This window comes from Nocardia sp. (genome assembly GCF_025465275.1).
Taxonomy (GTDB): Bacteria; Actinomycetota; Actinomycetes; order Mycobacteriales; family Mycobacteriaceae; genus Nocardia.
Genome location: NZ_JAODNK010000006.1, coordinates 1 through 57671 on the forward strand (window position 1 = coordinate 1; position 57671 = coordinate 57671).

General features: G+C 66.9%; 45 protein-coding genes (1 of these 45 running past the window's edge). 21 read left to right on the forward strand and 24 right to left on the reverse strand.

From position 1 onward, the window contains the following. A partial coding sequence (locus JWN03_RS01770) for an HD domain-containing protein (RefSeq protein ID WP_297608643.1) occupies window positions 1–596 on the reverse strand: 596 nt, incomplete at its 3' end. A gap of 176 nt (window positions 597–772) precedes the next feature. On the opposite strand from JWN03_RS01770, the gene JWN03_RS01775 reads away from it, so the two are divergent. Beyond that, a complete protein-coding gene (locus tag JWN03_RS01775) occupies window positions 773–1765 on the forward strand; it encodes an SMP-30/gluconolactonase/LRE family protein (RefSeq protein WP_297608645.1) in 993 nt (330 codons plus the stop codon). On the opposite strand, the gene JWN03_RS01780 is transcribed toward JWN03_RS01775, so the two are convergent. The 4 genes from JWN03_RS01780 to JWN03_RS01795 form a co-directional block, all read right to left on the reverse strand. Further along, window positions 1762–3222 (reverse strand): MFS transporter, encoded by a 1461-nt coding sequence (locus JWN03_RS01780; protein ID WP_297608890.1) that lies wholly within the window; start codon window positions 3220–3222, stop codon window positions 1762–1764. The genes JWN03_RS01775 and JWN03_RS01780 overlap by 4 nt on opposite strands. Before the next feature lie 307 nt (window positions 3223–3529). Next, complete coding sequence (cobA, locus tag JWN03_RS01785; RefSeq protein ID WP_297608647.1) at window positions 3530–4792, reverse strand: uroporphyrinogen-III C-methyltransferase; 1263 nt, start codon at window positions 4790–4792, stop codon at window positions 3530–3532. Window positions 4793–4991: 199 nt separating this feature from the next. Then, window positions 4992–5399 (reverse strand): PPOX class F420-dependent oxidoreductase, encoded by a 408-nt coding sequence (locus JWN03_RS01790; protein WP_297608649.1) that lies wholly within the window; start codon window positions 5397–5399, stop codon window positions 4992–4994. Window positions 5400–5441: 42 nt separating this feature from the next. Continuing rightward, window positions 5442–6791: a DoxX family protein gene (locus JWN03_RS01795; RefSeq protein ID WP_297608650.1), complete on the reverse strand. Its 1350-nt coding sequence runs from the start codon at window positions 6789–6791 to the stop codon at window positions 5442–5444. 322 nt (window positions 6792–7113) lie between these two features. On the opposite strand from JWN03_RS01795, the gene JWN03_RS01800 reads away from it, so the two are divergent. Then, window positions 7114–8250: a phosphotransferase family protein gene (locus JWN03_RS01800; protein ID WP_297608653.1), complete on the forward strand. Its 1137-nt coding sequence runs from the start codon at window positions 7114–7116 to the stop codon at window positions 8248–8250. A gap of 14 nt (window positions 8251–8264) precedes the next feature. Further along, entirely contained in the window at window positions 8265–9365 is a 1101-nt protein-coding gene (locus JWN03_RS01805) for a hypothetical protein (RefSeq protein WP_297608893.1), read from the forward strand. A 114-nt stretch (window positions 9366–9479) separates the two neighbouring features. Here the strand turns inward: JWN03_RS01805 and JWN03_RS01810 are convergent, their stop codons facing one another. The 7 genes from JWN03_RS01810 to mqo all read right to left on the reverse strand — a co-directional run bounded on the left by JWN03_RS01810 (window position 9480) and on the right by mqo (window position 16511). Beyond that, window positions 9480–9890: a cobalamin biosynthesis protein gene (locus JWN03_RS01810; protein WP_297608656.1), complete on the reverse strand. Its 411-nt coding sequence runs from the start codon at window positions 9888–9890 to the stop codon at window positions 9480–9482. Then, entirely contained in the window at window positions 9877–11355 is a 1479-nt protein-coding gene (locus JWN03_RS01815) for a cobyrinate a,c-diamide synthase (RefSeq protein WP_297608659.1), read from the reverse strand. Before JWN03_RS01815 ends, JWN03_RS01810 begins: the two co-directional genes overlap by 14 nt. Beyond that, window positions 11349–11969 (reverse strand): cob(I)yrinic acid a,c-diamide adenosyltransferase, encoded by a 621-nt coding sequence (gene cobO / locus JWN03_RS01820; protein ID WP_297608662.1) that lies wholly within the window; start codon window positions 11967–11969, stop codon window positions 11349–11351. Before cobO ends, JWN03_RS01815 begins: the two co-directional genes overlap by 7 nt. 105 nt (window positions 11970–12074) lie before the next feature. Next, on the reverse strand, window positions 12075–12236 hold the full coding sequence (locus tag JWN03_RS01825; protein ID WP_297608665.1) for a hypothetical protein: 162 nt from the start codon (window positions 12234–12236) through the stop codon (window positions 12075–12077). Between the two features lie 44 nt (window positions 12237–12280). Then, window positions 12281–14386, reverse strand: coding sequence for a magnesium chelatase subunit D family protein (locus JWN03_RS01830; RefSeq protein WP_297608667.1), 2106 nt, complete (start codon window positions 14384–14386; stop codon window positions 12281–12283). Window positions 14387–14496: 110 nt separating this feature from the next. Further along, window positions 14497–14949, reverse strand: a complete 453-nt coding sequence (locus JWN03_RS01835) for a GNAT family N-acetyltransferase (RefSeq protein WP_297608670.1) — start codon at window positions 14947–14949, stop codon at window positions 14497–14499. Between the two features lie 38 nt (window positions 14950–14987). Next, on the reverse strand, window positions 14988–16511 hold the full coding sequence (gene mqo, locus JWN03_RS01840) for a malate dehydrogenase (quinone) (RefSeq protein WP_297608672.1): 1524 nt from the start codon (window positions 16509–16511) through the stop codon (window positions 14988–14990). Window positions 16512–16695: 184 nt separating this feature from the next. Here mqo and JWN03_RS01845 point away from each other — a divergent pair, with 184 nt between their 5' ends. Beyond that, window positions 16696–17733, forward strand: a complete 1038-nt coding sequence (locus JWN03_RS01845; protein ID WP_297608896.1) for an alpha/beta hydrolase — start codon at window positions 16696–16698, stop codon at window positions 17731–17733. On the opposite strand, the gene JWN03_RS01850 is transcribed toward JWN03_RS01845, so the two are convergent. The 3 genes from JWN03_RS01850 to map all read right to left on the reverse strand — a co-directional run bounded on the left by JWN03_RS01850 (window position 17713) and on the right by map (window position 20995). Then, window positions 17713–18276, reverse strand: a complete 564-nt coding sequence (locus tag JWN03_RS01850) for an alpha/beta hydrolase (protein WP_297608675.1) — start codon at window positions 18274–18276, stop codon at window positions 17713–17715. The two genes, JWN03_RS01845 and JWN03_RS01850, sit on opposite strands and share 21 nt — an antisense overlap. Before the next feature lie 105 nt (window positions 18277–18381). After that, the gene (locus tag JWN03_RS01855) at window positions 18382–20040 is read right to left on the reverse strand and encodes a cobyric acid synthase (protein WP_297608678.1); all 1659 of its coding nucleotides are present in this window, start codon (window positions 20038–20040) and stop codon (window positions 18382–18384) included. Between the two features lie 91 nt (window positions 20041–20131). Next, window positions 20132–20995, reverse strand: coding sequence for a type I methionyl aminopeptidase (map, locus tag JWN03_RS01860; RefSeq protein WP_297608681.1), 864 nt, complete (start codon window positions 20993–20995; stop codon window positions 20132–20134). Between the two features lie 152 nt (window positions 20996–21147). Between map and JWN03_RS01865 the strand changes: the two genes are divergently transcribed. After that, window positions 21148–22161, forward strand: coding sequence for an LLM class flavin-dependent oxidoreductase (locus JWN03_RS01865; protein ID WP_297608683.1), 1014 nt, complete (start codon window positions 21148–21150; stop codon window positions 22159–22161). A 57-nt stretch (window positions 22162–22218) separates the two neighbouring features. Here the strand turns inward: JWN03_RS01865 and JWN03_RS01870 are convergent, their stop codons facing one another. Continuing rightward, on the reverse strand, window positions 22219–22836 hold the full coding sequence (locus JWN03_RS01870; protein WP_297608686.1) for a TetR/AcrR family transcriptional regulator: 618 nt from the start codon (window positions 22834–22836) through the stop codon (window positions 22219–22221). Between the two features lie 111 nt (window positions 22837–22947). Between JWN03_RS01870 and JWN03_RS01875 the strand changes: the two genes are divergently transcribed. Next, entirely contained in the window at window positions 22948–24177 is a 1230-nt protein-coding gene (locus JWN03_RS01875; RefSeq protein WP_297608689.1) for an alpha/beta hydrolase family protein, read from the forward strand. 4 nt (window positions 24178–24181) lie between these two features. Here the strand turns inward: JWN03_RS01875 and JWN03_RS01880 are convergent, their stop codons facing one another. Continuing rightward, window positions 24182–24685: a hypothetical protein gene (locus JWN03_RS01880; RefSeq protein WP_297608692.1), complete on the reverse strand. Its 504-nt coding sequence runs from the start codon at window positions 24683–24685 to the stop codon at window positions 24182–24184. A gap of 203 nt (window positions 24686–24888) precedes the next feature. After that, window positions 24889–25620, reverse strand: coding sequence for a GntR family transcriptional regulator (locus tag JWN03_RS01885; protein ID WP_297608694.1), 732 nt, complete (start codon window positions 25618–25620; stop codon window positions 24889–24891). A gap of 98 nt (window positions 25621–25718) precedes the next feature. On the opposite strand from JWN03_RS01885, the gene JWN03_RS01890 reads away from it, so the two are divergent. From JWN03_RS01890 to JWN03_RS01915, 6 genes are all read left to right on the forward strand, one after another. After that, complete coding sequence (locus JWN03_RS01890) at window positions 25719–26834, forward strand: TIGR03364 family FAD-dependent oxidoreductase (protein WP_297608697.1); 1116 nt, start codon at window positions 25719–25721, stop codon at window positions 26832–26834. Between the two features lie 26 nt (window positions 26835–26860). Beyond that, window positions 26861–27547, forward strand: a complete 687-nt coding sequence (locus JWN03_RS01895; RefSeq protein WP_297608700.1) for a phosphonatase-like hydrolase — start codon at window positions 26861–26863, stop codon at window positions 27545–27547. A gap of 118 nt (window positions 27548–27665) precedes the next feature. After that, window positions 27666–28733, forward strand: a complete 1068-nt coding sequence (locus tag JWN03_RS01900) for a 2-aminoethylphosphonate ABC transporter substrate-binding protein (RefSeq protein WP_441342923.1) — start codon at window positions 27666–27668, stop codon at window positions 28731–28733. Between the two features lie 26 nt (window positions 28734–28759). Beyond that, entirely contained in the window at window positions 28760–29944 is a 1185-nt protein-coding gene (locus JWN03_RS01905; protein ID WP_297608703.1) for an ABC transporter ATP-binding protein, read from the forward strand. Between the two features lie 166 nt (window positions 29945–30110). After that, complete coding sequence (locus JWN03_RS01910; protein WP_297608706.1) at window positions 30111–31007, forward strand: 2-aminoethylphosphonate ABC transporter permease subunit; 897 nt, start codon at window positions 30111–30113, stop codon at window positions 31005–31007. A 2-nt stretch (window positions 31008–31009) separates the two neighbouring features. Beyond that, window positions 31010–31807 (forward strand): ABC transporter permease, encoded by a 798-nt coding sequence (locus JWN03_RS01915; protein ID WP_297608709.1) that lies wholly within the window; start codon window positions 31010–31012, stop codon window positions 31805–31807. 186 nt (window positions 31808–31993) lie between these two features. On the opposite strand, the gene JWN03_RS01920 is transcribed toward JWN03_RS01915, so the two are convergent. Then, window positions 31994–32356: a hypothetical protein gene (locus tag JWN03_RS01920; protein WP_297608712.1), complete on the reverse strand. Its 363-nt coding sequence runs from the start codon at window positions 32354–32356 to the stop codon at window positions 31994–31996. 295 nt (window positions 32357–32651) lie between these two features. Then, window positions 32652–33095, reverse strand: a complete 444-nt coding sequence (locus JWN03_RS01925; RefSeq protein ID WP_366914357.1) for a DUF4254 domain-containing protein — start codon at window positions 33093–33095, stop codon at window positions 32652–32654. 229 nt (window positions 33096–33324) lie between these two features. Between JWN03_RS01925 and JWN03_RS01930 the strand changes: the two genes are divergently transcribed. From JWN03_RS01930 to JWN03_RS01965, 8 genes are all read left to right on the forward strand, one after another. Beyond that, complete coding sequence (locus JWN03_RS01930; RefSeq protein ID WP_297608715.1) at window positions 33325–34137, forward strand: helix-turn-helix domain-containing protein; 813 nt, start codon at window positions 33325–33327, stop codon at window positions 34135–34137. Between the two features lie 149 nt (window positions 34138–34286). Beyond that, window positions 34287–34679, forward strand: coding sequence for an AMP-binding protein (locus JWN03_RS01935; protein ID WP_297608718.1), 393 nt, complete (start codon window positions 34287–34289; stop codon window positions 34677–34679). 33 nt (window positions 34680–34712) lie between these two features. Continuing rightward, window positions 34713–47888, forward strand: coding sequence for a non-ribosomal peptide synthetase (locus tag JWN03_RS01940; protein WP_297608721.1), 13176 nt, complete (start codon window positions 34713–34715; stop codon window positions 47886–47888). Then, a complete protein-coding gene (locus JWN03_RS01945) occupies window positions 47885–48895 on the forward strand; it encodes an ATP-binding cassette domain-containing protein (protein WP_297608724.1) in 1011 nt (336 codons plus the stop codon). The genes JWN03_RS01940 and JWN03_RS01945 overlap by 4 nt, the downstream gene beginning before the upstream one ends. Beyond that, window positions 48892–49725 carry an ABC transporter permease gene (locus JWN03_RS01950; RefSeq protein ID WP_297608727.1) on the forward strand — a complete coding sequence of 278 codons (834 nt, stop codon included), beginning with the start codon at window positions 48892–48894 and terminating at the stop codon, window positions 49723–49725. Before JWN03_RS01945 ends, JWN03_RS01950 begins: the two co-directional genes overlap by 4 nt. 1 nt (window position 49726) lies before the next feature. Beyond that, complete coding sequence (locus JWN03_RS01955) at window positions 49727–50548, forward strand: ABC transporter permease (RefSeq protein WP_297608730.1); 822 nt, start codon at window positions 49727–49729, stop codon at window positions 50546–50548. Between the two features lie 128 nt (window positions 50549–50676). After that, complete coding sequence (locus JWN03_RS01960; RefSeq protein ID WP_297608733.1) at window positions 50677–51189, forward strand: peroxynitrite isomerase; 513 nt, start codon at window positions 50677–50679, stop codon at window positions 51187–51189. 209 nt (window positions 51190–51398) lie between these two features. Further along, window positions 51399–51605: a hypothetical protein gene (locus JWN03_RS01965; protein ID WP_297608736.1), complete on the forward strand. Its 207-nt coding sequence runs from the start codon at window positions 51399–51401 to the stop codon at window positions 51603–51605. A gap of 24 nt (window positions 51606–51629) precedes the next feature. On the opposite strand, the gene JWN03_RS01970 is transcribed toward JWN03_RS01965, so the two are convergent. The 3 genes from JWN03_RS01970 to ispG form a co-directional block, all read right to left on the reverse strand. Continuing rightward, entirely contained in the window at window positions 51630–53417 is a 1788-nt protein-coding gene (locus JWN03_RS01970; RefSeq protein WP_297608738.1) for a penicillin-binding transpeptidase domain-containing protein, read from the reverse strand. 123 nt (window positions 53418–53540) lie between these two features. Continuing rightward, entirely contained in the window at window positions 53541–54404 is an 864-nt protein-coding gene (locus JWN03_RS01975; protein WP_297608741.1) for a GNAT family N-acetyltransferase, read from the reverse strand. 69 nt (window positions 54405–54473) lie between these two features. After that, the gene (ispG, locus tag JWN03_RS01980) at window positions 54474–55607 is read right to left on the reverse strand and encodes a flavodoxin-dependent (E)-4-hydroxy-3-methylbut-2-enyl-diphosphate synthase (RefSeq protein ID WP_297608904.1); all 1134 of its coding nucleotides are present in this window, start codon (window positions 55605–55607) and stop codon (window positions 54474–54476) included. 206 nt (window positions 55608–55813) lie between these two features. Between ispG and JWN03_RS01985 the strand changes: the two genes are divergently transcribed. Then, window positions 55814–56500, forward strand: a complete 687-nt coding sequence (locus tag JWN03_RS01985) for an endonuclease V (protein ID WP_297608743.1) — start codon at window positions 55814–55816, stop codon at window positions 56498–56500. On the opposite strand, the gene JWN03_RS01990 is transcribed toward JWN03_RS01985, so the two are convergent. Beyond that, a protein-coding gene (locus JWN03_RS01990; RefSeq protein WP_297608746.1) for a M50 family metallopeptidase crosses the window boundary here: on the reverse strand, window positions 56484–57671 show its 3' portion. It continues 15 nt past the right edge of the window; only the last 1188 of its 1203 coding nucleotides appear in the window; the start codon falls outside the window, past its right edge; it ends in the stop codon at window positions 56484–56486. The genes JWN03_RS01985 and JWN03_RS01990 overlap by 17 nt on opposite strands.

Sequence of the window (57671 nt, forward strand, 5' to 3'; positions counted from 1 at the left end):
AGGTTGGCGCGGGCGGCGGTGTCGTAGCGGGCGCGGGCGGTGGGGGTGCGGAAGAGGTGCTGCTGCTGGACTAGTCCCTGTAGTACCGCTGCGCGGCCCTGGCGGAAGAGGTTGTCGGGGACGTGTGCGTATTCTGCGCGGACGGCGGCTGCGTATGCGGCATAGGCGGATTCGCCGGCGGCCAGGATGGCGAGGTCGGCGTCGCACAGGACGCCGCCGTTGCGGTCCGAGGGGTCCGGGTGGTGGCCAGCCGTGAGACGGACCAGGCGGGCTACCTCGGCGACTGTGTCGGCATCCAAACCCAGTGCGGGTAATGCGGTTTCGGCCAGCTTGGCGCTGGCCTCCTCATTGTCGCCGCCTTCCACCGAGTAGACGGCGTCGTGGAAGAAGGCCGCGTAGCGCACGGCCTCGATATCGGCGGCATCGGCGGCCAGATCGTCGATGATGGCCAGCATTGCGGCCAGATGCTCGACGGTGTGATAGCGCCGGTGCGGTTCGCTGTACCGGCGGACCAGGTCCTCCCCTAGAGCCCGCGCCGACGGTCCGGCCAGCTCGGTCCAGCGGTCCAGCAGTTCTACGTCGAGACTCGTCCCCATCTACGCAGTCTGCCGAATTCACCGCCGCGACAACAGCCCTGAACCACGGTGCTCTTCGCCACTGCACCGAGCCGCACATCAGCTTCATGGCCCTGCCCACGTCCGGCACTGCGCTCGGCGCTGTTCGGCCTTCGGCTCTTCACCACTGCGCCGGCGGGTGGCGGATACTGTGAGCCATGTCGATGCAGCCTCGCCGGTGGACGCCGCCGCATGCCACGCCGCGCGCCCGCGAAACTCACAGTGTTCCCGCTATGCCCGCGCTGCGGTTGCTCGAATTGCCCGGCAGGGGGCCGGAAGACGTGGTGGTCGCGGCCGATGGGCGGGTGCTGACGGGTATCGAGGGCGGGGCGATTCTGGCGGTCGATCCGGCTACCGGAGCGGTCGAGCAGATTGCGCACACCGGCGGGCGGCCGCTCGGGCTGCACGCGGAATCCGATGGCTCGCTGTTGATCTGCGATGCGGAGCGTGGATTGCTGCGCCTGGACAAGCCGGGCGGTGAGATCGAAGTACTGGTGGCGGAGATCGACGGCGAAGCGCTGAACTTCCCCAGCAATGTGGTGGCCGACAGCGACGGGACCATCTACTTCTCCGAGTCCTCGCGTCGCTGGCCGCTGAAACAGTGGATGGGCGACATCATGGAGCACTCCGGCACCGGCCGGCTGCTGCGCCGGAGTCCGGACGGCACGATCGAAATCCTCATCGACGGACTGGATTTCGCCAATGGCGTGGTGCTCGCGCCGGACCGCTCCTGCGTGCTGGTCGCCGAGACCGGCGCCTACCGCGTCACCCGGTATCGGCTGTCCGACCCGCAGGCGGGCACGTACGACCGGCTCGTCGAGAACCTTCCGGGCTTCCCGGACAATATGTATCTCGGCAGCGACGGCCTGGTCTGGGTATCGCTGGTTTCGCCGCGAAATCCGTTGCTGGACAACCTGCTTCCGCTCCCGGGCATACTGCGGCAGATCTCGTGGGCGATTCCCGAACGGCTGCAACCGAAACCGGCGCGCACCGCATGGGCCATGGCCTTCGACTTCGACGGCGCGCCGGTGCACGATCTGCAGCGCGAGGGCACCGAGTACGCCATGGTGACCGCCGTCGCCGAACACGACGGCGTCCTCTACCTCGGCAGCATCACCGAATCGGCGATCGCGGTGACGCAGGTTCCCTAGGACTTCTGAGCAGCGTCCTGGGCGTGCTGCGCCTGGGACAACTGCGCCGGTGTGTAGCGCAGTGACAGCGACATCAAGCCCATGGCGGCGGTGCCGAGCGCACAGACGAACAGCACCAGGGTGTAACCGCTGCCGAGCGCATCGATCTGCGCGGAGCTCATTTCGGTGACCTTGCCGGTGGTTCCGCCGAGCGACAGCGTGCGCGAGAGCGCGACCGGACTCAGCAGGCCGACCGCGAACGGCGTGCCCATATTCATGAACATCTGCCCGACCGCCGACAGCGGACCGATATTGGCCATGTCCACACCGACCAGTACGCACAGCGGCAGAATCACGATGACCATGCCGACCGAGAAGCCGACCACGCACAGCAGTCCGAGCAGGGTCGGGAAGTACTCCACCGAACTGTCGATGGTGGAGCCGAAGAACAACCCGGCCGCCAGCACGATCGCCGAGCCGAACAGCAGCCAGCGCGGCTGCACATACTGCACCGCCTTGGACGACACAGCTGTGCCGACGCCCGCACCGAGCGTGAACGGAATACTGCCCAGACCCGCCATGAGCGGGCTGTAGCCGAGCACGTTCTGCAGGAACTGCGCCACGAAGAAGGTCGTCGCACCCAGCACTCCCGACGCCAGGAAAATGGCCGCGAAGGAGATCACGCGGTCCCGGCTGTCGAACAGCGACCACGGCAGCAGCGGATTGGCGACATTGCGTTCGGCGAAGACGAATACGATCAGCAGCGCCAGGCCGCCGACCAGCGCACCGATGATAATCGGGCTGTCCCAGCCCATTTCCGGACCTTCGGTCGCGCCGAACACAATGGCCGCGCAGGCCAGGGTGCCGAGCACCGCGCCGCGAATATCCAGCGAGATGCGGTGGTGTTCGGTGTCGTGCAGCTCGCGGAGCGCGCCCAGCACAATGAGCAGGCCGATCGGCACATTGATCCAGAAGATCCAGCGCCAATCCACCTGGGTCAGCGCACCGCCGACCACCAGACCCCCGACCGAGCCGATGCCCACCATGGAACCGAGAATCGCGATGGCCTGATTTCGGACAGGGCCGGGCGCGAAAGTGGTGGCTACCAACGCGAATGCGGTCGGCGCGGCAATGGCCGCACCGGTGCCCTGCAGCGCGCGGGCAGCGATCAGCCAGGCCTCGTTCTGTGCAGTGCCACAGAGCGCCGAAGCCACCGTGAATACGCCGACGCCGAGAATCAGCATGCGTTTGCGGCCGAAGGAGTCGCCTAGTCGACCGCCGAGCAGCATCAGACCCGCGAACGGCAGACCGTAAGCAGTGACGGTCCAGGCGCTGCCCGCATTGGACAGACCCAGCTGTTCCTGCACCCGCGGCAGCGCCAGAATCATGACGGTGCCATCGAGCACGACCATCAACTGCAGCCCGCTCAATACGAGAATCGCGAGCCCGAACGCCCGCTTGGTCACCGGATACTGCATCGTCGCAGCGGGATTATCGAGCACTCCGACACTGTAATGGATGCCGGACGGACCGAACCGATCTCGTTCCCGCGCGATCGGCTCAGCACCACGGCCTGACCGCGCAGCAGCGGAAGTACCTGGGCACCGATCGACGCGGCGGCCGAGGCCACCGCACAGCCCCCGTCGTCACCACACAGCCCCAATAGGTGCTGCGCGGTATCGACAGTTGCTGTGCGACGGCCGAGGCCGTCCTCGAGGAACGGTGCGGGCGTCGCAGCTGTCGTACCACCGGAAACTCTGGGCACAGCGGGCGATCCCGGCTCGCTCAGAGCGCGGCGGTGTCGGGAGCGCCGGCGGTGAATCCGGCGGTGGGGCCGATGACGATAATGGCCGGCGGGCGGATGGCTTCGGCGCGTACCTGCTCGGCGACGGTCGACAGATCGGCGCGGACAATGCGCTGGGTGCGCAGGCTGCCCTCCTGAACGATGGTCACCGGGGTATCCGCGGCGCGGCCGCCTTCCAGCAGTGCGGTGGCGAACTTGTCGATGCGCTCCACGGCCATGAGCAGCACGATGGTGCCGCGCAGCCGCGCCAGAGCGGGCCAGTCTACGAGCGAGTCCGGGTGGTCCGGGGCGACGTGCCCACTCACCACGACGAATTCGTGGGTGACGCCGCGGTGGGTGACAGGGATTCCGGCCAGGGCGGGCACCGAGATCGCGCTGGTGACGCCGGGCACTACGGTCACCGGAACACCGGCTTCGACACAGGCTTCGAGTTCCTCGTAGCCGCGGCCGAAAACATAAGGATCGCCGCCCTTGAGGCGGACCACGAACTTTCCGGCCTTCGCGCCCTCGATGAGCGCGGTATTGATGGCCTCCTGTGCCATGGCGCGGCCGTACGGAATCTTGGCGGCGTCCACGACCTCGACGTCCGGGCCGAGTTCGGCCAGCAGCTCCGGCGGCGCAAGCCGGTCGGCGACAACAAGATTCGCACGCGCCAGCAGTCGGCGGCCGCGCACGGTGATCAGGTCCGGATCGCCGGGACCGCCGCCGATGAGTGCCACGCCCGCGGCCACCGGACCCGAATCATCGGTCACGACACCGGATTGCAGCGCCTCGAGGAGTGCGGTGCGTACCGCGGCCGAACGGCGATGCTGCCCACCGGCGAGCACGCCCAGACTCATACCGTCGTAGCGCGCGGTGGCGGGAGTGACAGCGGTGCCCAGCCGCGCATTGTCGGCACGCACGGAGAAGATACGCCGCCGGGTCGCCTCGGCCACCACGGCCGCATTGGTGTCGGGTTCATCGGTGCAGACGAGTGCGTACCAGGCGTCCGCGAGATCGCCGTCGGCATAGTCGCGCAATTCGAGAGTGAGCTGCCCGGAGGTGGCCATACCCTCGACCGCCGGAGTCGCCTCACGGCTGATCACGTGCACATCCGCACCGGAGGCGATGAGCAGTCCGAGCCGGCGCTGCGCCACGGTCCCACCACCCACCACCACGACGCGGCGCCCGTTCAGATCGAGCCCGACCAGGTAGTTCGGGTCGCCAACGGGCTGGTCATCGGATGCGGCTGACGTGTTCGGCACAAGGATTGAGCCTACGGTGTCGGCGGAAACTCGCCACAATCGCCCGGCGGCCAGGCAACAACCGATACCGAGCTGCCATGTCCGGTCCCGGAAACCCGTGCAGCCGCACGCTTCCGGCCAGGCCGGGTCCCGCTGTTCGCTGCACGGCAGATCCGACGCCCAGTTATCGCGTCGGGTTCCTGCCGCGGCGGGCTCTGGTTCAGATGCCGCTGTGGATCTTGGTCGGGGTGATGCGGACGGTTACGCGCCCGGCGGGGTCGGTGAGCGACGAAGGCATGAACTCGCCGTAGGTCTGCCCGGTGAACTTGAGCGACATGCGGTCCGGCAGGGCGCGCTCGGGGTCCGGCTGCACGGTGACGGTGCCGCGGATCTCGGCGTAGACGTAGGGGTTCTCCGGCGGGGTGATCAGCACGGTGGCTCGCGGGTCCCGCACCAGGTTCTTGTACTGCTGCCGACTCACCGAGGTGGAGTAGATCAGGTCGTCGCCGTCGCGGTCGAGCCACGCGACGGTCAGGTGCGGCTGGCCGTTGGCGCCGACGGTCGCCACTGTGGCGAATACCTTCGACTCGTCGATGTGCTTCTTGAGTCCCTCGGGAAGTGTGGTCACGGGTGTTGTGAACAGACTGCGCCGCAAGCGAATTCCCGGGCCCTATTTCACACCGTTGGCGTAGTCCTGCACCAGATGCAATCCGCCCTGACGGACCGGCATTCGATCCGAGTCGACGAGCGTGAGCGACAGCGTCACCGGATGACCTTCGAGTTCGCCGGTCAGCGTCAGCCGATCCGGTGCGGGGCGATCGTAGGTCAAGGTCGCCAAAGCATCGGAAGCCGCGGGCGCACGCAGGGTGAGACGGTGTGCGCCACTATCGAATTCCGTCAGGACCGGGACCATTCCGTCATCCATGCGCTGATAGATCGCCACTCCCGGATCTTCGAACACCATTCGCCGCCAGCGGGTTTCATCGGTGAGCAGGGGCGGCACCGGCTGCCCGTCCCTGGTGAACTCGGTGACACTCCAGATTCCGTACAGCTCGGAGTGCGGTCGGCCCGGGCCGTATTTGTGCCAGCCGTCCCAGGCACCCACCGACTGGCCCAGGATGAACCAGAGCGCCAGCACCACCAGTGCGATATCGGAGATCCGCCGTGATCGCCGCGTCCGGAACGGGGTGGGCGCGGTCGAGGGCCCGGCCGCGCCGCCCAGCAGTGCGGTGGTGAGCCGCCGCGCATCCGGGGCCAGTAGCACCATCGAGAGCAGCAGCAGGTGGAACGACAACAGTTTGACCGGGACGTCGAAGGTCATGTTCAGCACCCACACCTGCGCCATGCTCACCAGGCTGAGCAGCGCTCCGGCCAGCTGGGTGCGCGGCAGCAGAAGCAGCACGCCGCCGGTGATCTCGGCCATGCCGAGCAGGCTCTCGTACACCGGTGAGGCGCCGACCTGATTCCACAGCACCGCCATATGACCGAAGTCGCCGTAGGGCTGAATGAGGGTGGCCAGGCCGGGGACCGGCATCTGCAGCGGAATCGCCTTCGCAAAGCCGTAATTCAGCATCTGACCGGCCAGAATGACCCGGAAGAAGAGCAGGAACCAGCCGGCTGCGGTGCGGTATTCGGTGCGCCTGCGGTCCAGCGCACTCCACACGGCGGCCACCAGCACCGCGGCGATCAGAATGCAGAAGACCTCGATCCACAGATACAGCTGATCGCCACTGCCGGAATCCAAATTCAGCAGGACGCCCGGATGGTCGAAGACCGTGCGCCCGGTCCATCGCACCAGCGGGCCGAGCAGGTCCGCGTACTTCTGCATGAGATCGTCGGGCAGCCACTTCTGGACGACGCCGAAGAAGGCGAAGATCGGCTGCGGGTAAATGACACAGAACAACGTGAAATAGGCAATCACGAAGCGGAAGAGAATCCGGAATGCCGGTCGCCACTCCCGGTTCTCCTCCGGCGGCAGATCCTCGAGATCCGTTGCGGCACCGACTGTTCGCACACTCATCGCACATCCCCTCGCTCCGAACTTCGACCGTAGTTCGAATACGATCTCGACGCCTCCGGGTTATCCCCCTTTTCCGGAGCTCCGGCATACCTCTGCGGGATTACGTGCCAGCCCCCATCGTGATGAGGTGCCAGCACTACCGCCGGGCCGGAATTCACGTCAGCAGTCGTCCCATTCACCGGTACTCGCGGGCGCAACCCCTGCACAATCGAACTGGAACACGTTACATTTCTCGGCACCGTGTTATCCGGGTCACAGCGGCCCTCTCGGCCTGCCCGAACCGAACTGACACGCCTGCCTTTCCATGCCAGGAGGAATAGACATGTCGGCCGACGACCCGAACCAGAGATGGGAACTCACCGTCTCCGACCGCGACGAGGATCAGCTCGCGGCACAATTGGCGAGCTGGCTCGCCACCAAGGTCGTAGCCGACGAGGCGCCCCGCGTCACCTCGCTGACCAAGCCGCAAGCGGGCGGCATGTCCAGCACCACGCTGCTCTTCGACGCCGAATGGACCGAGAACGGGCAGCCCGCGGGCGGCTCCTACGTCGCGCGCCTGGCGCCGGAGGACAGCTCCTTCCCGGTCTTCGAGAAGTACGACCTGGAAACCCAGTACGCCATCATGGCCGGAGTCGCCGAGGCCACCGATGCACCGGTGCCGGAGCTGTGCTGGATCGAGACCGATCCGAAGGTGCTCGGCTCCACGTTCTTCGTCATGCGGCGCGTGAACGGCCGTGTCTGCGAGGACAACCCGCCGTACGTGTTCTTCGGCTGGGTCTTCGACGCCACGCCGGAACAGCGGCTGGAGATCACCCGCAAGACCGTCGAGGTCATTGCCAAGGTGCACAGCATCGAGAATCCCGAGCAGCGCTTCCCCATGCTGCACGGCGAGGGCTCGGCGCTGCGCCGGCACTTCGAGGCCCAGAAGCAGTGGTACGACTGGGCGCTCGCCCGCGACGGATTCCGTATTCCGCTACTGGAGCGCACCTTCGAGTGGCTGGAGCAGAACTGGCCGGAGGACTCGGGCCCGGATGTGCTCAACTGGGGTGACGCCCGGCCGGGCAACATCATGTTCCAGGAGAACGACGAAAGCGATCTGGTCGCCGTCCTCGACTGGGAGATGGCGGCCATCGGCCCGCGTGAACTCGATGTGGCCTGGCCCATCCTGATCCACCGCTTCTTCCAGGACATCGCCACCCGATTCGATCAGCCGGGACTGCCGGACTTCCTGCGGCGCAGCGATATCGAGAAGATGTACGAGGAGGCCACCGGGCACGCGGTCCGCGATCTGGACTGGTACCTGATGTACGCGGCGCTGCGCCACGGCATCGTGATGGGCCGCATCAAGCGCCGCATGATCCATTTCGGTGAGGACACCGATACCGACGATCGCGACGACTACGTCATGCACCGACCGCTGCTCGAGGCCATGCTCGACGGCACCTACGCCTGGGATTGAGAGCTATGAAACCCATGATCGGCCCGCTGGACGAATTCCCCATCCACCAGGCGCCGCTGCCGATGGCGCGGGTGGTCAGCAGCGATCGGAACTTCTACGACCGCAGCTACTTCAATGCCATCGACAAAACCGGTGACATGATGCTGATCACCGGGTTCGGCGTGTACCCGAACCTGGGTGTGACCGACGCCTTCGCCACCGTGCGGCGCAGCGATACCCAGCATGCGGTGCGGTTCTCCGATGCGCTCGAGCAGCGCGGGCTGAACCTCGCCGTGGGCGGGTACCGGATCGAGATCATCGAGCCGCTGCAGCAGCTGCGGGTGATCTGCGAGCACGAGGACCTGTCCTTCGATATGACCTGGGACGGCGCGTTCCCGGTCGTGCAGGAGGAGGCGCACACCATCATCACCGGCATGAACAAGGCCATGATCGATGCGCAGCGCTTCGCACAGGTCGGATCCTGGTCCGGCACACTGCATGTCGACGGCACCGACTTCACCGTCGATCCGGCGAACTGGACCGGCACCCGCGACCGCTCCTGGGGCATCCGGCCGGTCGGCGAATCCGATCCGGCGGGGCGCGTGGCTTCCGAACCGTCCGAAGGCTTCTGGTGGCTGTACGTGCCGCTGCGCTTCGACGACTACTCGATCATCGTCATCGTGCAGGAGGAGCCCAATGGCTTCCGCACCCTGAACGATGCCACCCGCATCTGGAACGACGGGCGCATCGAGCAGCTGGGCTGGCCGCGCATCAATCTGAAGTACAAGTCCGGCACCCGCATTCCGACCTCGGTGCGCCTGGACCTCACCACCCCCGACGGCAAGCCCCTCGAGGTGGAGGTCGAGGCCGGCACCCATATCGCCCTCAATGTCGGCTGCGGCTACGGCGGCGATCCGGACTGGCAGCACGGACAGTGGAAGGGCCGCAACTGGTCCGAGAGCAAGAGCTTCGACCTGACCGACCCTGCCATTGCCGGCCGCATCCCCTTCAGCGTCATCGACCACGTCGGCAAGGCCCGCTGCGGTGATGCCGAGGGCTGGGGCCTCTTCGAACACGGCAGCCTCGGCCGCCACGACCCCACCGGCTTCGCCGACTGGGGCTCGGTCTCGCCCTAACCACAGACCGCGAATCATCCACTCCCTGTGAATGATCCGCACCGCCGCCGCGCCCGCCGACGACCCAACCAGTCGGCGAGCGCGGCGGTCTGCCGTTCGAGTGCCGCTACGCGTTCAACGGCGAATTACCGCAGCTGCCACTGTGATTCCGCCGATCACCTGTTTCGCCCCGACCAGCTGGTCGCTGCCAGAGGCCAATAGCGCGGCGGCCTCGGCCACACTGGGCGTTCCGATGGCCTCCGCTGCGCGCGGCGAGGGGTTGGGCACGGTGACGGCCGCGAGCTCTGCCGCCGTGAACACTGCCAGCGGCACACCGAGCTCCGCAGCGGCCGCTACCAGCTCGGGTTCCCGCGCCCGCCGATCCACCGTCGCCAGACATCCGATCACCGCGCCCCCGGCCATCACCCGCACCGCCTGCACGATCGCGGAAGCCATTGCCCCGGACCGCATTCCCACCCCGACCGCGAGGGGATGCACTGCGAGCCCACCTCGGAACTCAGGCGCAGCAGCGTCAGGCGAGGACATTGTCCTGGACGAAATCGGCTGCGGCGGAGACGAAACGGGTGATTGCCCGGGGGTTTCCGGCGGGGTGGGTGTGGAGGTAGGAGGCGTGGACATTGCGGAGGATCGCGCCTTCGCGGATGGTTTCGCCGGAGGGGGCGCGCCAGGCCCAGGCGAGGGCGTCCGGGGAAGGGGTGGTGAGGCGGGTGCGGTGGAATTCGTGGCCTCGGACGCGTTCTCCGGCTTGCCAGAGGGGGGAGTCGGTCAGGGCCACGGCGTCTCGGTAGCCGAGGGTGAGACGGGGGCCGAATTCGGCGTCGGCTTCGACTACTCCGGCCATGCGGTGGCCGTCGAGGGAGCGGGTGAGGTAGAGCAGGCCTGCGCATTCGGCGTGGATGGGGAGGCCGCTGCGCGCTCGGTCGGCGATGGTGGTGAGCAGGTGGGTGTTGGCGGCCAGGGAGGCGGCGTGCTCCTCGGGGAAGCCGCCGGGGATGACCAAACCGGCGGTGCCGGAGGGGAGTTCGTCGCGCAGGGGGTCGAAGACCACGACGCGGGCGCCGGCGGCTTCGAGGAGTTCGCGGTGTTCGGCGTAGCCGAAGGTGAAGGCGGCTCCGCCTGCCACCGCGATGATCGGGCCGTCGGCGGGGGCCGCACCGGGTTCACCGATCGCCGCGGCGTCGACTGAAATGCCTTCGGAGACAGGGGCGATCCCGGCGGCTGTCGATGCGCCTTCGGCCGCCATGCGCAGCTCCTCGGCGGGATTCCAAGCCGAACCGGCGGTGTGTGAACTCGCCAGCGCGGCGACAGCGGCCAGATCTATATGTGCGGCAACAAGATCGGTCATCGCGTCCACCGCGGACTGCGCGGCGGAACCGTGCTCCACAGCGGGGACGAGGCCGAGATGCCTTGACGGGATGGACAATTCGTCCAGGCGGGGCAGCGCGCCCAGCACCGGCAGGCCGACGCGGGCGCAGGCGGCGCGCAGTACCTGTTCGTGCCGTTCGCTGCCGACACGGTTGAGAATGACTCCGCCGAGTCGGATTCCGCTGTCGAAGGTGGCGAATCCGTGCAGCAGCGCCGCCAGGCTCTGGCTGTGGCCGCGCGCGTCCACCACCAGCACGACCGGCGCGCCCAGCATGGCGGCGATCTGCGCGGTGGAACCCTCGGCGACGGGTTCGGTGTTGTGCTCGTCGATGCGCCCGTCGAACAGGCCCATGACCCCTTCGACCACGGCGATATCGCAACCCGCACTGCCGTGCCGGTACAGCGGAACCACCCGCTCGGCCCCGCACAGCACCGGATCCAGATTGCGGCCGGGCCGACCGGCGGCCAGTCCGTGATAGCCCGGATCGATGTAATCGGGCCCGACCTTGAACGGCGCCACCCGATGCCCGGCCCGCCGCAGCGCACCGATCAAGCCGGTGGCCAGGGTGGTCTTACCGCTGCCCGATGCGGGCGCGGCCACCACCACCGCGGGCACACTCACCATTCGATGCCGCGCTGGCCCTTGCGGCCCGCGTCCATCGGATGCTTGACCTTCGTCATCTCGGTGACCAGATCCGCGACCTCGATGAGCGCCTGCGGGGCATCACGACCGGTGATCACCACATGCTGATTGCCGGGACGATTGCGCAGCGTCTCCACCACCTCGTCCACATCCACCCAGCCCCACTTGAGCGGATAGGTGAATTCGTCGAGCACATAGAAACGATGCTGCTCGGCGGCGATACGGCGGGAAATCTCCTGCCAGCCCGCGAGCGCGGCGGCGGCATGATCCTCATCGCTGCTCTGCTTACGGGTCCAGGACCAGCCCTCCCCCATCTTGTGCCACTCGACCGCCCCGCCGACGCCGGTCTGCTCGTGCAAGCTGCCGAGGGTGCGGAAAGCGGCTTCCTCGCCCACCTTCCACTTGGCGCTCTTCACGAACTGGAAGACAGCCACATCGAAGCCCTGATTCCAGGCGCGCAAGGCCATCCCGAACGCAGCGGTGGACTTCCCCTTGCCCGGCCCGGTGTGCACGGCCAAAACGGGCTGATTGCGGCGCTGCCGCGTCGTCAACCCGTCGTCCGGAATGCTCTCCGCCAGCGGAACGCCCTGGGGCATGGGATCGAACTCCTTTCACCGCACGGCCGTCGGCCGATCGCTCGGCTCAACGGTGCCATACGCGCGCGGTGGAACCGCTGCCGGGAGTACCCGCGCGTCAGCGGGTCAGTTCACTATGTGCACGACGGCCGTGACAGCGCGCTTGACGACACCGAAGAGAACACTCACCAGGGCCTCGGTCGCGACCTCCAGCCCGACTTCGGTCGCCGCGCTCGGCTGGTCTCCGCCCTGGTTCGACTTCTTGCTGCGAAGAATTCCCATAGACATGAGACGACCGTCGAACCAATAAGGTTCCCGCATACGGCGAGAGCTCAGGCGGCGCGGCCCGCGCGGACTATGCCGGCTACCGAGTCGCCGGTGAGTTCGGCCAGTTGCAGGTAGCCGCCGCGGAGTTCGCGGGCCAGGTCGCGGGCAAGGCCGAGGCGGATCATGCCACGTTCGCAGTCGACGACCATGGCGGTGACGGAGTCATTGGCGAGCAGGCGGGCGGCGGCTCGGGCGCGCGGTACCGGGTCGGGGCCGCCGGTGGCGCGGCCGTCGGTGAGCATGACGAGCATGGGGCGGCGGTGGGGGTCGCGGATGCGTTCGCGGGCGATGACTTCGCGGGCCTTCAAAAGGCCTTGGGCGAGTGGGGTTTTGCCGCCGGTGCGCAGGTCCGCCAGGCGGCGGACGGCGATATCGACCGAGGAGGTGGGCGGGAGCACCAGTTCGGCGTCCTGGCCGCGCACGGTGATGACGGCGACCTTGTCGCGGCGCTGGTAGGAGTCGCGCAGCAGGGCGACGATGGCGCCGGTGACGGCGGAGAGGCGGTCGCGGGCGGCCATCGATCCGGAGGCGTCGACCACGAAGACGACCAGATTGCCTTCGCGCCCTTCGCGATACGCGCCGCGCAGGTCTGCGGCGGCGAACTCCAGGGGGCCGCTGATCCGGCCGCGGGCGCGCTGCTGCGGGACGGCCGCGAAGATGGTGCCGAGCAGGTGCAGGCCGGTACCGGTTTCGGGGGTGGCGCGTACAACACGGCCCTGACGGGTGCGGGCGCGCGAGCGGCGGCCCGGTGCGCCCTCGCCGACGCCGGGTACCTCCCAGCGCGGGGGCTTGGCGATCGACTGGGAAGGCATGCCGGAGCGACCTTCACGCGCCGGGCGCGCCGACTCCTGGTCGCCGGATGAATCCTGGTTCGGATCGGCAGGCCGCCGGTCACGCCGCGAATCCTGGTCGCCCACCGGCGCATCCGGGCTGCTGTCCGGCTGCTGCGGTGAATCCGCCTCGCCAGCAGGCGAATCCGCCCCGCCGCCGGAACCATCCGGATCATCCTCGGGTTCCGGCGAACCCGTTACCTGCTGGTGCTGCGACCCCGCATCATCCTGCGGGGCCGCTTCACCTTTTCCCAGGTCGTCGGCACCGCCGTCCTGCATCTCGCGGTTCGCCTCGTCGGCGGCCTGCTGCATGGCCTCGTCGAGTTGCTCTTCACTGATCCCGGGTTCATCGAACGGATCCCGCCGACGCCGGTGCGGCAGTGCGAGTTCCGCCGCGATCCGGACGTCCTCCTCGGTCACCACGGCGCTGCCCCGCCAGGCGGCGTGCGCGGTCGCGGTGCGGGCTACCACGAGGTCCGCACGCATGCCGTCCACATCGAAACTGGCGCACAGCGCGGCGATTCGGCGCAGTTCGACATTGTCGAGCGCGACCTCGCCGATCCGGTCACGGGCGGTCAGAATGCGTTCGGCGACTTCACGATCGGCTCCGGCGTAGCTCGCGGCGAACCCGGCCGGATCGGCCTCGTAGTCGAGCCGGCGGCGCACCACCGACATGCGCACATCCACATTGCGGGAGGCGACCACATCCACGGTCAGGCCGAACCGGTCCAGCAGCTGCGGCCGCAGTTCGCCCTCTTCGGGATTCATGGTGCCCACGAGCACAAATCGCGCCGGATGCGAATGCGAGACGCCGTCCCGCTCGATGTGCACGCGCCCCATGGCGGCGGCATCGAGCAGCACATCCACCAGATGGTCGTGCAGCAGATTCACTTCGTCGACGTAGAGCACGCCGCGATGAGCGGCCGCGAGCAAACCCGGCTTGAACGCCTGTTCGCCATCACGCAGCACCCGCTCCAGATCCAGGGATCCGACCACACGGTCCTCGGTGGCGCCCACGGGCAATTCCACCAGCCGCGCGGGCCGCGCGCCGCTCTCGTCGACCACAGGGGGCAGCAATTGCGCCAGCGCACGCACCACGGTCGACTTCGCGGTCCCCTTCTCCCCCCGCACCAGCACCCCGCCGATTCCGGGATGCACCGCACAGAGAATCAGCGCCAGCTGCAACCGCTCCTGCCCGACCACCGCCGAGAACGGAAACCCGGCCTCGACATCGGGGACCGCACGCTTTGATTCGGAGTAAGTCGCAGAGGAGACGGACACGCCGTCAACTCTATGCGCGCCGCGCACACCGGCTGGAGGTACCCCGGGGCAGCAGAGTTTCGGCCCGTGAAAAGAAAAACCCCGCAACCATTGTGGTTGCGGGGGTCGCGTCAGCCTCGGCGCATAGGGAGGTGGGGTATCCCGTCCTCGATGTATTCCTCGCCGTCCACCTTGAATCCGTGCTTGGTGTACATGTCGACCAGGTAGCTCTGCGCATTCAGGCGCACGGTGGCGCCGGTGCCGGTCTCGGCCAGGGCCGCCTGCAGCAGACGGGTGGTGTAACCGTGGCCTCGAGCGGGCGGGGTGGTGCACAGTCGCCCGATCCGGAAAGACTTCACGCCGTCATCGTGCTCTTCGAGCAATCGGAGGGTGCAGATGACCTCACCCTCGTCATCGAGCCAGAAGTGCCGGGTTTCCGGGAGCAGGTCGAGACCGTCGAGCTCCGGATATGCGCACTTCTGCTCGACGACAAATACTTCGACACGAAGTTTCAACAGCCTGTACAGAGTCTTGGTGTCCAGATCCAGGGCCCATGACCGTTTGAGAGCAACCGTTGACATCATCGATTGTTGCTATCACACCTACGCGTGCAATGCCACAACTACGCGTGAGATGTGACCCCGGAATGCTTCGGCGCCTTGTCGTGATCCAGGCGCAGCGCCTTGTTGGACCAGTCCCAGACCTCGCGGTACAGGGCCTGGTTCTCCGAGAGCTTGACGCCCAGGGACGGCACCATTTCCTTGAGTTTCGGCTCCCACGAAGCGAATTCGCCCGGGAAGCACCGCTTCATGACGTCGAGCATGGCGCTCACGCAGGTGGACGCGCCCGGAGACGCGCCCAGCAGACCGGCGATGGTGCCGTCCTCGGCCGCGACCACCGCGGTACCGAGCTCGAGCACGCCGCCCGCACCCTTGCGGCGGATGACCTGCACACGCTGACCGGCGATGATCAGATCCCAGTCATTGCCGTCGGCGCGCGGGAGGAACTCCTCCATCGCCTCGACCCGACCGGCCTGCGATTTGAGCAGCTCGCCGACCAGGTAGTTGACCAGGCCCATCTCGGTGACACCGACACCCAGCATGGAGAACAGGTTGTTCGGCTTCACCGACTTGAACAGGTCGGTGAGCTTGCCGTCCTTGAGGAACTTCGGCGTCCAGCCCGCGTACGGGCCGAACAGCAGGCCACGCTCACCATTGATGACACGAGTGTCCAAGTGCGGCACCGACATCGGCGGCGCGCCGACGGAGGCCTGGCCGTAGACCTTGGCCTCGTGCTGCTTGATGAGTTCAGGGTTCTTGCAGCGCAGGAACAGGCCGGACACCGGGAAGCCGCCGAAACCGGCGATCTCCTTGATGCCGGACTTCTGCAGCAGCGGCAGTGCGCCGCCGCCCGCGCCGACGAAGACGAACTTGGCATTGATGACGCGGGTCTTGCCGCTGCGCAGATTGCGCACCTTCACCAGCCAGGAGCCGTCCGACTGCTTGGTCAGGTTCTTGACCTCGTGACCGAAGGCGATATCCGCACCCGAAGCGCCGAGGTAGGCCAGCAGCTCCTTGGTGAGCTCGCCGAAGTCGATATCGGTGCCGTAGTCGGTCCAGTTCAGAGCGACCGGATCGGAGAAGTCCCGGCCCTTCGACATGAGCGGTAGTCGGCGCGCGAACTCATCGGCGTCGTCGATGAACTCCATGCCCTCGAAGAGCGGGTGCCGCGACAGCGCGTCCTGGCGCTTGCGCAGGTACTCCACTCCGTCCGCGCCGTGCGTGAAGCTCACATGCGGTACGTGGTTGATGAAGTTCGACGGATCGGCGAGGACACCGTTCTCCGCCGAGTACGACCAGAACTGGCGCGAGACCTGGAAACGCTCGTTGATGTCGATGGCCTTGGTGATATCCACCGAGCCATCGGCATTTCGCGGCGTGTAGTTCAACTCGCACAGGGCCGAATGGCCGGTGCCCGCGTTGTTCCAGGGGTCACTCGACTCGGCCGCGGCGGCGTCGAGCCGCTCGAAGACCGAGATCGACCAGTCCGGCTGCACCTGTCGAAGCAGTGCACCGAGGGTGGCACTCATGATGCCGGCACCGATGAGCACTACATCGGTCTTTTCAATCGTGGCAGCGTTCGACACGGTGTTGATCGACTTCCTTGTCTGTGTGAGGCAACCCAGCGGCAGTTAGGTTACCCGTCGTTCACCTAAGTTCGATTGTGCCCCTGGACACGCCGAAATCCCGCAACGAAAAGCCCGAATGTGAGAGACACCTCGAAGCGCCCTTCCGACCGCCGGGGATTATCTTGGGCAGGTGACCTCTGATATGTCATCCCCCGCCGCCTCATCCGCTCCGACCCAGGCCACGGGCGCGTGGCAGCCCGATGTCCTCGGGGCGGACTATCAGCAGCGCACGCTGCCGCTGGGCCCGGATCCCGACGGCGAGGGCGATGCCTTCGCCACCCTGGTCCGCTATACGCCCGTCGATCAGCCGGTCGCCACCAGCGCCGTCCTGTTCGTACACGGATTCACGGACTACTTCTTCCAAGAGCATCTGGCCGCGCATCTGGCCGCGCAGGGCTTCGCCTTCTACGCGCTGGATCTGCGCAAGTGCGGGCGCTCCACCCGTGATGGGCAGACACCGCACTTTGTGACCGATCTCGCGCTCTACGACGTGGAGCTGAACCGTTCGCTGCGCATCATTCGCGAGGAGACCGGGCTGCCGGTGCTCGTGATGGGGCATTCGACGGGCGGGCTGGTCACCTCACTGTGGCTGAACCGGCTGCAGGCCACGGGAGGCGCTCGCGCACAGGGCATTACGGGCCTGGTGCTCAACAGTCCGTGGTTCGATCTGCAGGGCCCGTCGTACTACCGCAATCCCGTGAGCACCGCGCTACTGCAGGGCATCGGGCGCCTGAGCGCCATGGCGCAGCTGCCGCTGGGCAAGATCTCCACCTACGGAGACAGCCTGCACCGCACCGCATCCGGTGAATGGGATTACAACCTGGACTGGAAGCCGTTGACCGGCTTCCCGATTCACGCGGGCTGGCTGCGCGCCATCCGGCGCGGGCATCTGCGGGTGCACCGCGGACTCGATATCGGAGTGCCCGCGCTGGTGCTGCGGTCGAAGCTGACCCGCTTCATGAGCAAGTACGGCCCGGCCGCCGATGTGGCGGATGTGGTGCTGGACGTGAAGCAGATTCAGCGCTGGTCGGGCTGCCTGGGTGAGCGCACCAATATCGTGCCGATCGAGGGGGCGCGGCACGATGTGTTCCTGTCCTCGGAAAAACCGCGCACCCAGGCGTTCACCGAGCTCGACTCCTGGCTCGAATGGCTGGCTACGTCACCAGAAGCTGGTGCGTAGCACAATCTCGGTGGCGAGCTCGTGGCTCGCTTCCGCGGCCACATCCGTGACGTCCACGGGCACGAGCCGGAACTCGCCGTAGACGTAGCGCCCGGAGGCCTCGGCCGCCGGGCGCGGCAGGCGCTTGGTGGCGAGCAGGGTGGTGGGTATCTCCACCGGCGGGCAGGTCGCGTCGGCGATCGCGCCGTCCGCACCGGGGGCCGCGGGATGTCCGCTGCCGGCCGCGATGAGGCTCATGAAACGGCCGAAGCCACGAGCCGCGAGCTGCCAGGCCAGGTCGGCGCCGGTACCGCTGCCGACCAGATTCGCCCAGGGCACCTTCAGTTCGTCGAGGATGCCGAAGACCGCCGCGCTGTCGAGCCCGTCCGCCGGTTCGATGACGATGGTGCGCAGGTCCGAGGTCTGCAGTCGTTCGCAGACCCCGTCGTATACGTCGGCCGGATCGCCCGCATCGGGGAGCAGGAGCACGTGGTGGCGAGATTCGGTGCCTCCGACCCGCACGGCCCATACGCGGTCACCGACCGTGATCCGCCTAGATTCCATATCGAATTACGCTACAGGGCGCGCGAAAGTCCCGAACGCGAGTCGCCCGGATTGATGTGACCGGCATCACTATCGGGAAGCAGAAATGCCGATCGCTCATGAAAATTACCGAGTGATCGTGAGGGTCGGCAGATTCGCGGGCGCGCCCGCATCGATCAGTCGCTCCAGGGCCGCGAGATCGAGGTACTTCTCCATCAGGTCGGCGAGCAGGTCGAGCTGGGTCGTACGCACCTGGTCCACCGAAACATTGTCGGCCACAAGGAAATCGGCCCGACCAGCGCGGGCGGCGACCTCGCGCAGCCAGGCGCGGCGGAATTCGTCGGATTCGAGGGCGCCGTGCAGGTGCGTACCCCAGATGGCGTCGCGCACACTGCCTTCGGGTGCGCCGTTCAACTCCAGCCAGGGTCGATCACCCGTGGCACGAACCCGGCCGTGATGAATCTCGTAGCCGTGCACCGGGATACCCGAGCCACGGTCAGGGCGGAATGTTGCGATGCTCTCATCCCGCTCGGCACCGCTATCGCCGGACGCATGATCGCCCGCCACACCGGCGGCACCCGCGTTTCTCGGCACGTGAACGCCCGTCGCACCGGCATCGCCCGCGTATACCAGTGCGTGACCGGCGCTGTGGCGCAGCACCTTCGGGTCGTGGAACTCGATCTCGAGGTCGAGCAGGCCCAGGCCCTCGACCGTGCCTGCGGCGGATTCGACGTGATCCTCGATGATGCGGCCGAGCATCTGGTAGCCGCCGCAGATGCCGAGAATGGGACCGCCGGTCGCCGCGCGGGCCTGCAGAGCTTCGGCGATGCCGGTGCGGCGCAACCACTCCAGGTCGCTCACGGTGGATTTGCTGCCGGGCAGCACCACCAGGTCGGCTCCGGCCAGGCGTGAAGGGTCGGTGACCCAGCGGACCGCGACGCCGGGCTCGCAGGCCAGGGCCTCGATATCGGTGGAGTTCGAAATACGTGGCAGGCGGATGGCGGCGACGGTCAACCAGTCCTTGCCCAGCGGCGGCTGGGAGCGGCCTACCGGAGCGTCCGCGATGGTGCCGAGGGAATCCTCGGCGTCGATCCAGAGATCCTCCGCGAACGGGATGACCCCGAGGGTGGGGCGGCCGGTGAGCTCGGTGAGCTGGTCGATGCCGGGGCGCAGCAGATCCACATCGCCGCGGAACTTGTTGACGATGTAGCCGGAGATCAGTTGCTGGTCTTCGGGTTCCAGAATCGCGACGGTGCCGAACAGATGCGCGAGCACTCCCCCGCGATCGATATCGCCGACCAGCAGGACCGGCAGATCGGCGGCGCGCGCCAAACCCATATTCGCCAGATCCGTTGCCCGCAGATTGATCTCGGCGGGTGATCCGGCTCCTTCGCAGATCACCACATCGAATTCCGCACGCAGCGAAGCCAATTCCTCGGCGACGATCGCGCGCAATTGGGTGCGGTGCCGGAAGTAGTCCTTGGCGCCGACGGTGTCGACCGCCTGCCCGCGCACCACTAGCTGCGAGCGCCGATCGCTGCCGGGCTTGAGCAGCACCGGATTGAACCGCACGCTCGGCTCCAGCCCGCAGGCCCGCGCCTGCAGCGCCTGTGCGCGCCCGATCTCTCCGCCGTCCAACGTGACGACGGAATTATTGGACATGTTCTGCGCCTTGAACGGGGCTACGCGCACCCCGCGCCGGGCCAGCATGCGGCAAATACCGGCCACCACAACGCTTTTCCCGGCGTCGGAGGTGGTGCCGGCAATAAGGAGCGCACCCTTCACGCGCCCGGCCCCTCGTCATCTCGGCATGCTTGTGGCCGGGATCCACCGCGAGATTCCCGCCACAAGCACGCGGGAATGACGGGGCACGAGGTCACGGGAGAGTAAGGATCTCTGCGCCGTTCTCATTCACCACGAGCGTGTGCTCGAACTGGGCGGTCCACTTGCGGTCCTTGGTGACCACGGTCCAGCCGTCGGACCAGATCTCGTAGTCGATGCCGCCCAGATTGATCATGGGCTCGATGGTGAAGGTCATACCGGTTTCGATCGTGGACTCCACGGCGGGCTGATCGTAATGCAGGATCACCAGGCCGCTGTGGAAGGTCGGGCCGACGCCGTGGCCGGTGAAGTCGCGCACCACGCCGTAGTCGAAGCGATTGGCGTAGGACTCGATGACGCGGCCGATCACATTGAGCGCCCGGCCCGGCCGCACCGCCTTGATGGCGCGCATGGTGGCCTCTTCGGTGCGCTCGACCAGCAGGCGCGCCTCCTCGTCGACATCGCCGGCGAAGTAGGTCTTATTGGTATCGCCGTGCACGCCGCCGATGTAGGCGGTGACATCGATATTGACGATGTCGCCGTCCTCGATGACGGTCGAGTCCGGGATGCCGTGGCAGATGACCTCGTTCAGCGAGGTGCAGCAGGACTTGGGAAAGCCCTTGTAGCCCAGCGTCGACGGGTACGCGCCATTGTCGATGAGGTATTCGTGCACGATGCGGTCGAGCTCATCGGTGGTGACGCCGGGAGCGACCGCCTTGCCCGCCGCTTCGAGCGCCTGCGCGGCGAGCTTGCTCGCAATACGCATGGCCTCGATGGTCTCCGGCGTCTGCACCCAGGGCTCGTGGCCCTCGTTGGCGGTCTTCTTCCATACGTACTCGGGCCGCTCGATGGATTTCGGCACCTCGCGGATGGGCGACTGGGTGCCGGGAACGAGGGGTTGGCGGGTGCGCACTGACATGGAACAAGACTATCCGCCCGATGCGGGCGGCTCGCGTCCAGCGGGGGAAGTCTCGGGTGCGGACCCGCCCGGACCGGCGTGGAATGTTTCCGGACTGCGGTCCGTTTAAGGTTTAGGTTGACTTGGAAACAATTTTGGAAGGGGCGTAAGCCGTGGAACTGGGACTGACGACATTCGCCGAGACTCATCCCGTCGGCGGCAACGGGCCGGTACCCACCGCAGGTGAGCGACTGCGCCAGGTCGTCGAGGAGGCCGTGGCCACCGAGGCCGCCGGACTCGACGTCTACGGCGTGGGCGAACACCACCGCAGGGACTTCGCCGCCTCCTCGCCCGCCATGGTGCTGGCGGCCATCGCCTCGCGCACCGAGCGGATTCAGCTCACCAGCGCGGTGACGGTCTTGAGCTCCGATGATCCGGTACGTGTGTACCAGGATTTCGCGACGCTCGACGGCCTGTCGAACGGCCGCGCCGAACTCATGGCCGGCCGCGGCTCCTTCATCGAATCCTTCCCGCTGTTCGGCTACGACCTGGCCGACTACGACGAACTCTTCGAGGAGAAGCTGGCCCTGCTGCTGAAGATCCGCGAAGAGGGTCCGCTCACCTGGTCCGGCAAGTTCCGCGCGCCGCTGACCGACGCCACCATCTACCCGCGCACCGATAACCGGCCCCTGCCGGTGTGGATCGCAGTGGGCGGCAGCCCCGAATCCGTCATCCGCGCAGGGCTTCTGGGCCTCCCGCTGGCCATCGCCATCATCGGCGGCGAGCCCGCCCGCTTCAAGCCGCTGGTAGATCTCTACCACCGCGCCTTGGACGAGGGCGGCCACGAGCCGCAGCCCGTGGCGGTGCACGCCCACGGCTACGTCGCCGAAACGGACGAGCAGGCGGTAGCGGACTTCTACGCGCCCTACGCCCGCGCCATGACCGGCATCGGCCGCGAACGCGGATGGGGCCCGATGACTCGCGAACAGTTCGCGGGCCTGCGCTCACAGAGCGGTTCACTGTTCGTCGGCACGCCCGACTATGTGGCGGGCAAGATCGCCGACGTCCGAGACAACCTCGGCCTGGATCGCTTCATGCTGCACACCAGCGTCGGCACCCTCCCCCACGAGAAGGTGCTCCGCAATATCGAACTGCTCGGCGAGAAGGTGGCCCCGCAGGTGCGGTGATCACACGAATCATTCGACGGACGGGTCCCCGATCAATATCGGGGACCTGTCCTTTTCTCATGTCTGCGGGGTGGCGCCCAAGGCCGCGAGCAGCATGCCGGTCAGCTCGTCGAGGTATTCCGGAGCTGTCGGATCTCCACCGCGCAGCCCGCGCCAGAACAGAGGGGCCAGCAGGAAGTCCAGGGCCAGTTCGAGATTCACTTCGGCGGGGAGCTCGCCGCGTTCGATAGCGCGTTCCAGCAATGCGGCGACCTTCACGCGACGGCCTTCACCAACCCCGGTTTGCAGCGCGGTGGCAAGGGCAGGCGTTCGCATCGCTTGTGCGAGTAGGTCCGGGATTATTCGGGCGGCGAGGGGGTGCGTCAGACCTGCCGCCGCGGCTTCCAGGAAAGCGCGCAGATCTCCGCGCAGGCTGCCTGTATCGGGAGTGTCGGCGGCATCCACCGCGACCTCCTCGACCAGGGCCAGCACCAGCTGTTCCTTTCCGGGCCAGCGTCGGTAGAGGGTCGGCTTGCTGACGCCGGCGCGGCGGGCGACCGCCTCCATGGACAGCTTGCCGTAGCCGACGTCGGCGAGTTCTTCGAAGGCGGCGGCACGGATGGCGGCGGTCACCTGCGGTTGCATCACGGCCGCGCCCGCGGGTTTGCGGGTGCGCGGGCCGGGGTCGTCGGTCATGGTCCCGACTCTATCAACGACGACACGGTTGCGTTTCGTCGTGGGTGGGGTTACCGTATTTCTCGTACGACGAAACGGTGTCGTATCGACGTAAATCGAGAGGTAGAGGCCATGAAGTTTCTGTTCGACGATGAGTCGTTCTCGTTCGAGACGCTGCGTGCGGCCGGGTTCGCCTGCTACGGCGGGGCCGAGCTCGGCGAGGTGGTGTCGACCGCGAGCCGGATCACCGATGGCGATGAGGCGGCCTGGATGCGCGAGTGGGAGGCCACCGCCCGGCGGGTGCACGGCATCGGCACCGCGTGCGCGGCGGCGGGGCGGCGGGTCAGCGCCCGCGAGGCGCTACTGCGGGCATCGAACTACTACCGCACCGCCGAGTTCTACCGGCGCGACAATCCGGCCGACGATCCTCAGGCGCGGGAACTCTCCCGGCTGTCGCGCGAAACGTTCTCGCAGGCAGCACAACTCATGGACACCCCGGTTCGATCGGTGTCGATTCCCTACGCGGACACCACACTTCCGGGTTACCTGTACCTGGTCGACGACTCCGGGATGCCCCGCCCGACCCTCATCTTCAACAGCGGATTCGATTCCACGCTGGAGGAGTCCTACTTCGCGCTGGCCGCCGGCGCGCTGGCTCGCGGCTATCAGGTGCTGGCGTTCGACGGCCCCGGGCAGGGCGCGGTGATTCGCGAGCAGGGGTTGCCGTTCCGGCCCGACTGGGAGGCGGTCATCACCCCGGTAGTGGATTTCGCGCTCACCGTGCCGGAGATCGACCCGGACCGGATCTCCCTGTTCGGCTACAGCCTCGGCGGCTTCCTGGCAGCCCGGGCCGCGGCCTTCGAACACCGGGTGGCCGCACTGATTCTCGATGACGGCCTCTTCGATTACCACAGCGCCCATGAGCGCATCCTGCCGCCGTTCCTGGCGGAATGGATCGCGGACGGCCGCGATGAGGAGGCCGATCACGTGGCCGCGATGATCATGGCGTTCGACACCACCGTCCGCTGGGCGCTGCGCAACGGCCAGTGGACCTTCGGCGCCGCCTCCCCCGCCGATTACATCCGCCGCACCGCGGCTTACACCCTTGCCGGAGTGGCCACCGAAATCCACTGCTCCACGCTGGTTCTCGAGGCCGAGAACGACCAGTTCTTCCGCGGCGAGGCCCAGCGCGTCTACGAGGCCCTGACCTGCCCGAAAGATCTGATCACCGGCACCGAGGCCGAAGGCGCGGGCGAGCACTGTCATACGGGCGCGATGCTGCTGACCCACCAGCGCCTGTTCGACTGGCTCGACACCACCGCCGCCGGGCTGCCGGTCCCCGCCTTCAGCGAATCCAACTGATCGATCAGGGTTCGATCATGAGCGGGCGGTGCGGGTGCACCTCTACGAAGGCGACGAGGTCACCATAGGGAGCGGTCCCTTGCTTGAACCGATGAGCCATGCGCGCCAAGGCATTTCGCGCACCGTATTTGATGCGCATGCCTTCGTGCGCCCGCTCCAGCAGAAAATCGTCCCGGACGATGTGGACGCTGCCGTACTGCTGACGGCTGCCGATCATCGGGCGGCCGCGCCAATCGCCGGGCTGGATCATCACCCGGCGATCCTGCCCCAACTGCTCTGCTTCGATGTCGTAGGAGGAGAGCAGGAAGTTCAGCCGGCCGTATTCGGCGGGAACGACCAGGTGCGGGACGGTGACGAGGCGGCCCGGTGCGGTCGGGCGGGTCACCAGGACGGATTTCGCGTCCCACCACAGTGATCCCCGCTGCCATGCGCTGCGGCCGGGCTGAGCAGCTGGCAGCGCGCTCCGGGGTATGGGCATGGTGGTCGCAGATGCAGAAGGCGTCGTCATAACCGTCTAGACTCCAAACTCGTTGTTCTTCAATACCTTTCGAGCACAGACCCAGTGAACGTGGGTGGGATCGACAACAGCCCGTTGCCGCCGTGGCAACGGGTGAGCGTCGTGATTGTCCCGGTTTCGAGGTTAGCGTCGCTTACGGATACATGCCACGACCGCCGAGCCGAGTCGGTCACATTGCGACCACATCGGTATCGCTAGTCGGTGAGTTTGGCCTGGAACGCTATGCGGTCGCCGCGATACAGCGAGCGGACCCGCTCTATCGGGACGCCGTCGGTATCGATGCTGCGACGGTGCAGCAGGAGCATCGGGAGGGCGGTGGTGCATTCCAGGAGCGCGGCTTCCCGCGGCGAGGCCAGCATGGTCTCGATACGTTCGGTGGCCGAGGCGTAGGCCACACCCATGTGACGGGTGGCGGCGTACAGCGAGGTTTCAGGATTGTAGAAGTCCCGGAGCACGGCGAAGCGCTCGAGCGGCATGAAGGTGCTCTCCAGCCCGATACGTTCACCGTCGGCCAGCAGGATTCGCTCCAGGTGCATGACGGGGGTGCCGGGAGCGAGGGCCAGATCCTGCGCGGTGTCGGGGTCCGCGGGAATGTCGGTCCAGTCGACCAGCAGGCGGCCGGGAGTGCGGCCGAACTTCAGTGCGCCTTCGGTATAGGAGCGAAGAGTCAAGGGCTGCACCATCTTCGGGCGCGAGACCACGGTGCCGCGACCCTGGCGGCGAATGCGGCCCTCCACCAGCAACTCCCGCAGCGCCTGGCGCACGGTCTCGCGAGCAACGCCGCAGCGCAGGGCGAGATCGCGCTCCGACGGCAGCGGATCGCCCTCGTTCAGTTCGTCCAGTAGCGACTCCAGCTCGGTGCGTACCCGGTACGACTTCGGGATGCGCGCCTCGGCGGCGGAAAAGGCGACTTCCGTCGTGTCCATGCCCCAAAGCATACCCACGATTGGTCTATACCAATTGTTAACCTAGCGTTTGCACACGAAACACCCGTAGGTCTAGACCATTGGCCACCATAGGTCGCATGCGATTGGTCATCATCGGCGGCGGCATCATCGGCACCGCCCACGCCCTGGCCGCTATCGGACGCGGCCACGAAGTGGTCCAGCTGGAGCGGGAGGCAGAGGCGCGCGGCGCCACCGTCCGCAACTTCGGTCTGGTGTGGGTATCCGGGCGCAGCGCGAACGAATTGGAGATCACGCTCCGCTCCCGCCAGCTGTGGGAGGAAATCGGCGGCAAGGTGCCGGGCGTGGGCTTCCGGCCCGCGGGCTCCATCACCCTGGTGCGCACCGAAACCGAACTGGCCGTGGCCGAGGCCGCCATGCGGAATCCGTCGGCCGAGGAACGCGGTTTCGAACTGCTGGACGCCGACGGCGTGCGCGCCGTCAACCCGGCACTGCGCGGCAAATTCCTTGCTGGACTGCACTGTTCGACCGATGCCGCGGTGGAGTCCCGGCAGGCGCTGCCCGCGCTGCGCCGCTATATGGAGGCCACCGGGCGCTACACCTTCTTCGCAGGCACCGAGGCGCGCACCGTGACCGGCTCCGCCGTGGTCGACGATCGCGGTCGCCGCCACGAGGGTGATCTGGTGCTGGTCTGCCCGGGTGCGGCGCACACCGGCCTGACCCGGGAACTGGTCGGCGATATTCCGGTGCGCCGGGTGCGGCTGCAGATGATGCAGACCGCCCCGCTCGGCGAACCGCTCACCACCGCCGTGGCCGACGGCGACAGCTTCCGCTACTATCCGGCCTTCGCCGGCGCGGAGCTGGATCGGCTCAATCGGGAAGAGGCACAGCCCTTCACGGCCGCACAGCACAAGATGCAGCTGCTGTGCGTGCAACGCCTGCACGGTGGGCTCACCATCGGTGACACCCACGAGTACGACGAACCGTTCAATTTCGATGTGGACGAGGCCCCCTACGAGCACCTCACCGCCGTGGCGGAGGAGCTGCTGGGCCGCAAGTTGCCGCAGGTCGTGCGGCGCTGGGCGGGCATCTACAGCCAGTCCATCGATCCGGGCGCCATCGTGACCCGCGCGCAGGCCGAGGAGAACGTCTGGGTGATCACCGGTCCGGGTGGACGCGGTATGACCCTCGGTCCCGCGATCGGCGAAGAGACCGCCGACCTCCTCAATCTCTGAACCTCCGTCAACTGTAAGGAAAATCCTTGTCCGACAAGCAGATCGACCTCGCGGTATTGGATATGGCGGGCACCACGGTCGAAGACGACGGCCTGGTCATTCGCGCCTTCGAGCAGGCCGCGACCGCTGCGGGTATTCCGCTCGAAGGCCCGGAGCGGGAGTCCGCCCGGCAGTACGTGATCGACACCATGGGTCAGTCCAAGATCACCGTCTTCCGTGCGATCCTCGGCGACGAGGAGCGCGCGCAGCAGGCCAATGCCGCCTTCGAGACCGCGTACTCGGAATTCGCCGATGCGGGTGTCACCCCGATTCCCGGTGCTGTCGAGGCCATTTCGGCGCTGCGGGCGGCGGGGATCAAGGTGGCGCTGACCACCGGCTTCAGCCGCGCCACCCAGGACAAACTGCTGAACGCGCTGGGCTGGAACGATATTGCCGACCTCACCCTCGCTCCCTCCGATGCCGGTCGCGGCCGCCCGTTCCCGGACATGGTGCTGACCGCGCTGCTGCGGCTGGGCATCGATGCCGTGGATCGTGTTGCGGTGCTGGGCGATACGGCCAGTGATATCGCCACCGGTCTGGCCGCCGGCTCCCGGATCGTCGCGGGCACGCTGACCGGCGCGCACGACGAGGAGCAATTGCGGGCCGCGGGCGCCACCCATGTGGTGCCGTCGGTCACCGAGTTCGCGCAGCTGCTGCTGGCCGAACGCGCCTGAGTTTCGTCCGCCCCGGTACGCCGGGGCGACGGATGTAGTGAATCAACACAACCCCCGCCCCTTCGATCGACCCGTCCCACGAACTGGCTCTGTCCAATTTACTGAAAGTGCAGTCACCGTGCGTAATACGAACAACCGCCTCGCACGCACCATCGCCCGTACCGCTCTGATCCTCACCTCCGCCACCGCGGTCGCGTTCAGCCTCACCGCCTGCGGCGGCACCGGCAGCGATTCCAGCGGCGGCAAGACGGTCACCGTCTACTCCGCCGACGGTGTCGGCGACTGGTACAAGACCCAGTTCGCGAAGTTCAAGGACCAGACCGGGATTGCGGTCAATCTGGTCGAGGCCGGTTCCGGCGAGGTCGTCAACCGGGTCGAGAAGGAACAGTCCAACCCGCAGGCCGACGTGATCGTCACGCTGCCGCCCTTCATGCAGAAGGCCGAGAAGTCCGGCCTGCTGCAGAACAGCGGTGTCGACACCGCGGCCTTCGGCGCGGCTGACAAGGACGCAGGCGGTCAGTGGGTCACGCTGGCGGGCAACTACCTCTGCTTCATCGCCAATCCGTCGGTCAACGCCTCCAGCGTGACCTGGGACGACCTGCTCAAGCCGGACTACAAGGGCAAGGTCCAGTACTCCACCCCCGGCCAGGCCGGTGACGGCACCGCGGTGCTGATCCTGCTGCAGCAGCTGTACGGCAAGCAGGGCGCGCTGGACTACCTGACCAAGCTCCAGGCCAACAATGTCGGCCCGTCCTCCTCCACCGGCAAGCTGCAGGCGAAGGTCGACAAGGGTGAGCTGCTGGTCGCCAATGGCGATGTGCAGATGAACCTGGCGACCATCAAGGACAACACCTCCAAGTTCAACGTCTTCTTCCCTGCCACCACCGACGGCAAGCAGAGCACCGTCGCGCTGCCGTACCTGATGGGTCTGGCCAAGGGTGCGCCGCATTCCGACGGCGCCAAGAAGCTGATGGACTTCCTGCTGTCCGCGGATACGCAGAAGACCCTGCCCGATGCCATGGCTGTCTCGGCTCGCACCGACATCGCGGCCGCCCCGGCTGTCGCCGGCACCGTGAACCCGGCCTCGGTTGTTCGCAATGTCACTGTCCTGCACCCGGATTGGACCTCGGTCCTCGACTCCCTCGATGCCGATGTTGCCGCGTACTCGAAGGCCACCGGCAGCTAACTGAATCAACCCCAGGAGCAGCAACCATGTCCTCCGCGTTGACGACATCCACAGTGGCGAATGCCGCCGCCATCGAACCGGCCATCGTGTTCGACCGGGTCGGTGTCACCTACGGCCACGGCCGTAGAACCACCGTCGCACTCGCCGATTTCAACCTGCGCGTCGCCGCGGGGGAAACGGTTGCACTGCTCGGCCCCAGCGGTTCCGGCAAGTCCACCGCGCTCAAGGCCTTGGCCGGCTTCGTCCGGCCCACCTCGGGCACGGTGCGACTGGGCGGCCGCGATGTCACCGACCTCTCCCCCGCCAAGCGCGGTATCGGAGTGGTGGTGCAGTCCTATGCGCTCTTCCCGCATATGCGGGTGCACGACAATGTGGCCTTCGGGCTCAAGGCACATCATGTGCCGCGCAACGAGATAGCGGCTCGGGTGACCGAGGCGCTCGATATGGTCGGCATGGGTTCCTATGCCAAGCGGCTGCCGCGAGAACTCTCCGGCGGGCAGCAGCAGCGGGTGGCGATTGCCCGGGCGCTGGCCATCCGGCCCAAGGTGCTGCTGCTCGACGAGCCGCTGGCGGCACTGGACGCGCAGTTGCGGCAGTCCATGCTTGGTGAGCTGCAGGAGCTGCGAAAGGCATTGCCGGACACGGCAATGCTATACGTCACCCATGATCAGGCGGAGGCGCTCGCGCTTGCCGACCGGATCGCCGTCATGCGGGATGCGCGGCTGGTCGATATCGATACCGCGCACCAGCTGTGGCAGCAGCCCTCCACCGAGTTCACCGCCTCCTTCCTGGGCGGCGCAAATCTGTTGCCCTGCACCGTGCGGCACGTCGCCGGTACGGCGGCGCTGGTGACCGTCGGCGAGCACACCCTGCAGGCGGAAGCGCCGCAGCCGAGCGTCGGGCGTCCGGACTGGGTGCCCAATGCCGATGCGCAGCTGTGTGTACGGCCGCACACCGTGCAGATTGTCGCGCTCACCGAGCGGGATGCCTTGCGCGGCACTGTGAACGCCACCATCTGGAAGGGTGCGGTCACCCGCCTGCACCTCACCGTCGCCGGTATTCCGGTCGAGTTCACCGCCGATGTTCCCGGGCACACCGAACTGGCCGCCGGTGATTCGGTGGGCGTGCGCTTCCCCGACCCGGCCGGTGTGCTGATTCCGCCCGCCATCGGAACCGGCTCTGCCGCAGCTGATTCCGGGGTGCGGGCATGAGTTCGACCGCACTGCCGCACCGTCGGCCCCTTGACTCGAACGACCTGGAGGGTGCCGGCCCGCCAGCACGTGACCGTCGTTCGACTACGACCACGCGTCCCGTGAGGGGGGACGTGTGGTCCGAGCTTTTCACCGGAGTCGCCGCCGCACGCGATAGGAGGCAGCCGTGACCGCTGTACTCGAAACTCCCGCTGCCCCCGCCGCTCCGGAGTCCCCCGCGCCGCGGCGCTCGCTGCGGCCGATCCTGTGGACGCTACCGCCGGTGCTGGTGGTGTTGCTCATCGCCGTGTATCCGATCGTGCGGGTGCTGTGGGAGTCCACCACCACCAAGGACGGCAGTCGCGGCACCGGCACCTGGACGGGTGTGCTGGCCGAGCAGTCGGTACGGAATGCGCTGTGGCGCACCGTCACCATCGCGGTGTCCTCCACCATCGGATGCCTGCTGCTGGGGACGTTCCTGGCAATCGTGCTGGCATTCATCCCGTTTCCGGGTGCACAGCTCGTCGGGCGCCTCATCGATACCGTGCTGACGCTGCCGTCGTTCCTGGTGACGCTCGCCTTCACCTTCCTGTACGGGACAGCGGGCGCGGTGAACGCGCTCATCGAAAAGCTCACCGGCAGCAACGAACCGGCGCTGAACTTCCTGTCCACACCGTGGGGCATCATCTTCGCCGAGATCACCTTCTTCACCCCGTTCGTGGTGCGCCCGCTGCTGGCGGCCTTCGCGCAGCTGCCTCGTGAGCAGCTGGACGTGGCCTCCAGCCTCGGCGCGACACCGTGGCGAGTGCTGCGTCAGGTGGTGCTGCCGGAGGCCTGGCCCGCACTCGCCGCGGGTGGCAGTCTCGTATTGCTGTTGACGCTCAATGAATTCGGCATCGTGCTCTTCACCGGCGCCAAGGGTGTCATTACGCTGCCCGCGCTCATCTATACGCGCGGCATCGTCACCTTCGATCTTCCCGGTGCGGCCGTGCTGGCCTCGGTGCAGGTGCTGCTCTCGCTGACCCTCTACCTCGGCTACCGCCTGCTCTTCGCCCGCCTGACCAGCACCCGACAGGAGAGCTGACCATGTTGGTGTGGACTCGCCGCGGACGTCTCGCGGTACTGGGCGTCTTCGCCCTGGTGGTCACCATCGTCTTCGTGGCCCCGATCGCCACCGTGGTGGCCGCCGCACTGGCCGGGCGCTGGACCGGCCCGCTGCCATCGAATCTCGGCTTCGCGAACTTCGACCACGTGCTGTCCGGTGAAGAATCGGCCAGCCTCTCGGTCAGCCTGCAAACCGCGCTCCTGGCCGGACTCATCGCCCTGGTCCTCGGCACCTGGGCGGCCCTGGCCTCCCGCGAGGCCCCACAGTGGTTGCGCCGCACCACCGATGCGGTCTTCCACGTCCCGGTAGCCGTCCCCTCGGTAGCCATCGGGCTCGGCGTCCTCATCGCCTTCAACGAACGCCCACTGCTCCTCGGCGGCACCAAATGGATTGTCATCCTGGCCCATACGGTGCTCGTCCTCGCCTACGCCTTCAGCGGCGTCTCCGCCGCCCTGGACCGTCTGGACCCCGGCTACCAACAGGCCGCCGAATCCCTGGGCGCCGGCCCGACCCGAGTGCTCTTCCGCATCACCCTCCCACTACTCCTCCCCGCCCTGGGCGCGGCAGCAGGTCTGGCAGTAGCCCTCTCCATGGGCGAGCTCGGCGCAACCATCATGGTCTACCCCGCCACCTGGAAAACCTTGCCCGTCAGCATCTTCGCCGCCACCGACCGCGGCGAGGTCTTCAACGCCGCCGCCAGCACAACACTCCTGGTAGCAGTAACCCTCATCGCCCTGATCATCCTGGGCCGCCTCCGCGGCCGCGCCGCCCTCCGCTGAGGCTTCAGACGCCGGCCCCGCCGAACTACCGGTGGTGTCTGCGCCCCGAGCGGTCGGGGGTCGCTAGGGAAGCATGCGGCGAAAGGGGTTGCGGGGCTGGATGGTTCGACCGTTGATGCAGTTGGACCGGTGCCGAATGGTCGGCACCGGTCCAACTATTTCTTCAGGGAGGGATCGGCCTGAAGTTCAGAGGCCCGCGGTGGCTGCCAGGAGAGCGCGGGCGTGGGAGTCGTCGGAGGCTTGGATGAGGCCGGCGGCGAGGAGGTAGGCGGCGGCCATGTGGAGGGCCGAATCCCTGAGGGTGGTGAGGGTTTCGGTCAACTCGACTGCTTTGGACTCGAAGCCGTGCTGTAGTTGGCGGGCGGAGTCGAAGGCGCCGAAGCCGGTGAGGGTGTGGGTTCGGCGGGAGTGGTCGATTGGGGGGTCTAGTGCGTCTGCGAATCCCAGGAAGGTTGCGGCGCACTTGCGGGCAAGCGCCACGTCCATGCGGAAGGTGCCGCCCACCGCCTGGTTGTACAGGGCATCGGCCGTGGTCTCTCCGGCATTCATGATCGAACTCCGTCCATTTAATGTGAAATGCCCTATTTCACTCGCAATTTCGCGAAGTGCTGTCAGGCATGGAGGGAAGCGACGCTGTGGATGGCAAAGAAGAGGCGGGACGGGTGTGCCGCGCCAGTCGACCACGCGGCACACCGGGCGGGGCGCCCCGTTGCGCCCGCCGTCTGAGGCGGGCGACGTCTAACGGCTCGAGAGAGCTACTGGTCCGATAGCGCTGCCCGGTTGACGTCACCGCTGGTGACAATGGATTCGTAGCAATGCATTAATTGTGTCAATGCATTTGGAATCATTGTTCTGGTAAACGGCGACGGCCGCCAGCCACGTCGATTACGAGATCAGTGTAACCGTCGACTAGTTCGGCCAGATGGTACCAGTGTTTATGGGTGTTATCGCTGCCTGCGCCGTCATGATCGATCACCTGATTGGCTTCTACCCAGCTCCTGGCCATGCGGTCAACGACCGCCCCCAGGCTCTCGGTGTGCAACAGAGCACCGCTGCGGTGCTGTGGCAGTTCCTGTTCCACCCAGTCATTGATATCGTCGACGAGTTCGATGCGCCGGCAATCGATCTCGGCGACCAGCATGGAATCACCGATTTCGGCTCGGCGTTCGTGCAGCTCGGCCAGAGCATGCGCAGACCTGAGCAGAACTCGATCTTGAAATCGCCGCCCTTGGAAGGCACAGAGTAATTGCGGGGCAGTCGGCAGAGCGCCGGCTATCGACATCGTCATCGGGTCGCCCCACACGTACCTGACAGCATCACTAATCGCACCAACATGATTGGTCTCCGAAATCAGCTATACCGGTCATCGGATCGGTTGTTCACGAATAGGCTAGCCGAATCATGCTCTTACAAATGCAAGAACGCAACAGTGCGTTCTTGCTAGTGCGCAAGACGAAAGGGTTGTCATGGCGGGCAAGCGAACTGTGCTTACTGTCCGTTTGCGCAGACTCGCGGCGATGCTTCACGAGATGCGTGAAACCGCCGGCCTCAGCAAAGAGGTGGTCAGCGCCAGAACAGGTATCAACGTCACCACCCTGTACCGCATCGAGACCGCGCAGGCCAGGCCACAGCGCCGCACCCTGACCGCCATGCTGGAGCTCTACGAGATTCCCGAGCCACAGCGTTCAGATGCCTTGCAGTTGCTGGTGGATGCGCTCAAACCCGGTATGGCGCGGTCCTTCGAGGACGCCGTCTCGGAGGTCTACGGCGCGTACATCAACTTCGAGGCCGAGGCGCTGTCGGCGCGCTTCTTCCAATCCTCCTACATCCCCGGCCTGCTGCAGACCGCGGCGTACGCGAGCGCCATCTACCAGACCACCATGCCCAAGATCTCCGAACAGGTACTGGAGCAACGCATTCGGGCACGCAGTGAACGCTCCCGGGTGCTCGTCAAGGACGATCCCCTGGAGCTGTGGGTGGTGCTGGACGAGTCGGTCGTGCGCCGCCTGGTCGGCGGCAAAGAGGTGATGCGCGAACAGTTCGACCGGCTGCTCGAGCACACCGACAAGCGCAATGTGATCCTGCAGATCCTCCCCTTCGACGCCGGCGCCCACCCGGGCATGCTCGGCTCGTTCACACTGCTGGACTTCCCGGATCCGGCCGACCCCGAACTGGTGTACGTGGAAGGCCAGGCCAGCGACGAACTGATCGAGGGGCATCCGGAGGTCCGCCGCTACGGCGTCATGTTCGACCAGCTGCGAGCGATGGCGCTGAGCCCGCGCGACTCCATCAATATGATCGAGCAGACCATGAACGACTTCGGTACTTGATCATCCACCCACCCTAGGTGGGCAGATCACCACCCTCGGAGCGGTGATCGACAGCACTGAGGTTGCTGTCGGGCCCGGCCGAATGCGGCGACAGTTGGATACATAGCCAACAGCACCACGTAGCCGCATCTCCGAGAGGATGATTACCGATGTGCAAGCCGGTCGAATCGCCCGCCACCACCACCGACGAACTCACCCCGATCGAGCTGGATCGCTGGAGCAATCGCCTGGCCCGCATGCTGGTGCACCGCGGAGTCCGCCCCGGCGACCGCGTCGCCATCGTGCACACCCCGCAGCTGGAGTCGATCGTGGCCCGGCTGGCCATCACCAAGACCGGCGCCACCCCGGTGCCCTACACCACCGAAGCCACCGCCTCGCGGGCCGATTTCGGCGTCACCACCAAGGCCGGTATGGAGAACTACACCGACGCCGGCCGCTGGCTGGTGCTCGACGATCGCTCCACGCTGGTGCAGTACCTGACCGGTTCCGACGCGCCCCTCACCGCCGCGGAGCTCCATCCGGCACTCCTGGCCACCGCCTGATCTGCCGAATCTCACCAGCCCGCAGGATGTTTCATGGCTTCCAGCTCTGCCACCTCAGCCTTCGCTCTGTCCGCTGCACAACGTGGCATCTGGTTCGCCCAGCAGCTGGCCCATGACACCCCCATCTCCATTGCCCAGTATGTCGAGTTCGTCGGCCCGGTCGATGTGGACCTGCTCGCCGATGTCGCCCGGCAGGCGGGCCGGGAGTTCGGCACCGGCTATCTGCGCCTCATCGAAATCGACGAACTGCCATGGCAACTCGTCGACACCACGCTCGACGACAGTATTCTCACCGTCGATCTGAGCGGCGCACCCGATCCGGAGGCCGCCGCGCAGGCGTGGATGCGCGCGGAATACACCGCGCCCCTGGATCTCACCCGGGACCGGCTGTGCACCGTGGCCATGCTGCGGCTGGCCGAAGATCGCTGGTTCTGGTACTCGCGGTTGCATCACATCCTGCTCGACGGCGTCGGCGCACTCACCATGCTGCAGCGCACCTCCGAGCTCTACAACGCCATTGCCGGCGGGCGAGAGGTACCCCCGGGCAAGGCCGAGCCGTTGCAACACATCGTGGAAGCCGATGCAACGTACCGGAATTCGGAGAAGCTCGGCGCTGATCGGGAGTACTGGAAGCAACACCTGGAGGGTATGGCCGAACCCCGGCAGCTGGGCGGGCACGCGGGGGCGGTCGACGCCCATCCCCGACTGCTCAGCGGCGCACTGCCGGCGGAGACCGCGGCAGCGCTGGAGGCCGTCACCGCCGAACTGTCCACCAGTCCCGCACCCGTGGTGGTGGCCGCCTTCGCCGCGTTTGTCGGCGCCATGACCGGCAGCGGCGAAATCGTGCTGAGCCTGCCGGTCTCCGGCCGCACCACCGCCACCCTGCGACGCTCCGGCGGCATGGTCGCCAATGTGGTGCCGCTGCGCCTGCATCCCACACCGGCCGCCACCGTGGGTGCGCTGATTCGAGCCACCCAGGGTGAACTCGTGGCCGCACTGCGCCGGCAGCGCTACCGGCAGGAAGACATCTTCCGCGATCTGGGCTGGGCCATGGACGAGATCGCCGGCTTCGGTCCGACGGTGAACCTCATGCTGGCCGATACCCGCATCCGGCTGGGCGGGGTGACCGGGCAGCTGCATGTGCTGACCTCGGGCCTCATCGACGATCTGTTCGTCAATGTCTATCCCGGGACCGGCGGGGAACAGACCCATATCGACTTCCAGGCCAATCCGAACCGCTACGGCGAGGCCGAACTGGCCACGCTGCACGCGCGGTTCCTGGAATTCCTGCATCGATTCCTCGTGGGTGGGCAGAGCACGCCACTCGCCGGGGTCACTGCGCTATCGGCGGCCGAGCGCCAGGAGCTGGCACCCGCATTGGGCCGGATCGGCACCCGGGCGCACACCCTGCCCGAGATTCTGAACGCCGGAGCGCAGGTCGATCCGTCCGCGATCGCCATGCGCGCCGACGGGACCGCCTTCACCTACCGGGAGGTCAGCGAGTACAGCAATCGACTGGCCCGGCTGTTGATCGCTGCGGGCGCGGGACCCGAACGGGCCGTTGCCATCTCGATCCCGCGATCCGCGGAGTCGGTGCTGGCCATGTGCGCGGTGGCGCAGACCGGGGCGGCCTTCGTGCCGATCGATCCCGGATATCCCACCGATCGCATCGAGCACATGATCACCGACAGCCGGGTGGTGGCCGGAGTGACGGTGGCGGATGCGCGCGGTGCGCTGCCGGATCGGGTGCAATGGCTGGTTATCGACGACGAGGCGGCCGAAATAGAGCTTGCCGCAGTCGATTCCGGTCCGATCACCGATGCCGACCGGCTCGCGCCGGTGCGGATCGACCAGCTCGCCTATCTGATCTATACCTCCGGTTCCACCGGTCTGCCCAAGGGTGTCGGGGTGACCCACCGTGGGCTGTCCAATCTGGTGACCGGCTCCGGCGCGGCCTTCGGAGTGCGCTCGGATGCGGTGATGGCGCATGCCGTTTCGCCGAGTTTCGATATTTCGGTCGAGGAGCTGCTGGTCGCGTTCGCGGTGGGAGCGACCGTGGCGGTGGTACCGCCTGCCGCCTACGCGGGTGAGGAGTTGGCGCGAGTACTGCGCACGCTGGAGGTCACACATTTGAATGTGACTCCCGCCGTGGCGGGTTCGCTCGAGGTGGCGACGCTGCCGCGATTGCGCACACTGGTGGTCGGCGGGGATTCCTGCCCGCCGGAGCTTCCCGCGCGCTGGGCCGGACGCTCGGTACTCAATGGGTACGGACCGACCGAGACCACCGTCACCGCGACACTCAGTGCGCCTTTGACTCCGGGCGAACCGATCACCATCGGCGTTCCGGCACGCGGGGTGAGTGCCGTTGTCCTCGATCCCTGGCTGCGACCGGTACCGCCCGGAGTGACGGGCGAATTGTATTTGAGCGGCCCCGGATTGGCTCGGGGCTACCACCAGCGCATCAGGTTCACCGCCGAGCGGTTCGTCGCGAATCCCTTCGCCGCCGGTGAGCGCATGTATCGCACAGGCGACCTCGTGCGGTGGCGACGGCGCAATGGGCGCTTCGAGCTCGAGTTCGCCGGGCGCGGCGATACCCAGGTGAAAGTGCGCGGATTCCGCATCGAACTCGGTGAAGTGGATGCGGCGGTCGCGCGGCATGCCGGAGTGGCGACCGCCATTACGGTGGGCGCGAATACGCCGGGCGGAACGATCGCGCTGGTGTCGTATGTATTGGCCGCGCCGGATGCGACCCTCGATGCCGAGGCCGTGAAAGCCACTGTCGCCCAGCAGCTCCCGTCGCATATGGTGCCATCGGTGGTCATGGTCCTCGATACGCTGCCACTCACCCCGGCGGGCAAGGTGGATCGGCGGGCGCTGCCGCAGCCGGAGTTCGGCGCGCGCACCCGCACCGGCCGCGCACCCGAGGGCGAGCGGGAGCGCACGCTCGCAGCCATTTTCGCCGAGGTGCTCGGCACGGACGCCATCGGCGCGGACGACAATTTCTTCGCCCTCGGCGGCGACAGTATTGTCGCCATCCAGCTGGTGGCGCGCGCCAAGGCCGCCGGACTGGGCTTGCGGGCGCGAGATGTCTTCGAGCACAAGACCGTTGCCGCGCTCGCCAGGGCCGCCACCGATGCCACCGCGCTGGTCGTGCAGGAGCTGCCCGGTGGTGGCATCGGCCAGATACCGCTCACTCCGATCGCGGCCGCCATGCTCGATCAGGGTGACAGTTGGCCGCGCTTCGCCCAGGCGGTCCTCATCGGACTGCCGCGCGATGTTGACAGGTCCCAGCTGGCAGGGGCTGTCCAGGCCCTGCTCGACCGCCATGATCTATTGCGCAGCACGCTGACCCAGCAGGCCGGGTCCGGATGGGAATGGCTGGTCGACAAGCCCGGTTCGGTGGAGGCCGGTGCACTCATCGAGATGGTCCGGGCGGCTGCCGATACCGATGGGGCCGCGGAATTGGCGCGCGCCGCTGATCTGCTCGATCCGTCCGCCGGGGTGGTCGCGCGGTTCGTACTCATCGAACGCGAGGGCCGCGATCCGCTGCTGTGGATCGTGCTGCATCATCTGGTCACCGACGGTGTGTCCTGGCGAATTCTCCTGCCCGACTTGGTAACTGCCTGGTCAGGCAGTGCGCTCCCCCCGGTCGGCACCTCCTTCCGGCGCTGGGCGCACGCGCAACAGGAGCAGGCCGCGGAGCGGATAGCGGAATTGCCGCTATGGCAGGAAATTCTGGAGACTCCCGACCCGGCACTGGGCGCGCGGGCCCTCGATGCCGAGCACGACACCGCCGCCACCATGGAGCAGCTGCGCACCACCATCCACGCCGAAACCACCTCGGCGGCACTGGAACTCATCCCCGAGCGCTTCCATTGCGGAGCCGATGACGCACTGCTCACCGCCCTCGCCCTCGCGGCGAGCAGGTGGCGCAAAATCAACCGCACCCTGCTCACGCTGGAGGGCCACGGCCGCGAGGAATCGATCCTGCCCGGAGCGGATATCTCCCGCACCGTCGGCTGGTTCACCAGCGTGTATCCGGTCGCACTGGATCTCGGCGGGATTAATATCGACGAGGCATTCCGGGGCGGACCCGCCGCCGGAGCCGCACTCAAAGCCGTCAAGGAACAGCTGCGGGCCATCCCGGACAAGGGCGTCGGATTCGGCATGCTGCGCTACCTGAATCCAGAGACGGCCGCCGAGCTGGCCGCAGCGCCCGTTCCGCAGCTCAGCTTCAACTATTTGGGGCGTACGGGGGCCAGTGCCGAGGGCGGCGAAGTCCCCTGGCTGCCACGTCGTTTCGAGGCGACTCACGATGATCGCGCACCCCTCGCGGCGGCCGTCGATATCAATGCCTTCCACACCGATGCCGGTTTGGAGATCACCTGGGCGTACGCCGCACGGCTGGTCACCGAGACCCAGGTCCGCGAGTTCGCCGAGCTGTGGGCCGCGGCTCTGACCGCACTCACCACCCATGCCCGCCAGGCCGGTGCCGGCGGGCACACACCGTCCGACTTCTCGCTCGTCGACGTGGCGCAGCCGCACCTCGACGCGTGGGAGCGCGAGTATCCGCAGCTCACCGACGTCTGGCCGCTGTCACCACTGCAGTACGGCCTGCTGTTCCATGCCCGGTACGACACCGACACCGCCGACGGCTACACGGTGCAGACGCAGCTGTCGCTGGCGGGCCGCGTGGATGCGGCGCGGCTGCGGAATGCGGCGCAGAGCATTCTCGACCGGCACGAGGTACTGCGGGTGGCCTTCACCGAAACGGCGGCAGGACCGCGCCAGCTGGTGGTCGCCGGTGCCGAAATACCCTGGCAGCAAGTCGATCTCACCGATATCGAGGACCCCGCCGAGCGACAGCGCGAGCTGATGCGCCTGATTGCCGTCGATGCCGGCACCAGGTTCGATCTCGCGCGCCCGCCGCTGTTGCGCATGAGTCTGATTCGCACCGATGCCGAGGCGTACACGCTGCTCATGACCAATCACCATCTGGTGCTGGACGGCTGGTCAACGCCGCTGGTGGTGCGGGAACTGCTGGCCGGATACCTGGCCGCGGTCACCGGGCACGAACTCAGCGCAGCGCCCGCGCATTCGTATCGCGAATTCCTGGCCTGGCTGGGCGAGCAGGACGATGCCGCCTCCCTGGCCGCGTGGACCGAGGCCCTCGCGGGCGTGGACTCCCCGACCCGCGCCGTACCCTCCCTGGCAGAAATCTCCAGTACCGAATCCGGCATGGTGACAGTCGATTTCGGGACGGAGGCGCTGTCGCGGCTGGAGTCGACCGTGCGTGCCGCCGGTGCGACCGTGAACACCGCCGTTCAGACCGCCTGGGCACTGCTGCTGGCCATGGTCACCGGGCGCACCGATGTGGTGTTCGGCGGGACCGTATCCGGGCGGCCGCCACAGCTGGCCGGTATCGAGGAGATGGTCGGGCTCTTCATCAATACCCTGCCGGTACGGGTGCGACTGGACCCCGCCGAACGAGTAACCGAACTGCTGGCCCGGGTGCAATCGGAACAGACGCAACTGCTCGATCATCAGCATGTCGGGCTGGCCGCCATTCATCAGGCGGTCGGACTGTCCGAACTCTTCGACACCCTCACCGTTTTCGAGTCCTACCCGATCGATCGGGAGACACTGTCGCAGGCCTTGGATATCGCCGGTATGCGCATCCTGGATGTCTCCGGCACCGATGCCACACCGTATCCGCTGAACCTCATGGTGATTCCGCAGCGCGCACCGGACGGCGCCGAAAGTCTGCAGCTCACCGTGAAATTCATGACCGATCAGCTGCCCGAGGCACAGGCGCGGCGGCTGCTGGAACGCTTCGCGCAATTGCTCGGGCAGATCGCGGACCGGCCCGGGCTCCGGGTGGCGCAGCTGCAGCACTGCGACCCCGCCGAGCGGCGCGCGCTGCTGCCGGTGCGCGGTCTCGGGCCGGTGCCCATGCGCACGCTGGCCGATATCCTCGGCGCCGGCGCCCGAGTCGCGCCGGACGGGATTGCCATCAGCACCGGCACTCTCACCATGACCTACCGCGATCTCGACGCCTGGTCCAATCGCTTCGCCCGCATGCTGCTGCGCCGCGGTGTCGGCCGCGAGGTCTTCGTGGTGCTGGCGCTGACCCGCTCGGTGGAATCGGTGGTCGCGGTGTGGGCGCTGGCCAAGACCGGGGCGGCATTCCTGCCGCTGGACCCCAACTATCCGGTGGAGCGCATCGAGCACATTCTCACCGACTCGCGCGCACCGATCGGCGTGACGGTGTGCTCGGTCGGCGAAACGCTGCCGGGCAGTATCGACTGGCTGCTGCTGGACGATCTCAACACCATTCGCCGGGTCATGACGGTCTCGGACGCGCCCATTACCGATGCGGAACGCGGCGGGCCCATCGATCTGAACCAGATCGCCTATCTCATCTACACTTCCGGCTCCACCGGCAAACCCAAGGCCGTATTGCTCAGCCATCGCGGCCTGGCCAATCTGGTGTCCTCGCAGGAAACCTTCCTCGATCTGAACGAGGAGTGCAGCACGCTGCAGGTGGCCTCCCCCAGCTTCGACGCCTCGGTGCACGAAATGCTCATGGCGCACGGTATGGGCGGCCGACTGGTCATCTCGCCGCCGGATGTGTACGGCGGCCCAGAGCTGGAAGAACTATTGCGCACCGAGCGGGTGACCCATGCGGTCATCACACCGTCGGTGCTGGCCACCATGAATCCGGCCGGACTCGGCGATCTGCGGAATCTAACGGTGGCCGGCGAGGCGGCCGGACCGGAACTGGTGGCCGCGTGGTCCACCGGGCGACGCATGGTGAACCTTTACGGGCCAACCGAATTCAGCATCTGGGCGACCGGTCCGGGCGAACTTCGGGGCGGCGAGCCCATAACCATCGGCACGCCCATTCGCGGCGCGGCGGCCATGGTGCTCGACACCTGGCTGCGACCGGTGCCCGTGGGCACGACCGGCGAGCTGTATCTGACCGGTCCGGCGCTCGCCCGCGGCTACTTCAACCGATTCTCGCTCACCGCAACACGTTTCGTGACCAATCCGTACGGCTCTCCCGGCACACGCATGTACCGCACCGGCGATATGGTGCGCTGGGTGCCGACCGAGCACGGCGCGGAGACCCGGCTCGAGCTGGAATATCAGGGGCGCAGCGACTTCCAGGTCAAGATTCGCGGACTGCGTATCGAACTCGGCGAGATCGACGCGGTCTTGAGCGCCGACGACGAGGTCGAATACGCCGCCACCATCGGCTGCCCAGGGCCGGGCGGGCAGACCGTTCTGGTCTCCTATGTTGTCGGGCTGGGCGAGCACGACCTGGATACCGAACTGCTGCGCACCCGCGTCGCCGCCGCACTGCCGGGATATATGGTGCCGAGCTACCTCATCGAACTCGATGAAGTGCCGCTCACGCCGGTCGGCAAACTGGATCGAACTGCCTTGCCCGCACCGGATTTCGCCAGTCTGCTGGAACGGTATCTGGCACCGCGCACCGCCGTGGAGACCGCGGTCGCCGACGTGTTCGCCGAGGTGCTGGGCGTGGAAAAGGTCAGTATCGATCGATCCTTCTTCGAACTCGGCGGCAATTCGCTCAGCGCCACCCGCGTGGTGGCGCGAGTCAATGCCGCAGTGGGCGCGACCATTGCGCTGCGCGATCTGTTCGACGCACCGACCGTCGCCCAGCTCTCGACACGTGTGGTGCCCGCGGGCGACGGTATGGGGCGGCCCGTATTGGCGGCCCGTATCCGGCCCGACCGGATTCCGCTTTCCCCTGCGCAGCAACGCATGTGGGTGATGAACCGGTTGGACCCGGCATCGGCGGCCTACAACATCTCCGTCGCGCTGCGGCTTCGCTCCGTCGGCCCGCGCTTCGGTGCGCTGGATGTGCGGGCGCTGCGGCAGGCCGTCATCGATGTGGTGACCCGGCACGAGACGCTGCGCACCATCTATCCGGCGGACGCCGACGGACCACGTCAGGTGGTGGTCGGCGCGGAGTCGGCCGCGCCCGAACTGCGGGTCGTCGAGACCGAAGACGGTGCGGCACTGGCCGATCAGATCGCGGCGGTCACCGGCGCCGGATTCGATCTGACCCGGGAATCGCCGCTGCGCCTCGGGTTCTTCCGGATCACCCCGGACAGCGAGGCCGAGACGCACGTGGTGGTGCTGGTGGTGCACCATGTCAGCGCCGACGGAACCTCCATGGCCCCGCTGGCCACCGACCTCATGGCGGCCTACCTGGCGCGCACTGCCGGAGCGGACCATGCGCTGCCGCCGCTGCGGGTGCAGTACGCGGACTACTCGATATGGCAGCGCGAGCTGCTCGGCGACGAGCGCGACCCGGACTCCGCTGCCGCACAGCAGATCCGGTACTGGTCGGAGCGACTGGCCGCGACACCGGACGCATTGGAACTGCCCGCCGACCGACCGCGGCCGGCGGTGCAGAGCATGCGCAGCGCCGATCTGGCCTTCACCGTCCGGCCCGAATTGCACAGTGCCCTCACGTCTTTGGCCACCGAGACCGAATCCAGTCTGTTCATGGTGGTGCATGCCGCGCTGGCGGTGCTGCTCTCCCGACTCGCGGGCACTCCGGACGTCTTGATCGGCACCGCCGTGGCGGGACGCGGCGAAGCCGCACTGGACGATCTGGTCGGCATGTTCGTCAATACGCTGGCCCTGCGCACTCCGGTCGACGCCGGACGCGGCTTCCGCGAATTCCTCGCCACCGTCAGGACTTCGGACCTCGACGCCTTCGCCAATGCCGAGGTGCCCTTCGAACGCCTGGTGCAGGTGCTGGATCCGCCACGATCCACGGCACACCATCCGCTGTTCCAGGTATCGCTGTCCTTGCAGAACTTCAGCACCCCGGCGCTGGAATTCCCGGGACTGCGGGTGACGGTGGAGCCGTTCGACCGGGATACCTCCCAATTCGATCTGACCTTCGATCTGCGCGACCCGAATCCCGGTGCGGGACCGGGTGGTTTGGACGGCACCCTCACCTACGCCACCGATATGTTCGATGCGGCCACCGCCGCACAGTTGGTGTCGAGGTGGGAGCAGTTGCTCACCACCATTGCCGCCGACCCGGATATCCGGATCTCCGATATCGATCTCATGGCCCCGGCCGAGCGGGCCGCACTGGTACCGCTGCGCGGGCCGCGCAGCGCCGGAACGAGCACGCTCGCCGAGATTCTCACGACCGCCTCGGCTTTCCACCCCGATCGCCCGGCCATTGTCGCCGACGGCCGCACCACCACCTACGGCGAACTCGAGGCCGCCGCCGATCAGCTGGCGGACCAGCTCTCGGCAGCTGGGGCCGATGTCGAAACCGTGGTGGCCCTGGCGCTTTCACGCAGCGCCGAACTGCTCATCGCACTGCTGGCCACCGCCAAGACCGGGGCGGCCTTCCTGCCCATCGACCCGCGTCATCCACTCGATCGCATCGACCACATGCTGTCCGACTCCGGCGCGGTGCTCGGATTGACCACCAGCGTCCACCGGCCGCTGCTGCCCGACACCGTCCGCTGGGTGCAGCTGGATCAGCCTGCCACTCCTGTGCGGGCGAAAGCTCCGTGGGAACAGACGTATCGCGAAATACATCCGGACCACCCTGCCTGGCTGATCTACACCTCCGGGTCGACCGGAACGCCCAAGGGCGTGTCGGTCTCGCATCGCGGCATAGCCGATCTCGTACGGGCGCAGTATCACATGCTCGGGCTCAACGCGAAGTCGCGGGTATTGCAGGTCGCCTCACCGAGTTTCGATGCCTCGGCGTTCGAAGCACTCATGGCGTTCGGCGCGGGCGGCACCGCGGTGGTCGCGCCGCCCGATGTGTTCGGTGGCGACGCGCTGGCGGAACTCATTGCCGCACAGCAGGTTACCCATCTGGTGATCACGCCCTCCGCGCTGGCGACCATGGATCCGGCTGCGGTGCCCAGCGTTCGTGTGCTGGCTGTCGCCGGTGAAGCCATCGGACCCGATCTTGTCGCCCGCTGGGCGGCGTACCGGATGCTGGTGAATCTCTACGGCCCTACCGAATTCACCATCTGGGCAACAACTTCGGATGTTCTGCGGGCCGATCGGCAGGTCACCATCGGCCGCCCGATCCGCGGAGCAGCCGCGGTGGTCCTCGATGAACGGCTGCGGCCGGTGCCCGTGGGTGTGGCCGGTGAGCTCTACTTGGCCGGACCCGCACTGGCCCGCGGCTATCACGCGCGCCCCGGCCTGACCTCGGGCCGCTTTGTCGCCGACCCCTACGGCGAGCCGGGAGAACGCATGTACCGCACCGGCGATCTGGTGCGCTGGACCGGCGCGCTCGCCGCGCCCCGGCTGGAGTATCTGGGCCGCACCGACTTCCAGGTCAAGGTGCGCGGCCAGCGCATCGAACTCGGCGAGATCGACGCGGTGCTGACCCGCGCCGACCAGGTCGAATTCGCTGTCACCCTGGGTGTTCCGGGACCGGGCGGGGCCACCGCACTCGCGGCCTATCTGCTGCCCGTGCTCGGCGCGGAGCTCGATATCGCCGCCGTGCGCGCGCATGCCACCGATCGGCTGCCCGGCTATATGGTGCCATCGGCCTTCGTGGTGCTCGACGCCATCCCGCTCAATGCCGTCGGCAAACTCGATCGGAAAGCCCTGCCGCAGCCGGTATTCGAGGCCGAGACCGAATATCGCGCACCGACCACCGACACCGAATCGACGCTGGCCGCACTCGTGGCGGAGCTGCTCGGACGCGATCGGGTCGGCGTGCACGATTCGTTCTTCGCGCTCGGCGGGGACAGCATTCTGGCCATTCAACTGGTGTCGCGGGCGCGGCTGCACGGGCTCGAGCTCACGCCGCTGCAGATCTTCGAGCACCGCACCGTCGCCGCACTGGCAGCACTGGCCGATGCGGCGGGCGAGGCCGTGGTCCTCGAGGAGCTGCCGGGCGGGGGTGTAGGCGATATGCCGCTCACGCCGATCATGCGCTGGATGATCGAGCGCGGCGGTGACTTCGGCCGGTTCGCGCAGACCGCCGTGCTGGAGATGCCGTCGGGCATTACTCGCGCGCAGTTGGTCGCCACCGTCGGTGCGGTGATCGACCACCACGACATGTTGCGCGCCCAGCTCAGTAATGAGGACGGTGACTGGCGGCTGCGGACCCGTGAGCCCGGCGCCGTCGATGTGGATGCGCTGCTGCATCGGGTGGAATTCGATGCCGCCGGCACCAGCGAGCTGCGCGAATATGCCGCGACCGAACTCGATTCGGCCCTGCAGCGGCTCGATCCGGCGACCGGGATCATGCTCCAACTGGTGTGGCTCGACCCGGCGGGACCGACCGGTCGCTCCGGACGATTGATCCTGGTGGCACACCATCTCGTAATAGATGGTGTGTCCTGGCGAATCCTGGTCCCGGATCTGATCGCCTCCTGGGCCCAGATCTCCGGTGGCGCGGCCCCGGTCCTGTCCGAAACCGGGACCTCCATGCGCCGCTGGGCACATGCGCTGCACGAGGAGGCGCACAGCGCCACCCGCACCGCCGAACTCGACTACTGGCACGAGATCGCCACCACCCCCGATCCGCCGATCGGCCGCCGCGAACTCGATCCCGAGATCGATCTCATCGGCACCGTGCGCGCGGTCGACGTCGAAGCACCCGAGGAGGTCACCACCGCCCTGCTCACCACACTGCCCGCCCTGTTCGGCGGCAGTGTCGAAGACGCGCTGCTGGCGACCCTCGCCCTCGCGGTCCGGCACTGGCGGATCCGCAGTGATTACGACTCGGTGCTGATTCGTATGGAGGGCCACGGGCGGCAGCAGGAAATCGTGCCCGGCGCGGATCTGTCCCGCACCATCGGCTGGTTCACCAGTCTCTATCCCGTGGAACTGCGGCTGCCGGGCATCGATATCGACGATGCGCTCCAGGGCGGGCCCGCCATGGGCGAGGCGATCCGCGCGGTGAAGCATCAGCTGCTTGCCGTGCCGGACAAGGGCATCGGATTCAGCCTGCTGCGCTACCTCAACCAGGAGGTGGCAGGACAGCTGCCCGAGCAATTGCCGGGGCGCATCGGATTCAACTATCTGGGCCGATACGCCGCCGCCGACATTCCGGCCGGGCTGGAAGGGCTCGGCTGGCTGCCCACCGACGAATTCGGGGATCTGCACGCGACGGAAAACCCGGATGTGCCGGTGACCGCCGAAATCGAGATCAATGCCGTGGTGGCCGGCGACCGGTTGCAGGCGAGTTTCACCTACCCCGAAAAGCTGGTGCCCCGATCGAAGGTCGCCGCCCTGGCCTGGCTGTGGATCGAAGCACTCACCGCCGCAGCCTGGTTCGCCGATACCCCGGCTGCCCGCGCGGCCGCCGACGCGGAATCGCGGTACGTGGCAGAGCAAGCCAGGGCGGCTGCCGCACTGATTGCCGCACAACAGGATTCGCCGCCCGGACTCGGACTGGACGTGGTACTGCCCATCCGTCTCGGCGGTGGCGAACCCGCGCTGTTCTGCATCCACCCGTCCTCCGGCATGGCGTGGACCTACCTGGGACTGGCCGATGCCCTGCGACCCGGCCGTCCCATCTACGGATTGCAGGCCCCGGACCTGTCCGGCGCACCGCACGCCGAGAGCATCGACGACTTCGCCGAGCGCTACGTCCGGGAAATCCGGCGTCTGCAACCGGAGGGCCCGTACCATCTGCTCGGCTGGTCCTTCGGCGGCCTCATCGCACATGCCGTCGCCACAAAACTCCAGGAAGCAGGGGCTCGGATCGGCATTCTCACGCTGCTCGACGCCGACAGCACCGATATCGACGGTGACAGCATCGAAAGGCTCACCGCCGGTTCCTTCGTGGCCAGTTTCGGCCAGGTCTTCGGCATCGAGGACGTACCGGCCGACGCCACCGCCGACGAGGCCGCCGAGCTCATTCGCGACCGCATGGGCGGAATCTCCTTGATCGATGCCGCCACCCTCGAACGCATGGCCGCCTCCTACAACGCCTCCGCCCGCACCCGCACCGGATATCAGCGGCCGGTATTCCACGGCGACGCACTGTATTTCAGCGCCACCGTCGACACCTCGGAGATCTTCGGGCCCGCCGGCTGGCGGCCGTGGATCACCGGTGACATCACCAATCACGACATCGAAGTCGCTCACGAGGAACTGACCGCGCCACCCGCGCTCGCGGCGATTGCCCGCATCCTCGACGAATACCTCGGAGGGACACAGTGACCACAGCCAATAGCGCGGTGACATCGGAAGCCGGCGACGGCGTCATCGTCGAAGGCGTCGAGAAATCCTTCGGCGCGGTACAAGCCTTGCGCGGCATCACCTTCAAGGCCGCACCCGGCGAAGTGCTCGGCATTCTCGGGCCCAATGGCGCCGGGAAGACCACCACCGTCAATATCCTCTCCACGCTCATCGCACCGGATGCCGGGCGCGCCTCGGTCGCGGGGCACGATGTGGTCGCCGAAGCCGCCGAGGTGCGCCGCAGCATTATGCTGACCGGCCAATTCGCCGCGCTCGACGACGCTTTGAACGGGTACGAGAACCTCGTCATGTTCGGGCGGCTGATGGGACTGCGCAAGCGCGCCGCGCGCGCCCGCGCCGACGAACTCATCGATGAATTCGATCTCACGGCGGCCGCGAAACGCCGCGTCGGCACCTACTCCGGCGGTATGCGGCGGCGCATAGACATCGCCTGCGGGCTGGTGGTGCGGCCGGAGGTGGTATTCCTCGACGAACCCACCACCGGGCTGGATCCCCGTAGCCGCCAAGGGGTGTGGGATCTGGTCGGCGGATTCCGCAAGCACGGCATCACCACGCTGCTCACCACGCAGTATCTGGAGGAGGCCGATGCGCTCTGCGACCGGATCATCGTCATCGACCACGGGGTGGTCATTGCCAGCGGCACCCCTGATGAGCTCAAGGCGCGCACCGGCGGCAGCTACTGCGAAATCGTGCCGCTGCGCATGGAGGATCTGCCCGCCATTGCCGCCGCGCTCGGCGATCTGATCCCCGAGGCGACTCGTGTTGCCCTGACCGGGGATTCGGATCGATTGTCCATTCCCGCACCGGAGGGCGCGAAGACGCTCGCCGAGGCACTGCGCCGACTCGACAGCGCCGGAATGGAATTGGTGGATATCGCACTGCGGCGACCCTCGCTCGACGAGGTGTTCCTCGAACTCACCGGCCATCCGGCCGAACAGACGGTCGCCGAGGAAGGGGCGCCGTCGTGACCGCCGAGGCGGCCGCACCCGCGGTCTGGCTCACCAGCGCTCGCGCCACACCTGCCACCTTGCGGCAGTGGTGGGTGCTCACCATCCGGCTGATCGTGCCTGCGATCACGACCGGGGAGATCATTACCGCGGTCCTCGCGCCCATTACCTTCACCATCAGCTTCTACATTCCGCTCAACCGCGTAATGTCGTTCGCCGGAACGGGATTCAGCTCCTACGCGCAGTTCATGACACCCATCGTCATGCTGCAGGCGGCCGCGTTCACCGCCATCTCCGCCGCCTTCCGTGCCGCCACCGATATGGTCTCCGGACTGGATCGGCGCTTCGATGCCATGCCCATGCATCCGCTTATCCCCACTGCGGCGCGTATGGCCGCCAACCTCTTTCGCATGCTCGTCGGGCTCGCCTCGGCCGTGGTGAGTGTGTACGTGATCGGCTTCCGCTTCCACGGCCCCGCCTCGCACACCATTGGATTCCTGCTCTTCGCCATGCTGATCGGCATCGCCTTCAGCATCGGCGCCGATGTCATCGGCACCGTGACCAAGAGCCCGGAGGCGACCACCCAGATGCTGGTGCTGCCGCCGCTGATCCTGGGCATGCTCTCCACCGGACTCGCACCGGCGAGCCAATTCCCGCACTGGGTACAGGCTTTCGTGCGCAATCAACCCGTCTCGCAATTCGCCTACGGGCTGCGCGCGCTCGGCGGCGATACCCGCGGACACGCGGGCGAGGTGACCTGGTCGCTCATGACACCGCCGCTGCTCTGGGCCGCCGCGATTATCGTGTTCTCACTGATCTGCACCGTCCGGCTGAATATGAAGAGGTCGTGACATGGCCACCCTCGCCGAACACACCGACGCCGACACCCTCCGCCCACCGGAATCCTCCGCCCCGGCGCTGCTGCGGCACACCTGGATTCAGACCCAGCGGCTGCTGCTGCGCTGGGGGCGCGACCCCATCACCCTGCTCGAAACCCTGATCGTCCCGTGCCTGCTGCTGCTGATGCTCAATATTGTTGTGGGCAGCCAGATCCAGAAGTTCTCCGGCCACAGCGCCCTCTACGGATCGGTGCCGATGGTGACGCTGGTGGGCGCGCTCTCGGGCACCGTCGCCAGCGGTGTCATGCTCGGGCGGGAACGCGATGCCGGACTGCTGGCACGGTTCTGGGTGCTGCCGGTGCATCGCGGCTCCGGATTGGCGGCGCGCATTCTGGCCGAGGGCTGCCGTATCTTCTGCGGCACCGTCGTCATTATCGGCTTCGCCATGCTGCTGGGCTTCCGGTTCCATCAGGGACCGCTGGCCGCGTTCGCCTTCCTGTGGTTGCCGGTGCTGTTCGGTCTGGCCTTCGCGACCATGGTCACGGCGATCGCGGTCTTCACCGCCAAATCCACACTGGTGGAGGGCGTCGCGCTGCTGTCGTCGCTGCTCATGTTCTTCAGCACCGGCTTCGTCCCGCTCGGCGCGTACCCGAATTGGATTCAGCCCGTGGTGCGCAACCAGCCCATGTCCGTTGCCGTGGACACCATGCGCTCACTCGCGGAAGGCGGCGCCCTGGCCCGGCCGCTCATGCTCACCATCCTCTGGTCGGTGGGCATGATCATCGTGTTCGCGGTCCCCGCGGCGTACGGCTACCGCCGGGCCAGCCGCCGCTGACGCCTTTGCGTGAGATGTCCGAATCTTGTTGCCCCTGAAGGGTGCAACGCATTCCCTATTCAGCCCCCTTTCGGTAAATACCGGACGTACGGCGCGTCGTCCCCCCGCCCGAGGTTGCGCGGGGAACTATGCTGGCCGCCGTGCTCGAACCCCAATCACCCGTTGCGCCCCATCCGGATATCGCTCATCTCGCACCGCTGCTGGGTACCTGGCGCGGGCGCGGACAAGGCGAATATCCGACCATCAATAATTTCGAGTATCTGGAGGAAGTGCACTTCGGTCATGTCGGCCGCGCATTCCTCACCTATCGGCAGCGCACTCGCGCAGCCGATGACGGCCGTCCTATGCACAGTGAGACCGGATATCTGCGCGCGCTGCCCGACGACCGGGTCGAATTGATCCTCGCGCATCCGACCGGGATCACCGAGATCTGCGAGGGCAGCCTGGTCGCCGATGACGAGGGCCTGCGCATCGAGCTGGACTCCACCTCGATCGGCCTCAGCAGCAGCGCCAAAGCGGTGACCGCGCTGGGCCGCACGATCACGCTGGCCGGTAACACCCTCAGCTATTCATTGCGAATGGCGGCGGTAGAGCAGCCGCTGCAGCATCATCTGGCATCGACCATGCAGCGGGAGAACTGAAAAAACTTCTACGCCGTCCAACCATTCGTGACCTGCGACACTTTCCTTCGATAAGTGTGCGGGATCACACCTATGGGTTGCATCGAACATCACTGTCGGATTACCGTTCCTTACGGTGGCAAACAATCAGCCAACCCTAATGAGCTCCGGTTTTCCGAAACTGACCGTTCGGGTGCCTGACTCATCCCCCTAAACAAGGGAGTTGGACCATGAAGCGTTCGGCCCTTTTGCTCATCACCACCGCAGGCATGATTCTCGCCGGCGCCGGTGTCATCGAGATTCTCGGAGATGCCTCCAGCGTCGGACCACCCGCAGCTCGCACTCTTGCCCAGCAGCACTACATCGCCGATCCGGCCTCGGGGGAAATCCAGCCGCTGGCCTGCGTCCACCTCGCAGGGTCCCCCGTCTACCGCTGAAGTCCACCGCTCGACGGCTGAGTCTCAATACCCGGCCGGGAGCGCGGTGAGCATGTCGCGAGTCACCGCCACCGCATTGTCGGAACTGCCGCCGCGCACCACCAGTGTCGCGAAAGCCATATCCCCGCGGTAGCCGATGAACCAGGCGTGCGAGCCGCCGTCCACCTCCGCCTCACCGGTCTTGCCGTAGACCTCACCCTGATCCGCAATGCGCTCGGCCGTACCGCCTAGCACCACCTTGCGCATCATCAACCGCAACCCGTTCACCACATCGGTCGTCAGCTCCGGCCGATCGCCGGAGACCTGCGTCGGATGGCCGGAGATCAGATACGGCACCGGCACCGAACCGCGCGCCACCGAGGCGGCCACCATGGCCATACCGAACGGGCTCGCCAGCACCTTGCCCTGGCCGATGCCGTCCTCGGCGCGCTGCACGAGATCCTCGTCGTGCGGCACCGAACCGGAGACCGTCGGAAGGCCGACCACCGAGTAGTCGAGACCGAGACCCAGCGTCGATGCTGCCGTAGGCAGATCATCGCCGGACAGCTCCGACGCGATCTTTGCGAACGCGGTATTGCAGGACCGCTCATACGCGGTCGCTACCGGCACATCACCGAGGGAGAAGAAGTCGTAGTTCGGAATGGTGCGCTCCCCCACCACAATCCGGCCCGGGCACGGGACCACCGTGTCCGGCGTGATGTGGCCCGCCTTCATGGCGGCGGCGGCCGTTACCGTTTTGAAGGTGGAACCCGGCGGGTAGAGACCGGAGGCCGCGACGGGACCGTCGGTATCCGCGGCCGAGTTCTGCGCAATGGCCAGCACCGCACCGGTGGACGGCTGGATCACCACCATCATGGCCTGATCCTCGCGCCCGTCCACGGCCCGCTGCGCGGCGTTCTGGATATTGCGGTCGACACTCAGCGAGAACGAAGGGGAGGTCTGGGGATCGACCTCTTTCAGCACATCGGTATCGGCTCCATTGGAATTGACGGTGACCACGCTCCAGCCGGCCTTGCCGTCCACCTCGTCGATCACCGTCTTGCGAATCTGAGCGAGCAGGTCCGGGGCGAAGTGGCGGTCGGTGGGAACCAGATCCCATTGGCGGCCGAAGGTGACACCGGGCAGGCCGACCAGATCCGAGCTCACCTCCTGGTACTCCCACTCCGAGAGGATGACGACGTTGTAGGCGCCGTCTGCCTTGCGCGCGGCGGCGAGTATCGAGTCGGCGGTGAGACGCTCGTCGAAGCGCTGCAGTGCCGCTGCCAGCGCATTCGAGACCGCGACCGGATCCGAGGCGGCGGCGCGGTTGAAATTGACGCGGTAGATCGCGCCCGGCACCAGCACATCGCTGCCGGAGCGCTCGTTCACCCGAGCGCGCGGCGCGGGCAGCGAACGCAGTTGCAGCGTCTGGGTATTGCCCAGCTGCGGATGGATGTCAGCAGACGTCCAGCGCACCGTCCAGCGGCCTTCCGTGCGGCCCATTTGGAGCTGGCCGTGGTAGTTCCAGACGCGGTCCTTGGGCAGTTTCCACTCGTAGGTGTAGTCGACGATCGCGGTATCGCCGGTGACCCGGGTATCGCCGGCCCGCGCCGTCAGCTTCTCGGCCTGCAACTGATCCCAGGCGGAAGCCAGTGCGGGACCGGCCTTTTCGGGCTGTGTGGTGAGGTCGGCGGCCGCCTGCACATCGTGATCCGCGAAGGCGGACAGGAAGGCATCGGCCGCCTGCGCGGGACCCTGCGGTCCCGATGAGCAACCCACTGCGGCAACCGACACCGCGGCGGCGATCAGCATGGTCAAGACCCGTGTGGACATCGGCACAGATCGTAGAGCCAACTACTGGCAAACATGCGCGACACACTGGGCGGGAAAGGATTTCAGGGAGACTTCACAGAGCTGAGGATCGCTTACCGGCTGCGGCGAGCAGTCTGCGGCCCGTCAATCCAGCAGCACTGTCGCGAATGTCGCGATCTGCCGGAACCCGACTTTCGCGTATGCGGCGCGCGCAACCTCGTTGTAGCAGTTCACATAAAGGCTGGCAGTACGACCGGACGCCACCACCACATTCGCCACCGCGGCCGTGCCCGCGGTGCCGACACCGGTCCCGCGATGGTCCGGATGCACCCACACGCCCTGGATCTGGCCGGTACGGCGCGACATGGCACCCACCTCGGCCTTGAAGATCACCTCACCGTCCTCGAATCGCGCCCAGGCACGACCGGATTCGATGAGAGTCGCCACGCGGCGGCGGTAACCCCGGCCACCGTCCCCAGCGCGGGGATCGACCCCGATCTCCTCGGTGAACATGGCAATGGCGGCAACAAGATAGCGGTCGAGTTCCTCCGGGCGCACCCGGCGGACCCGTAGATCCGGCGCGACGCCGGCGGTCGTCTCCATGGCGAGCAGTGGTTGATCGGCGCGCAGATCCCGGGCCGGACCCCAGTGATCGGACAGCATCTCCCACAGCGGCAAGGCGAGTTCACGGCGGCCCACCACCGAGGAGCAGACGCGCGGACCGCGGACCGCGCGCTCGGCGAAGGTACGTAGATCAGCCCGATTGCCGCGCAGCGGCACCAGATTCGCGCCCGAGAAGCATAGGGACGCCTCGGGCCCGCCGCGACTCCACAGTTCCCCGTAGGCGCCACGCGAGTCCAGACCGTAGTCCTGCAACCGCGCCGCGACCATGCAACTCGCCACCGGATCGGTGTCGAGTACGCGCAAAACCTGTGTCAGATCGCGGTTCGCGAGCTGTTGAGCGCCGGAGGCTTTGCCCCGGCGAGTCGGCTCCAGCACACTCCGCACGTTCACAGCCTGCCAGAAGTTCTGAAAACGTGCCGCACTATTGCGCTCGACCGCACGCCGACCAGTCGTTTATCCGGCGCTGACAACCGGCGAACCGCTACCGGCGGCCTCACCCATCTCCTCGGCGAGACGCAGGGCCTCCTCGATCAGGGTCTCCACGATCAGGTGTTCCGGGACGGTCTTGATGACCTCGCCCTTGACGAAGATCTGGCCCTTGCCATTACCGGACGCCACACCCAGATCGGCTTCCCGCGCCTCACCGGGACCGTTGACGACACAGCCCATGACGGCCACCCGCAGCGGCACTTCCAGACCGTCCAGACCGGCGGTGACCTGGTCGGCCAGGGTGTAGACGTCCACCTGGGCGCGGCCACACGAGGGGCAGGAAACGATCTCGAGCTTGCGCGGACGCAGGTTCAGCGACTGCAGAATCCGGTCGCCGACCTTGATCTCCTCGGCCGGCGGGGCCGAGAGCGACACGCGAATCGTGTCGCCGATGCCTTCGGAGAGCAGCGCGCCGAACGCGACCGCGGACTTGATGGTGCCCTGGAAGGCCGGACCGGCCTCCGTGACACCCAGGTGCAGCGGGTAATCGCATACGGCGGCGAGCTGACGGTATGCCTCGACCATGACCACCGGGTCATTGTGCTTGACCGAGATCTTGATATTGCCGAAACCGTGCTCCTCGAACAGCCCGGCCTCCCACAGCGCCGACTCCACCAGCGCCTCCGGGGTGGCCTTGCCGTACTTCTCCATCATGCGCTTGTCGAGCGAACCCGCGTTCACGCCGATGCGGATCGGGATGCCGGCGTCACCGGCCGCCTTGGCGACCTCTTTGACGCGGCCGTCGAATTCCTTGATATTGCCCGGATTCACGCGCACCGCAGCACATCCGGCATCGATGGCCGCGAAGATGTACTTGGGCTGGAAGTGAATGTCGGCGATCACCGGGATCCCCGACTTCTTGGCGATGATGGGGAGCGCTTCCGCATCCTCCTGCGTGGGACAGGCCACACGCACGATGTCGCAACCGGACGCGGTCAGTTCCGCGATCTGCTGCAGCGTCGCATTGATGTCATGGGTCTTGGTGGTGGTCATCGACTGCACCGAGATGGGGAACTCACTACCGACGCCGACCTTGCCCACCATCAACTGGCGGGTCTGACGCCGTGGTGCGAGGACGGCCGCCGGTGCGGACGGCATCCCCAATGTGATGGCACTGCTCACGATCGGTTGCCTGCTTTCGTCTTGTCCTCACCCGTTCCGGTTCCGAGCTTACCGAGGCCCGGATACCGGTCGCCCTGTGACGGCGGCGACAACGGTACCCGCGCCGGAGCATCAGCTCGGAATCGACCGGGGCCTACAGTTCTTATTCGTTGCAGATGGCGCGAAGGTATACGGAGCGGATTGTGAAGGTAGCGAACACTGGACCATGGCCTCGCACACCTGAGGAGGCGATAGCCCTCCAAGATCGATTGCGCACCCAGGTCATCGCCCGGAATCCGCGCCCACCGCATTTCCGCACGATAGCGGGGCTTGACTCGGCCTATGACGATGACGGCAATGTCGTCGCCGCCATCGTGGTGCTGGATGCCGAGTCCCTGGAGACGGTCGAAATCGCGACCGCTCGGGGAACCACGGATTTCCCGTACGTCCCCGGTCTGCTGGCCTTCCGGGAACTGCCCACCACCTTGTCGGCCCTCGAAAACCTCAGCCTCACACCGGATCTGCTCATTGCGGACAGCCAGGGTCTGGCCCATCCGCGGCGGTTCGGGTTCGCCTGTCATATCGGACTACTGACCGGGGTACCGACGATCGGCGTGGCCAAGAATGCCTGGGGCGAGTACGAGATGCCCAGTTCGGAGCGTGGTTCGTTCAGCGAGATCACCATCGATGGCGACCCGGTGGGCCGCGCGCTGCGCACCCGCACCGACGTCAAACCGGTCTTCGTCTCGGTAGGCCATCTGATCGATGTGGAAACGGCCTGCGCCCAAGTGCTTTCGCTGACTCCCGAATTTCGCCAGCCGGAAACCACTCGGCGCGCAGACCGGCTCTGCCGTCAGCTGCTCGCCGAGAGTGCTACGGGAAGAGCTTGACCGGGTTGACGATGTCGGCGACCAGGGTGAGGACCATGTAGGCGCCGCCGATTACGACTACGACGTAAGTCGCTGGGAGCAACTTGAGGTAGTCGACCGGGGGTCCGTCGGGGAGGCCCTTGCGGCCGCGGAAGAGGTTGCGGATCTTTTCGTAGATGACGACTGCCATGTGGCCGCCGTCGAGTGGGAGCAGGGGCAGGAGGTTGAAGGCGCCCAGGAAGAAGTTCAGGCTGGCGAGGGTCAGGACGAAGAGGGACCAGAGGCCGTGCTGGGCGGTTTCGCCGCCGATCTTGCTGGCGCCGTAGACCGAGACGGGGGTTTCCGGATCGCGGACGCCACCGGTGACGGCGTGCCAGAGGTCGACGACCTTGGCGGGCATCTGGGCCAGCGACTGCACCGTGCGGTAACCGATTTGCCCGGTGAAGGCGGCCGAGGCGGGGATGGCGGACAGGACGTTGTGCTTGACGGGGCTGTAGAAGTCCTGGCCGACACCGACCTTGGCGACCGACTTCGGTGCGCCGTCCTTGGTCGGGTAGGTGACCGCGACCTGCGGGGTGATCGGGACGGTGAGGGTCTTGTCGCCCCGCTTCACGGTGTAGGTGAAGGGGCCGGTCTGCTTCTCGGTCTGGTCGCGGAAGTCCTGCCAGCTCTTGATCGAGGTGCCGTTGACCGCCGTCACGATATCGCCGCGCTGCAATCCGGCCTGCTGGGCCGGACCGTCGCCGGTGCAGGGCAGCACCGACTGGTCGGCAGCCTGATTGGCGACGCAGCTCATGGCGCCGAGCTGGGTGGCCGGCGGCTGATCGAAACGCGGCAGGCCCCACACGACGGCGAGCAGCAGAATCAGCAGGAAGCCGAGCAGGAAGTTCATCGCGATGCCGCCGAACATGACGACCATGCGCTTCCAGGTCTTCTGCCGGTACATGGCGCGGTCCAGCTCTTCGGGCTCGAGCTCGTCGAGCGCCGTCATACCGGCGATATCGCAGAAGCCGCCCAGCGGCAACGCTTTCAGGCCGTATTCGGTTTCACCCCGGCGGAACGACCACACCTTCGGGCCGAAGCCGACGAAGTAGCGGCGCACCTTCATACCGGTCGCCTGCGCCGCCCACATGTGGCCGCATTCGTGCAGTGCGACCGACACGGTGATACCGAGGGCGAACAGTGCGAAGCC

Excerpts from the sequence above, each read along its gene's own strand:
- JWN03_RS01905 (WP_297608703.1), top strand. The coding sequence starts at position 28,760 with ATGTCCTCCGCGTTGACGACATCCACAGTGGCGAATGCCGCCGCCATC.
- JWN03_RS01885 (WP_297608694.1), bottom strand. The coding sequence starts at position 25,620 with ATGGACACGACGGAAGTCGCCTTTTCCGCCGCCGAGGCGCGCATCCCG.
- JWN03_RS01970 (WP_297608738.1), bottom strand. The coding sequence starts at position 53,417 with ATGTCCACACGGGTCTTGACCATGCTGATCGCCGCCGCGGTGTCGGTT.
- cobO (WP_297608662.1), bottom strand. The coding sequence starts at position 11,969 with ATGCCCCAGGGCGTTCCGCTGGCGGAGAGCATTCCGGACGACGGGTTG.
- JWN03_RS01780 (WP_297608890.1), bottom strand. The coding sequence starts at position 3,222 with ATGCAGTATCCGGTGACCAAGCGGGCGTTCGGGCTCGCGATTCTCGTA.
- JWN03_RS01940 (WP_297608721.1), top strand. The coding sequence starts at position 34,713 with ATGGCTTCCAGCTCTGCCACCTCAGCCTTCGCTCTGTCCGCTGCACAA.
- JWN03_RS01890 (WP_297608697.1), top strand. The coding sequence starts at position 25,719 with ATGCGATTGGTCATCATCGGCGGCGGCATCATCGGCACCGCCCACGCC.
- JWN03_RS01850 (WP_297608675.1), bottom strand. The coding sequence starts at position 18,276 with ATGGAATCTAGGCGGATCACGGTCGGTGACCGCGTATGGGCCGTGCGG.
- JWN03_RS01875 (WP_297608689.1), top strand. The coding sequence starts at position 22,948 with ATGAAGTTTCTGTTCGACGATGAGTCGTTCTCGTTCGAGACGCTGCGT.
- JWN03_RS01960 (WP_297608733.1), top strand. The coding sequence starts at position 50,677 with ATGCTGGCCGCCGTGCTCGAACCCCAATCACCCGTTGCGCCCCATCCG.
- JWN03_RS01800 (WP_297608653.1), top strand. The coding sequence starts at position 7,114 with ATGTCGGCCGACGACCCGAACCAGAGATGGGAACTCACCGTCTCCGAC.
- JWN03_RS01955 (WP_297608730.1), top strand. The coding sequence starts at position 49,727 with ATGGCCACCCTCGCCGAACACACCGACGCCGACACCCTCCGCCCACCG.
- JWN03_RS01920 (WP_297608712.1), bottom strand. The coding sequence starts at position 32,356 with ATGAATGCCGGAGAGACCACGGCCGATGCCCTGTACAACCAGGCGGTG.
- map (WP_297608681.1), bottom strand. The coding sequence starts at position 20,995 with ATGTCAGTGCGCACCCGCCAACCCCTCGTTCCCGGCACCCAGTCGCCC.
- JWN03_RS01795 (WP_297608650.1), bottom strand. The coding sequence starts at position 6,791 with ATGAGTGTGCGAACAGTCGGTGCCGCAACGGATCTCGAGGATCTGCCG.
- JWN03_RS01915 (WP_297608709.1), top strand. The coding sequence starts at position 31,010 with ATGTTGGTGTGGACTCGCCGCGGACGTCTCGCGGTACTGGGCGTCTTC.
- JWN03_RS01880 (WP_297608692.1), bottom strand. The coding sequence starts at position 24,685 with ATGACGACGCCTTCTGCATCTGCGACCACCATGCCCATACCCCGGAGC.
- JWN03_RS01845 (WP_297608896.1), top strand. The coding sequence starts at position 16,696 with ATGTCATCCCCCGCCGCCTCATCCGCTCCGACCCAGGCCACGGGCGCG.
- JWN03_RS01930 (WP_297608715.1), top strand. The coding sequence starts at position 33,325 with ATGCTTCACGAGATGCGTGAAACCGCCGGCCTCAGCAAAGAGGTGGTC.
- JWN03_RS01825 (WP_297608665.1), bottom strand. The coding sequence starts at position 12,236 with ATGTCTATGGGAATTCTTCGCAGCAAGAAGTCGAACCAGGGCGGAGAC.
- JWN03_RS01935 (WP_297608718.1), top strand. The coding sequence starts at position 34,287 with ATGTGCAAGCCGGTCGAATCGCCCGCCACCACCACCGACGAACTCACC.
- ispG (WP_297608904.1), bottom strand. The coding sequence starts at position 55,607 with ATGCCGTCCGCACCGGCGGCCGTCCTCGCACCACGGCGTCAGACCCGC.
- JWN03_RS01870 (WP_297608686.1), bottom strand. The coding sequence starts at position 22,836 with ATGACCGACGACCCCGGCCCGCGCACCCGCAAACCCGCGGGCGCGGCC.
- JWN03_RS01775 (WP_297608645.1), top strand. The coding sequence starts at position 773 with ATGTCGATGCAGCCTCGCCGGTGGACGCCGCCGCATGCCACGCCGCGC.
- JWN03_RS01815 (WP_297608659.1), bottom strand. The coding sequence starts at position 11,355 with ATGGTGAGTGTGCCCGCGGTGGTGGTGGCCGCGCCCGCATCGGGCAGC.
- JWN03_RS01810 (WP_297608656.1), bottom strand. The coding sequence starts at position 9,890 with ATGTCCTCGCCTGACGCTGCTGCGCCTGAGTTCCGAGGTGGGCTCGCA.
- JWN03_RS01835 (WP_297608670.1), bottom strand. The coding sequence starts at position 14,949 with ATGATGTCAACGGTTGCTCTCAAACGGTCATGGGCCCTGGATCTGGAC.
- JWN03_RS01805 (WP_297608893.1), top strand. The coding sequence starts at position 8,265 with ATGATCGGCCCGCTGGACGAATTCCCCATCCACCAGGCGCCGCTGCCG.
- JWN03_RS01965 (WP_297608736.1), top strand. The coding sequence starts at position 51,399 with ATGAAGCGTTCGGCCCTTTTGCTCATCACCACCGCAGGCATGATTCTC.
- JWN03_RS01925 (WP_366914357.1), bottom strand. The coding sequence starts at position 33,095 with ATGACGATGTCGATAGCCGGCGCTCTGCCGACTGCCCCGCAATTACTC.